Source organism: Streptomyces triculaminicus, from assembly GCF_017349075.1.
GTDB lineage: Bacteria > Actinomycetota > Actinomycetes > Streptomycetales > Streptomycetaceae > Streptomyces > Streptomyces triculaminicus.
Genome location: NZ_JAFMOF010000001.1, coordinates 1604422 through 1658696, shown reverse-complemented (window position 1 = coordinate 1658696; position 54275 = coordinate 1604422). Strand labels below are relative to the sequence as shown.

Here is a 54275-nt window from a genome sequence, read left to right as displayed (position 1 = left end):
TCAGCCCCTGCAGCAGCACGGCGAGTTCGTCGGCGGTGCGGCGGGGGTCGGTGGAGATGCGCCAGTGCTCGACGATGTCCTCGCCGTCGAACAGGCCGAGGACGGTCTGGGTGTTGCCTACATCGATGGTGAGCAGCATCAGTTGTCCTCTTCCCGCAGGTCCAGCCCGATGTCGAGGATCGGGGAGGAGTGGGTGAGGGCGCCGACGGCCAGGTAGTCGACGCCGGTGTCCGCGTAGGCGCGGGCGTTGGCCAGCGTCAGGCGGCCCGAGGACTCCAGCTTGGCGCGGCCGGCGACGAGTTCGACGGCCTCGCGGGTCTGCTCGGGCGTGAAGTTGTCGAGCATGACGAGGTCGGCGCCCTCGGCCAGGACCGGCGCGATCTGGTCGATGCGGTCGACCTCGACCTCGATCGCCACGTCGGGGAACTCGCGGCGGACGGCCCGGAAGGCCTCGGCCACGCCGCCGGCGGCGATCACGTGGTTGTCCTTGACCAGGGCGGCGTCGGACAGCGACATGCGGTGGTTGACGCCGCCGCCGCAGCGGACCGCGTACTTCTCCAGGGCGCGCAGCCCGACCGTCGTCTTGCGGGTGTCGCGGACGGCGGCGCCGGTGCCCTCCAGGGCGTCCGCCCAGGCGCGGGTGGCGGTGGCGATGCCGGAGAGGTGGCACAGGATGTTGAGCATGCTGCGCTCGGCGGTGAGCAGGTCGGTGGCGCGGGTGCGGACCGTCAGCAGCTTCTGGCCGGCCTCCACCCGGTCGCCGTCCTCCACATGCCGCTCGACCTCGAACTCGTCGGTGCAGGCCACCGAGAGGATCGCCTCGGCGACGCGCAGGCCCGCGATCGTGCCGGCCTCGCGGGCGGTGAAGTCGCCGGTGGCCACCGCGTCCTCGGGGACGGTCGCGAAGGAGGTGATGTCCTTGCCGCCGTCGAGGTCCTCCTCGATGGCCAGGTGCGCGATGTCCTCGATCTGCAGCGGGTCCAGCCCGGCCGCGGCCAGCAGGCGGACGAGCTCGGGGTCGAGCCCGCACTCGTAGGCCTCGCCGTCGTACGCGCCGCAGCCGCAGCCGTCGCCGCAGCCACCGGACGCGTCCTCGGCGGACTCCTGGCCGGGCAGGCCGATCTGGTGCAGCGGACGGTCGTCGTTGGTGCTCACGCGGATCTCCTTGGGGGCGGGAGTCAGGGGCGGGAAGGCGGCCGATTCCGTGGCGGAAACCGTAAGCGTACGGTCCGGGCGCAGCGCCACGATCAGGTGACGGCGCCAGGCGGCGTCGTCACGGTCGGGGTGGTCCTCGCGCCAGTGGCAGCCGCGGGTCTCCTCCCGGCGCAGCGCGGCGGCGACGAGGACCTGGGCGACGTGCAGCAGGTTGGTGGTCTCCCAGGCCTCCGTTCCGGGCTCGGCGGCCTTGTCGGCCTCCTCCTGGATGCGGGCCAGCTCGGCGGCGGCGTGCTCCAGGCTCCGCCGGGAACGCAGCACGCCGGCGCCCTGCGTCATGACGCGCTGGACGGCCTGGCGGGCCTCGGGGGCGAGCAGCGGCAGCGTCGCCGTGCCGGCCACCGGTTCACCCGCGGGGCGGACGCCGTCGGCGGCGTCCGCGGTGATGTCCGCGGCGATGCGCTCGGCGAAGACCAGCCCCTCCAGCAGCGAGTTGGACGCCAGCCGGTTCGCTCCGTGCACACCCGTGCAGGCGACCTCGCCACAGGCGTAGAGACCCTCGATCGTGGTGCGTCCGCGCAGATCCGTGCGGACGCCGCCCGAGGCGTAGTGCGCGGCGGGCGCGACCGGGATGGGCTCGGTGACCGGGTCGATGCCGTGCGCCCGGCAGGCGGCGAGGATGGTGGGGAAGCGGTGCTCCCACATCGTCGCGCCGAAGTGGCGGGCGTCGAGGTACATGTGCTCGGCGCCCTGCTCCTGCATGCGCCGCATGATGCCCTTGGCGACGATGTCGCGCGGGGCGAGCTCGGCCAGTTCGTGCGCGCCGACCATGAAGCGGTGGCCGTCGGCGTCCACCAGGTGGGCGCCCTCGCCGCGCACCGCCTCGGAGACCAGCGGCTGCTGGCCCTCGGCGTCCGGGCCCAGCCACAGCACGGTGGGGTGGAACTGCACGAACTCCAGGTCGGAGACCTCCGCGCCGGCCCGCAGGGCCAGCGCCACGCCGTCGCCGGTGGAGACGGCGGGGTTGGTGGTCGCGGAGAACACCTGGCCCATGCCGCCGGTGGCCAGCACCACGGCCGAGGCCCGCACCGAGCCGACGCCGTCGTGCTGTCCCTCGCCCATGACGTGCAGCGAGACGCCGGCCGTCCGGCCCTCGGCGTCCTTGAGCAGGTCCAGCACGAGCGCGTGCTCGATCGTCTCGATGCCCGCCGCGCGCACGGCCTCGACCAGGGCGCGGGAGATCTCGGCGCCGGTGGCGTCGCCGCCGGCGTGGGCGATGCGGTTGCGGTGGTGGCCGCCCTCGCGGGTCAGCAGGATCTCGCCGGTGCCGGCGTCGGTGTCGAAGCGGGCGCCGGCGGCGATCAGGCGGCGCACGGCGTCGGGACCCTCGGTGACCAGGGTCCGTACGGCCTCGTCGTCGCACAGCCCGGCCCCGGCGACGAGGGTGTCGTCCAGGTGCTGGGCGGGGGTGTCGCCGTCGCCGAGGGCGGCGGCGATGCCGCCCTGGGCCCAGCGGGTCGAGCCGTCGTCCAGGCGGGCCTTGGTGACGAGGGTGACCTTGCGGCCGGCGGCGGCGCAGCGCAGCGCCACGGTGAGGCCGGCGACTCCGGAGCCGATGACGACGACGTCGGCACTGGCCGCCCAGCCGGGGCGGGGCGCGTGCAGTCGTATACCGGTCATCGGTCTGCTCCAGGTGCCTCGAATTCCAGCGGGACGTTGTCGATCAGGCGCGTCGTGCCGACCTTGGCGGCGACGGCGAGGACGGCCGGGCCGGTGTGGTCGTCGGCGACCTCGGTGAAGTCGGAAGGGTCGACGAGGGCCAGGTAGTCCAGGTCGGCCGGCGGGGTCATCCCGGCGGCCTCGTGCAGGACGACGTGGGCGGCGTGGCGGACGGCCGCGGGGCCGAGCTCGACGACGTTGTGGGCGGCGAGCAGGGCGCGGGAGAGCTCGAGCGCGGTGGTGCGGTCGGCGGCGGAAAGGTAGCGGTTGCGGCTGGAGAGGGCCAGGCCGTCGGCCTCCCGGACCGTGGGCACGCCGACGATCTCCACGGGGAAGTTCAGGTCGCGCGCCATGCGGCCGATCAGGGCCAGCTGCTGGGCGTCCTTCTGTCCGAACAGCGCCACGTCGGGCGCGGTGAGGTGGAGCAGCTTGGCGACGACGGTGAGCACGCCGTCGAAGTGGCCGGGGCGGAAGGCGCCCTCGAGGCGTTCGCCCATGGGGCCGGCGCTGACCCGGACCTGCGGCTCGCCGCCGGGGTAGACCTCGTCGACGGACGGGGCGAACACGGCGTCGGCGCCGGCCTCCCGCGCGATCTCGACGTCGGCGTCCAGGGTGCGCGGATAGCGGTCGAGGTCCTCGCCGGCGCCGAACTGCAGCGGGTTGACGAAGACCGTGACGACGACCTGGCCGTCGCCGCCCACCAGCTCGCGGGCGGCGCGCACGAGGGTGGCGTGGCCCTCGTGCAGGGCGCCCATGGTCATCACCACGGCGCGGCGGCCGGTGCGCGGGAGGGCGTGCAGCTCCTCGGCGGTGCGGGTGAGCTGGATGGTCACTGGTTGCCTCCGTCCGCGAGGACGCCGAGCAGGTCCTCCGCCAGTTCGGGCTTGAGCAGGCCGTGCGCGAGGGCGCGGTCCGCGGTCGTACGGGCCATGGCCAGGTATCCGGCGACGGCCTGGGGGGCGTGCGCGCGCAGCTCGGCGATGTGCGCGGCGACCGTGCCGGCGTCGCCGCGCGCGACGGGGCCGGTCAGGGCGGCGTCACCGCTGCGCAGGGCGTTGTCGAGGGCGGCGCCCAGGAGCGGGCCGAGCATGCGGGCGGGGTGCCCGACGCCGGCGGTGCGCAGCAGCTCCATGCTCTGGGCGACGAGGGTGACGAGGTGGTTCGCGCCGATGGCCAGGGCCGCGTGGTAGAGCGGGCGGGCGCTCTCCTCGATCCACTCGGGCTCGCCGCCCATCTCGATGACCAGCGCCTCGGCGGCCAGCCGCAGCGCCTCGGGCGCGGTGACGCCGAAGGAGCAGCCGGCCAGGCGCTGGACGTCGACCGGGGTGCCGGTGAAGGTCATCGCGGGGTGCAGGGCCAGCGGCAGGGCGCCCGCGCGGGTGGCCGGGTCGAGCACGGCGGTGCCGTGCCGGCCGGAGGTGTGCACCAGCAGCTGCCCGGGGCGCACGGCGCCGGTCTCCGCGAGCCCGGCGACGAGGCCCGGCAGGGCGTCGTCCGGCACGGTCAGCAGGACCAGTTCGGCGTGCGCGAGCACATCGGCGGGGGCCATGACCGGCACGTCCGGCAGCATGGCGGCGGCGCGCCGCAGGGAGGCGTCGGAGACGCCGGAGACGGCGACCGGACGGTGCCCGGCGAGCTGCAGGGACGCCGCGAGGGCGGGGCCCACGCGGCCCGCGCCGACGACGCCGACGGTGAGCCGGGCGGGACGGTCCTTGGGGCTCGCATGCTCGGGCGAGAGGTGTGCGTTCACGCGGCGGGATGCCTTCCGTTCCAGTCCGCGGGGGTACCGGACGATTCCCTTGTCATGCTACGCGAGGACCCGCACGCCTCCTCCGTCGTCCCCAGCCCTGTGGACGACGGTTCAGCGCCGGGCGCCGGGCACCGTCCGGGCGGTGCGCCCCTGCCCGGACGCGGCGGTGCGGGCGGGGGCGGTACGGGCGGGGGCGGCCGGGCGCCGCAGGCGGCCGAGGACGGCGGCCCACCGGGCCCGCCGGGCGGCGACGCGCTCGTCGACGACGGCGCGGAAGGCCCGCCGGGTGCGCATCCCGCGGATCAGCTGCCACTCGCCGGTCCCGGGGGCGGGAGGTGCGGGCACGTCGTGCCGGGCGGAACGGTAGAGGTCGAACATGTGCTGCTGAGTGGCGTCCATGTCTCTACGGTGCGAACCGGCGGCCACTTTCGCATCGCGGATTGACGAGGAACGTCAATCGGCGGCCCGACCTGCGCAAAGAGAGGCACGATGGCCCCATGAGCGTGATGATCGACATCGCGGGCCTGCCCACCGAACGCCTGGTGTTCCGCCCCTCGCCCCTCGCCGAGCTGTGCACCGCGCTGCACGCCCTGGCCGAGCCCGGGCACCACCCCGGCCTGCACGGCTGGACGACGGCGACGAACTCCTCCCTCAAGCCCGACCTCGCGGACCGGCTGTGCGAGGCGGACTTCCTGTGGACCTCGACGTTCTCGGACATCAGCCTGCCGTTCGCCGCGCTGCCGGACGCCCACGGCCAGCCGGGAGCCACGCTCACCGAGGACCTCGACCAGCTGGACCGGCTCGACGACGAGCTCTTCGCCGACGCCGCCCTGGAGATCTCCTGCTCCCAGCTCTACACCCAGAAGGGCCCGTCGCCGCTGGTGAACGCCAGGGCCAGGGAACTGGCCCTGGAGCGGGCCACCGCGCGCGGCCCGCGCCAGCTGGACTTCGCCAAGCGGCTGCTGGAGGACCCGCCGGCCGTACGGGCCTGGCTGCGCCGTCTCTTCGAGGACTGCGCGGAGGCGTTCTTCAACGACCTCTGGCAGCGGGTGCGCCTCCAGCTGGCCGCCGATGCCCGGCACAAGACGGAGCTGCTGCGGCACAAGGGCCTCGCCGAGGCGCTGGCCGAGGTGTCGCCCGCCATGACGTTGACGGAGAACGGCACCCGGATCGTCGTCGACAAGCTCGGCAGCGGCCGGACGAGCGCGCTCGACCCGGCGGTCGGCGCGGGCGTCACCTTCGTCCCGTCCGCCATCGGCTGGCCCCACCTGTGGGTGCTGCACGCCCCCGGCTGGCGCCCGGTGATCCACTACCCCGTGGCCGCGCCCGAGCTGCCCGGCCCCGCCTCCCTGGACCTGCTCAAGCTGCGCCTGGAGGCCCTGTCCCACCACATGCGGATGCGGATGTGCCGCTACCTGGCACGGGCCGCGTACAGCACGGGCGAGCTGGCGGCCGGGCTCGACATCAGCGCGCCGGAGGTCTCCCGGCACATCGCGGTGCTCAAGAAGGCCGGCCTGGTCACCACCCGCCGCCGGGGCCGGTACGTCCTGCACCAGCTCGACCTGACGGTGGTGGCCCGGCTCGGCAGCGACTTCGTGGAGGGCGTGCTGCGCTGAACGCGGGAGGGGGAGCGGGCGCTAGTGCGCCGCGCCGCCACCGCCGGCCCGGACCAGCCCGCTCTCGTACGCCATCACCACGACCTGTACCCGGTCGCGCAGGCCCAGCTTGGTCAGGATCCGGCCGACGTGGGTCTTCACCGTCGCCTCCGACAGCACCAGGCGGGCCGCGATCTCGCCGTTGGACAGGCCCTGGGCCACCAGCAGCATCACCTCGCGCTCCCGCTCGGTCAGCCGGCCGATCTCCGCGGTGGTGGGTTCGTTGCCGGCGCTGGGCAGCATCGGGGTGAAGCGGTCCAGCAGGCGGCGGGTGGTGCTGGGGGCGACCACCGCGTCGCCGCTGTGCACGGCGCGGATCGCGCCCAGCAGCTCGGCGGGCGGCACGTCCTTGAGCATGAAGCCGCTCGCGCCGACCTTGAGCGCCGAGAACGCGTACTCGTCGAGGTCGAAGGTGGTCAGGATGAGCACCTTCGGCGGGTCGTCCTGGATGCAGATGCGCCGGGCCGCCTCCACCCCGTCCATCCGCGGCATGCGGACGTCCATCAGGACGACGTCCACCCCCGTGCGGGCCAGCACCTCCAGCGCCTCCTGGCCGTCCCCGGCCTCGGCGACGACCTCCATGTCGGGCTGGGCGGCCAGCACCATGCGGAAGCCGGTGCGCAGCAGCACCTGGTCGTCGACGAGCATCACGCGGATCGACATGCGAGGTCCCTCTCGAAGTAGTGGTACACGCAGGGTACGCAGCCGCTCAGCGGCCGGACCTGATGGGCAGCAGCACGCTGATGCGGAATCCGCCGCCCGGCCGCGGGCCCGCGTCCAGCGTGCCCCCGACCATGCCCACGCGCTCGCGCATCCCGATCAGGCCGTGCCCCATGCCGTCCGCGCCGCCCGCCTCGTACAGCTCGTGCTGGGCGCCGCGGCCGTCGTCCTCGACCAGCAGGCCCAGCCCGTCGTCGAAGTAGGTCAGCCGCACGGTGGCGCCGACGTCGGGGCCGCCGTGCTTGCGGGTGTTGGTCAGCGCCTCCTGGACGATGCGGTACGCGGTCAGCTCCACGCCGCTCGGCAGCGGCCGCGGCGCGCCCTCGATGCGGAACTCCACCGGCAGCCCCGCCCGGCGCACCTGCTCGACCAGGTCGCCGATCTGCTCCACGTCGGGCTGCGGGACGTACTCGCCGCCCTCGGCGGCGTCGTCCGTGCGCAGCACGCCCAGCAGCCGCCGCATCTCGGCCAGGGCCTGGCGGCCGGTGCCGGAGATCGTCTCCAGGGCCTGTTTGGCCTGCTCGGGCGAGGAGTCCAGGACGTAGGCGGCACCGTCGGCCTGCACCACCATCACCGAGACGTTGTGCGCGACGACGTCGTGGAGCTCGCGGGCGATACGGGCGCGTTCGGCGGTGACCGCGATCTGCGCCTGCTGCTCGCGCTCCTTCTCCAGGCGGGTGGCCCGCTCCTCCAGCTGCGCCCAGTAGGCGCGGCGGGTGCGGACGGAGTCGCCGAGGACCCAGGCGAGGATGAAGGGGACGGTCAGGAAGACCGCGCCGATGACGTTCTTGCCCGCCGACGTCACGGGGTCCGGCCAGCGGACCGTGGCCAGCAGCGGCGCCAGCAGGCCGCCGACGAGGGCGTAGCGGGAGGCCCAGCGGGTGTTGCCGGACGCCACCGTGTAGATGATCACCAGGAAGGCGAAGTCCCAGATGTTGGGGCCCACGTCGAACGCCAGCTGGAGCAGCCCGGCCGCCGTCGCCAGCAGCAGCATCTTCTCGGGCCAGCGCCGGCGCAGGGCGATCACGGCGCTCAGCGCCACCGCCGTGAGCACGTGCAGGGCCAGCCGCGCGTGCCCGCCCGTCTCCGAGACGACGGCCAGGCCGCTGAGCGCGAGGAGCAGGAGGGCCCAGAAGCTGTCCACACCCGTCGGGTGCCTGCGGAGGAAGTCGTAGAGGCGGTGCACGTCACCCAGCGTAGGCACGCCGGATCGCCGCCGGGGTCAGCCCGGCGATCGATCCGGTCGCCTCCCTTCTACTCCCCAAGGTGGAGGCCCTCCCGCCGCCGCCCCGGCTTACCGTGTGCGTATGGCAAGCGGAACGGACGGAACGAGAACCTGGCGGGAGGCCGCCGAGGCCGCCCTCTACGGCCCCGGCGGCTTCTACCGCCGCCCCGAGGGCCCTGCCGGCCATTTCCGTACGTCCGTGCACGCCTCCCCGCTCTACACCGGGGCCGTCGTGGAGCTGCTGCGCCGCGTCGACTCCGCGCTCGGGCACCCGGCGGAGCTGGCGTTCGTCGACGTCGGGGCGGGCCGCGGCGAGCTCGTCACCGGCGTGCTCGACCGGTGCCCGCCCGAGTTCGCCGGGCGGCTGCGCCCGTACGCCGTGGAGCTCGCCGCCCGCCCGCCCGGCCTCGACGCGCGCGTGAGCTGGCTGGACACTCCCCCGGACGGCGTCGAGGGCCTGCTCTTCGCCAACGAGTGGCTGGACAACGTGCCGCTGGACGTCGCCGAGACCGACGGCGGGGGCACCCCCCGCCAGGTGCTCGTCCGGCCGGACGGCGAGGAGCTGCTCGGCGACCCGGTCACCGGCGAGGACGCCGACTGGCTGGCCCGCTGGTGGCCGCTGGAGGGCGCGCCGCCCGGCTCCCGCGCCGAGATCGGCCTCCCGCGCGACGCCGCGTGGGCCCGCGCGGCCGGCGGTCTGCGGGCCGGGCTCGCGGTGGCCGTGGACTACGCGCACGATCGCGCCACCCGCCCGCCCTTCGGCACCCTCACCGGCTTCCGCGAGGGCCGCGAGGTGCGGCCGGTGCCGGACGGCTCCTGCGACATCACCGCCCATGTGGCCCTCGACGCGGCCGCCCTGCCGGGCGGCTCGGTCACCACCCAGCGCGAGGCGCTGCGCGCCCTGGGCGTGGACGGCTCCCGCCCGCCGCTGTCCCTCGCCTCGGCCGACCCGGCCGCGTACGTACGGGCGCTGGGAGCGGCCGGCGAGGCGGCCGAGCTGACGTCCCCGGCGGGGCTGGGCGGCTTCGGCTGGCTGCTGCAGCCGGTGGGCGAGGCCTGCGCGGGGCTGCCGGGCGGCGCCCCGGGCGAGCCCGCGGCCGGGGGCTGAGAAACTAGCCCCATGACGGAGACGACAGTCGGCATCGGCGGCGCGGCGGAGAGCACCGACATGGTGCTCAACATCGGGCCTCAGCACCCGTCCACCCACGGCGTGCTGCGGCTGCGCCTCGTCCTGGACGGCGAGCGGGTCCAGCATGCCGAGCCGGTCATCGGCTATATGCACCGGGGCGCGGAGAAGCTCTTCGAGGCGCGCGACTACCGGCAGATCATCATGCTCGCCAACCGCCACGACTGGCTGTCGGCCTTCTCCAACGAGCTGGGCGTCGTCATCGCCGTCGAGCGGATGCTCGGCATGGAGGTCCCCGAGCGGGCCGTGTGGACGCGCACCCTCCTGGCCGAGCTGAACCGGGTGCTCAACCACCTGATGTTCCTCGGCTCCTACCCGCTGGAGCTCGGCGGCATCACCCCCGTCTTCCACGCGTTCCACGAGCGCGAGGAGCTGCAGACGGTGATGGAGGAGGTCTCCGGCGGCCGGATGCACTACATGTTCAACCGTGTGGGCGGCCTGAAGGAGGACCTGCCCGCCGGCTGGCTCGGCCGGGCCCGGCACGCGGTGGCCCAGGTCCGCTCCCGGATGGACGTCTACGACCGGCTGGTGCTCGGCAACGAGATCTTCCGGGGCCGTACGCGCGGCGTCGGCGTCCTCTCGCGCGAGGCCGTGCACGCCTACGGGGTCAGCGGGCCGATCGCCCGCGCCTCCGGCGTCGACTTCGACCTGCGCCGCGACGAGCCGTACCTCGCCTACGGGGAGCTGGGCGACGTCCTGAAGGTCGTCACCCGCGAGGAGGGCGACTGCCTGGCCCGCTTCGAGTGCCTGCTGGACCAGACGCACAACGCGCTGGACCTGGCCGACGCCTGCCTGGACCGGATCGCCGAGCTCGCGCCCGGCCCGATCAACCAGCGGCTGCCCAAGGTGCTCAAGGCGCCCGAGGGCTCGACCTACGTGTGGACCGAGAACCCGCTGGGCCTCAACGGCTACTACCTGGTCTCCAAGGGCGACAAGACGCCCTACCGGCTCAAGCTGCGCTCGGCGTCCTTCAACAACATCCAGGCGCTGACCGAGCTGCTGCCGGGGACGCTCGTCGCCGACATGGTCGCGATCCTGGGCTCGCTGTTCTTCGTCGTCGGCGACATCGACAAGTAACGCCGCCGGTTCGTGGGCAGGCGTTCCGCATACGCCCGAGGGCCGGCCCGTTACGGGCCGGCCCTCGGGCGTATGCGGAAGCGGCCCGCTACGAGATCGCCGTGCGCAACTCGGCGAGGTCTATCTGCTCGGTCTCGTCGTGCGCGGTGAGGTCGATGACCTCGTCCGACTCGACGGCCTCGACGGTCCCGACGGCCCGGACGGCCTGCGCGTCGGCCAGGACCTCCTCGCCGACGACGTCCGCGAGGTCCTGCTCATCGACGGGCTTGGGGGCCGGGGCCCCCTTCTTGTTGCCGAAGAAGTCGAAGCCGCCCTGGGCCCGGGACGCCGGGCGGCGCGCGGCGGGCAGCGCCACGGCGGTGCCGGCCGGGGGCACGGCGACCTTCGCGGGGGCGAGGGCCTTGGCCGGTGCCGGGGACTTCGCGGGCGCGACGGCCTTGGGCGTGGTCATGGACGCGGGAGCGGGCGCCGGCGCGGCCGGGGGCGTCGGCCCGGGCCCGGTCCGGGGCTTGGCCGCCTTCGCCTCGACGGGCGCGGGCTCGGCCTCGGGCTTCGCGGCCGCCGCGGCGCGCTGGGCGGCGGCGTTGCGCTCGAGGTCCCGCAGGGCGTCGGCGGCCCGGCGGAACGCGGCGGCGTCGGGGGCGGTGCCGCCGGAGCGCGTGGCGGACGTGCCCGCGGCCTCCAGCTCGAGCTTCTTCGCCTTGGCGGGCGCCTTGCCCTTGGCGAGCAGGCGGCGGCCCTCCAGCGCGCTGGCACGCCCGGTCTCGGCGGCGGCGTAGCGGCGCAGCAGGTCGGCGTGTTCGGTGCGGAGGCGGGCGAGCTCGGCGCGCTTGTTGCGGAGCTTGGACTCCATGCGCGTCCGTGCCAGACGGGTCTCCTCGACCTCCGTCTCGAGCTCGGCTATGCGCTCCTCGGTCTTCCACTCCTCGCGCGTGCGGGCGGCGGTGAGCTGGGCGACGCGCCGGCCGGCCGCGCGGTCCCAGCGGCGCGTCAGGACCGAGCCGACGACGGTGGCGGCCGCGGCGGCCACGGCGAGGCCCCGTATGACGGTCGTTTCACCCACCACCAGGGCGCCGGCGGCGCAGGCGACCGATGTCGCGGCGACCGTCAACGGTGGAAGAAGCCGGTGCAGGGGTGCGGAATGGCGGTGGCGTCCTCGTGGCATGGCCTGAAACTTACCGTGCGTTGCCATGACCGTGGGACTCCCCCACCAAACTGTTCCCTTGATCTTACTTCTCCCCTACGCGGTCACTTCGTCAGAAGCCGCTTCTCCTTGAGGTACTGCGCGGCCACGTCGGCGGGCTTGAGGCGCTGCGCGTCGACCTTCTTGTTGAGTTCGGTGAGATCGGCCGTGGTCAGCACCCGGGTGAGCTTCCCCAGGGCGTCGGTGATCTTCTGCGAGCCGGCCTTCTTGGCATTCACGACCGGCAGGACGTTGTCGGAGTTCTGCAGCTTCTTGTCGTCCTCGAGGAGAACGAGCCCGAACTGTTCGAGCGTGGCGTCCGTGGTGGTGGTCAGCAGCAGCTGGTCCTTGCCGTCCTTGACCGCCTGCTTGGCCTGGGTGCTGCCGACCTCGAGCGGGTCGATGCCGCTGATCTCGATGCCGTAGGTCTTCTCCAGGCCGGGCTTGCAGAAGGGGCGCTGGGAGCATTCGTCGCCCGCCGCGAGCTTGACCGGCTGCTTCGCCTTTCCCAGGTCGGAAAGGGTCTTGAGCTGGTGTTCCTTGGCGAACTCGGCGGTCACCGCGAAGGCGTTCTGGTCGACGGCGCCGCCCGCGTCGAGCACCTTCAGACCACGCGGCTCCGCGAGTTTACGGAGGGCCTTCACCGTGGCCTCGGCATCGGCCGAGGCGACCTGGGGGGCGTCCTTGCCGTTCTGCTTCTTGTTGAGGAATTCGGCCAGGGTGGCGGCGTACTCGGGAACGACGTCGATCTCGCCCTTCTCCAGCTCCGGTTCATAGAGCTCGCGCGCGTCCGCGGTCTTGATCGACGTGGAATATCCGGCGTCCCTGAGCAGCCGCGCGTATATCTCCGCAAGAATCTTCGATTCCGTGAAAGAAGCGGAGCCGATGACCAGGGACTCCTGCCCCGGCTTCGCGGGGCCGCCCGCCCCGCCGGCGGACTTCTCCAGGCTGTCGCCGCCGCACGCGGCGAGACCCACCGTCAGTGCGGTGACGCCGGCCGCCGCCAGCAGGGCGCGAACGGTCCGCGCCCGGCGCGGGGTCCTGGGCATACGCTTCTCCATCCAGTCAGGCGAGTCGATCTTGAACAGACGTCACATGCCCGCGCATCGGGTCCAGAAACCGCTGCGCCAGCACGAAGGCGCCCTCGACCAGCAGCGCCAGCACGGCCACCAGCAGGGCGCCCGCCACCACCTGCGCGGTGTCGGTGAGCCGGAAGCCGGCCGTGATGATCCGGCCGAGGCCGCCGCCGCCGGGCAGCGCGGCGAGCGTGGTCGTGGCCACCACCTGCACGGCGGCCGACCGCACCCCGGTCACGATCAGCGGGAAGGCCAGCGGGAGCTCGACCCGGGCGACGACCTGAACGCCCGTCATGCCCATCCCCCGCGCGGCCTCCACCATGTCGCGGTCGACCTCGCGCATCCCCACATAGGCGTTGGTCAGCAGCGGGGGTATCGCGAAGAGCACCAGCGCGATGACGGTGGGCCAGGAGCCGTGCGTGCCCAGCGGGCTGAGCAGCAACAGCACCAGCACCGCGAACGTGGGCACCGCCCGCCCCACGTTGGCGATGTTCACCGCGAGGGCGCCGCCCTTGCCCAGGTGCCCCAGCACCACGGCGACGGGCAGGGCGATGGCGCACGAGACCAGCAGGCACACCACGGTCAGGAAGAGATGCTCGCCCAGGCGGTGCCAGACGCCGTCCGTGCCGCTCCAGTGGGCGGCGGTGGTCAGCCAGTCCCACGTCCGCTCGACGACTCCCATCAGGCCACCGCCTTCTCGGGCCGGCCGGCCCCGCGGGCGGCGGGTCCGCGGGACGTCGTACGGCGCTTGGGCCGCGCCCAGGGCGTCAGCAGCCGCTGCACCAGCAGCAGGGCGAGGTCGGCGACGACCGCCAGCACCACGCACAGCACCGACGCGGTCAGCACCTGGGCCTTGAAGTAGCTGCGCATGCCCTCGTAGACGAGGTTGCCCAGGCCGCCGTACCCGATGATGGCCCCCACCGTGGTCAGCGAGACGGTCGAGACCGTGGCGATCCGCAGACCCGCCATCATGGCGGGCAGGGCGAGGGGCAGTTCGACCCCGAACAGCAGGCGCACCGGGCCGTATCCCATGCCGCGCGCGGCCTCCCGGGCCTCACGGGGCACCGACGCGAGGCCGGCGAGGATGTTCCGCACGAGGATCGTCAGCGAATACAGCACCAGGCCGGTCACCACGACCGCCGCCGACAGCCCGAACACGGGCACCAGCAGCGAGAACATGGCCAGCGACGGGATCGTGTACAGGATCGTGGTGGAGGCGAGGACCGGCCCCGCGACGGCCCGCCACCTGCGGGCGAGCAGGGCCAGGGGGAAGGCGACCAGCAGGCCTATGGCGACCGACGCCAGGGTGATGCCGATGTGCTGGAGGGTCGCGTCCGTCAGCTCCTGACCGCGCGTGCGCACGTACTCGCCGCAGATCCAGTCATTGGCGATCAAGCAGTTCCCGTCCGCCATCCGTGCCTCACCTCCCCCTCGGCCTTCACGGTCTGTCACGGCGACCCTAACCCGGGGCACTGACATTCGCCTCCGGCCGTGCGGATCCCTGCCACCATTGTTCGAGCGGCAGTACGGCGACAATGGGGAACCATGATCCGTTTCGAGCACGTCACCAAGCGCTACGCCGACGGCACCACCGCGGTGGACGACCTGTCCTTCGAGGTGGCGGAGGGCGAGCTGGTCACGCTCGTCGGACCGTCGGGGTGCGGCAAGACCACCACCATGAAGATGGTCAACCGGCTGATCGAGCCCAGCAGCGGCCGGATCCTCGTGGACGGCGAGGACATCTCCGCCGTCGACCCGGTACGGCTGCGCCGCCGCATCGGCTACGTCATCCAGCAGGTCGGGCTCTTCCCGCACAAGACGGTGCTCGACAACACCGCGACCGTGCCGCACCTGCTGGGCTGGCAGCGCAAGCGCGCCCGCGCCCGGGCGGCCGAGCTGCTGGACCTCGTGGGCCTCGACCCGACCGTCTACGGCGACCGCTACCCCGACCAGCTCTCGGGCGGTCAGCGCCAGCGCGTCGGCGTGGCCCGCGCGCTGGCGGCGGACCCGCCGGTACTCCTGATGGACGAGCCCTTCGGCGCGGTCGACCCCGTGGTGCGCGAGCGGCTGCAGAGCGAGTTCCTGCGCCTGCAGTCACAGGTGCGCAAGACCGTGCTGTTCGTGACGCACGACATCGAGGAGGCCGTCCGCCTCGGCGACCGCATCGCGGTCTACGGGAACGGGCGCATCGAACAGTTCGACGCTCCGGCGGCGGTGCTCGGGGCTCCCGCCACGCCCTACGTCGCCGACTTCGTCGGGGCCGACCGGGGCCTGAAGCGGCTGTCGGTGACGCCGATCGAGGCCGGAGACCTCGAGCAGCCGCCGGTGGTCCGGCTGGACGACCCGCTGTCCACGGCGGCCGAGCGGCTCGCCGAGGAGGGCGCGCGCTGGGCCGTCGTCGTGGACGACTCGGGACGGCTGCACGGCTGGGTGTCCGCGGACGCGGTGGCCTCCGGCGATCCCGACGCCCGGGTGCGGTCGCGGGCGCGGCGCATGGACGCGTGGCTTCCGCTGGGGGCGTCGTTGAAGAAGGCGTTCAGCACGATGCTGCAGCACGACGCCGGGTGGATCGCCGTGCTGGACGGCGACCAGGCCGATCACTACCTGGGCGTGCTCACCCCGGCCCGGCTGCACGAGTCGCTGCGGCGCTCCATCGAGGCCGACGCGCGGGGCGGGGCGCGCAGCGAGGTGGACCTGGATACGGTGCCGGGGCTGTAGGCCTAGGGCGTGACGGCGCCTCACGCGCGGGTGGCGTCCGCTCCGCCGTTCTCGTCGTCGTCCTCCGGGAGCTTGCACACCCGCTCCATGAAGAAGGCCGCGGCCACGACGCACGCGCCCGCGAGGACGGAGGCACCGGCGTAGATGGCCTGATCCCGCCGGGCGGGGACGTCGAGCCCGTCGATGAGGAGGAAGACGCCGACGCCGCCGTACACGCCCGCGACCAGGGCGGCGACCAGGGCGCTGGCCTGCCCGAAGACGACGGCACGGGCGGCCAGCAGCGGGTCGACGCCCTTCGCGCCGGGCCGGCGCTCGCGCTGGGCGCGCAGCCTGGCCCGCAGGGACAGGGCCGTCGCGGCGAGCACGACGGCGATCACCGCCAGCACGATCGGCGCGGCCACCGGCACGCTCGGAAGCGTGCCGAAGGAGTCCCACAGGCGGGCACCGGCCCACGACAGCACCCCGGCCGCGGCGAACAGCCCGACCAGCACCCCGATCCGAAGTTGCTTCACCGAGCCGTCGCCCCTCATCGTCGTTCTCCCTCGACCACTACACACGCCGAACGGCTACTCCGGCAGTCGGAGTTCCAGGTCGGTACGGGGTTCGACCCCGGCACTGCCGATCTCGGCCAGCAGCTCCACCACCGGGCCCCGGCCCGGAACCTCGGCCTCAGGGTCCACGTCGTACCACGGCACGAGCACGAAGGCGCGCTCGTGGGCCCTCGGGTGCGGCAGCGTCAGCCCCGGGTCGTCGGAGACGACGTCCTGGTACGTGACGATGTCCACATCCAGCGTGCGCGCGCCCCAGCGGCGCTCCCGCACCCGCTCGAAGGCCTCCTCGATCGCGTGACCGCGCTCGAGCAGGGAGTCCGGCGGCAGGGTGGTCTTCACCAGCACCACCGCGTTGAAGTACGACGGCTGGGTGCCCGGATCGACGCCCCACGGCTCGGTCTCGTAGACCGGGGAGACGGCCTTGACCCGCAGGCCCGGCGTGTCCTCCAGCGCGTCGATCGCGCCCTGGAGGATCTCCAGGCGGTTGCCCAGGTTGCTGCCGATGGAGATCACGGCTCGCTTGGGGTTGCTCAGCGTCACATCGGCGGCGTCCACCCGCTCCACCACGGAGGCGGGCACCGGCTGCACGGTCGGGTCGCTGCTGCTCATACTCGGCTCCGGGTGATCGTGATGGTCACATCGTCGAACGGCACGGTGATCGGCGCGTCGGGCTTGTGCACGACGACCTCCACCTCCCGCACCGGATCGTGCTTGAGGCATTGCTCGGCGATCCGCTCGGCAAGCGTCTCGATGAGGTCGACGGGCTCGCCCTCGACGATGCCGACGACCTCCTCCGCCACGATGCCGTAGTGCACTGTCTTCGCGAGGTCGTCGTCGGCCGCGGCAGCCCGCGTGTCCAGGCTCAGCACCAGGTCCACGATGAAGGTCTGACCCTCCTCGCGTTCCCGGGGGAACACCCCGTGGTGCCCGCGAGCCTTCAAGCCGCGCAGCGCGACACGATCCACACGAATCACTCCTGCTGGTTGTCGGTATGGGCCGGTACGGGAGCGCCCCGGCCCATGGCCGGCGCTGCGCCCGGACCCGGTCCCGGACCGGGTCGCCCACGTTCGAATCTACCTGCGGGCACCGACAGTGCCCGTCCACGGGTGCTATGGACAAAGGACGCCGAGGGTGCTAGCCGGCTCCCGCCGCGCTTACCCGGAGCTCCGTGATCCACCCCTACCCGGGCAGCAAGCAGCTCGAACGAGTGGTCACATACCCTTCACGCTGACGTGTCGTACCCGCCCGTCACCCCGTCGGCCCAGCCTGTCCGCTCAGCCCGCCGGCTCCGTCGGCCCGGACTCCTCGTCCTCCTCGTCCTCGTCCTCGCGCCCCGCCAGCACCGGCGACCCGTGGTGCGACCAGACCTTCCACTCGTCGCCGGCCCGCCGGAAGACGTTGGTGGCCACGACCAGCTGGCCCACCAGCGGGCCCAGCTCGCCCTCGTTCTCCGCCGGGGCGCCGCTGAGGATGTTCTCCGTGCAGGTCACCAGGGCGGTGTCGCCGGAGACGGACACCTCGACGTCCGTGAGGAAGAACTGGATGTAGTCCGTGCTGGCCATGATCAGGGCGTACGAGCGCAGCACCTCGTTGCGCCCGCGCAGCACCGGCCAGCCGGGGTGCACGCAGGAGACGTCGGTGCGGGGATCGTTCAGCCAGAGGCGGTCCATCGCCGCGGTGTCCCCGCGCTCCACCGCCTCGTACAGGGCGGTGTTCGCCAGCTCGACCCGCTCGCTGTCCGTACGGGCGGCGCTCACGCGGCCCCCTCTGCGGCCGCGGCGGCCCGGACGGCCCGGACGACCCGTACGGCGTCCGCGCTGGCCCGCACCTCGTGCACCCGCACCGCCCAGGCCCCCTCGTACGCCGCGAGCGTGGAGACGGCGGCCGTGGCGGCGTCCCGCTCGCGGGCGGGCGGCGGATCCCCCTCGGGGCCGGCCAGCACCCGGCCCAGGAAGCGCTTGCGGGAGGCGGCCACCAGCAGCGGCAGGTCCAGCTCCCGGCGCAGCCGGGCCAGCCCGGCCACCAGTGCCAGGTCGTGCTCGGCGTTCTTGGCGAAGCCCAGCCCCGGGTCGACGACCAGGCGGTCCGGCTCCAGGCCCGCCGCGATCACCTCGTCGACCCGCCGCCGCATCTCGGCGAGGACCTCGCCGGTCACATCGGGCCCGTAGACCGCCCGGCTGTTCATGTCGGCGCTGAAGCCGCGCCAGTGCATGACCACGAACGGCACCCCGGCGGCGGCCACCACGGGCACCATCGCCGGGTCCGCCAGGCCGCCGCTGACGTCGTTGACCAGCACCGCGCCAGCCGCGACGGCGGCCTCGGCGACCGAGGCGCGCATGGTGTCCACCGACACCACCACCCCCTCGCCGGCCAGCTCGCGGACGACCGGGACCACCCGGCGCAGCTCCTCGTCCTCGTCCACGCGCACCGCGCCGGGGCGGGTGGACTCCCCGCCCACGTCGACCAGGTCGGCGCCGGCCGCGACGAGCTCCAGGCCCCGCTTGACGGCGAGGGCGGTGTCGAACCAGTGCCCCCCGTCGGAGAACGAGTCGGGGGTGACGTTCACCACGCCCATCACCGCACACCGGTCCCACGCGGGCAGTCCGACCGGCCCGACCGGGCCGCGCAACGTACTCATACCGACCAGCCTAGGGCGTAGGCACGGCCCGGCACCGCCCGCGGGGAGGCCACAAACGGGCCCGGACGGCGCGAAGGCCCTCCCGGAACGTGTCCGGGAGGGCCTTAGGGGATGCCGTCGGCGACGGGCGCGCCGTCACGCCGCGCGCGTGACCTCGCCCTGCTCGGCGAGGGTGCCCTCGTCGTCCAGCTCCGGCTTGGGCTCCGTCGGGCGGCGGCGCAGCAGGCGCGGCAGCTCCAGGAAGCCCTCCGCCTGCATCATCGCGAAGCCGATGCGGGGCAGGTCGCGGCTGGTCGGGAAGACGATGAAGCGCGGCTCCCAGCGCGGCCGGAACTTCTCGTTGAACTTGTACAGCGACTCGATCTGGAACCAGCGCGAGAGGAAGATCAGCACCGTGCGCTGGATGCGCACGACCGGGCCCGCGCCCAGCTTGCCGCCGCGCTCGAGGGCGGAGCGGAAGAACGCGAAGTTCAGCGACAGGCGCTTGATCTTGAGCTCGGGCGCGGCCTGGAGGAAGGCGACGATCAGCAGCTCGTTCATGCCCGGGTCGGCGCTGCGGTCGCGGCGCATCAGCTCGAGCGAGCTGCCGTCCTTGCCCCACGGCACGTAGTGCTGCATGGCGCGCAGGTCGCCGAAGGCGAGGTCCTCGCCCTCCTCCGGGTCCTTGTGGGCCGTCGCGATGATCGCGTCCAGGTCCTTGGGGTCGCCGATGCGGCCCAGGGCCATGGAGAAGCCGCGCTCGTCCTCGGTGTCACGCCAGGCGTTGGCGGCCTTCTGGACGGCCTCCAGCTCCTCGGGGGTCAGGTCGCCGACGCGGCGCACCTTGGTGGAGTAGCCGTTGCGCTCGATGCGCTTGACCATCTGGCGGACGTTGCGCATGGAACGGCCGGTCAGGCTGAAGTCGGCGACGTCGACGATGGCCTCGTCACCCATCTCGAGGGCGTCCAGGCCCGTCTCGCGGGTCCAGACCTCGCCACCGGTCTCGCTGCAGCCGGCGACCGCGGGGGTCCAGGAGTGGCGCTTGGCCAGCTCCATGAACTGCTCGATCGCGCCCGGCCAGGCCTCGACGTCGCCGATCGGGTCACCGCTGGCCAGCATCACGCCGGAGACCACGCGATAGGAGACGGCGGCCTTGCCGGAGGGCGAGAAGACGACGCTCTTGTCGCGGCGCAGCGCGAAGTGGCCGAGCGAGTCGCGCTCACCGTGCTTGGCGAGCAGCTCGCGCAGCTTGTCCTCGTCCTGCTCGGTGAGCACGGGCGCGGGGTACGCCGGGAGGAAGGCCAGGTACGCGGTGGTGGCCACGGTCAGCAGGCCGAGGGCACCCAGGGAGTAGCCGACGGTGTAGTCGACGCCGCCCGTGTAGCGGATCGATCCCTCGAAGCCGAACAGGCCCCAGATGACGTGCTCGATCTGCTCCAGCACCGGCGGGTCGCCGACCATCTGCTTGGGGTGCGAGCCGACGATGACCCAGCCCAGGCCGAAGCTGAAGGCGCCCATCAGGATGAAGTTGGCCAGCGCCTTCCAGCGGCTGCGCGGGTCGGGCAGCGCGTAGAAGGCCTTGCTGTGGCCGACGAGGTAGATGAACAGCAGCAGCGACAGGATCGCGCCGGCGTAGGAGTGGCGGTAGATCAGCTGGGCGGCGGCGCCGATCGGCAGCACCACGACGGCGGCGAGCCAGGCCCGCTTCTTGGCCCGCTTGAGGCCGTGGGCGAGCATGAGCAGCAGGATGCCGACGATGATCGAGCCGGCCGCGGCCAGCTGGGTCACACTGCCGGGCAGGACCTCGGCGAGGGAGTGGACCTTGCTCCAGCGGAACCGGGGGATGACCCCCGCCGCGATGTCGGCCAGACCGATGAGGGCGGCGACCGTGCCCACGACCGCCGGAACGCGCTCCGGCCTGGGTCCCCTGGCGATACGCGCAAGCCCCGACAGCCACTTGGGCCCCGAGGGAACCCCATCGGACTTTTTGCCATCTACCCTGACAGACATCTCTTCCCGTCGTCCATGTCGAGAGGACCTGCGCCGTTCGGCGGCAGCGCCCGGACAATGTGCGCCCTGTAGGACGACGGTTTCGGGGTTGAGGTTCCGTGGGGGGCCGAGCCCGGAAAGAAGTAACCATTCCGCGACTCGGCGCCGGGTCGCTCGGCAGAAAGCACCTCATGGGTCTCACCAGCATGCCAGTACTCCTGCTGGCCATCGTGGCTGCGGTAGTGCTCTTCGCATTGACCATTTGGCTCTGGCCCCGGCTCGGCAAGAAGGGCATCGGTCCCGTCAGCGCCCGCATCGGCATGATGCTGGCCACGCAGTTGTCGCTGTTCGCCGCGATCGGCCTGTGGGCGAACCAGTCCTTCGGCTTCTACGGATCCTGGGCCGACCTCTTCGGACAGGTCAAGAACGAGGGCGTCGTCGTCGACCACAGCGCGGGCGCCAAGCGGGTGCAGGTCGTCAGCGCCCAGGCCGTGAAGGTCCCGCGCGGTGACGTACCGCGCGTCGGCGGCAAGATCGAGAAGATCAACATCGTCGGCCCCGAGTCGAAGATCAGCAGCCCGGCCTACGTCTACCTGCCGCCGGAGTACTTCCAGCCGGAGTACGCGAACAAGACCTTTCCGGCCTCCGTCGCCCTGACCGGCTACCCGGGCACCGCCGAGGCCCTGGTCAAGGGCCTGGACTACCCGGTGCGCGCGCACAAGCTGGCCAAGGACAAGAAGATGCAGCCCACCATCCTCGTGATGATGCGGCCCACCGTCGCCCCGCCCCGCGACACCGAGTGCATCGACATACCCAACGGCCCCCAGACCGAGACCTTCTTCACGAAGGACCTGCGCAAGGCCGTCTCCGAGCACTACCGCGTCGGCACCCAGGCGAAGAACTGGGGCATCATCGGCGACTCCACCGGCGGCTACTGCGCCCTGAAGTTCGCCATGCGCCACCCCGACGCGTACTCCGCCGCCGCCTCCCTGTCCGGCTACTACAAGGCCCCGCAGGACGCCACCACCGGAAACCTCTTCGGCAACAGCAAGTCGCTGGAGCGGGAGAACGACCTGCTGTGGCGGCTGAAGAACAAGGAGCTGCCGCCCGTCTCGCTGCTGGTGACCTCCAGCAAGAAGGGCGAGCACAACTACAAGGACACCCTGAAGTTCATCGACATGGCGTCGAAGTCCCCCACCCGGGTCTCCTCGATCATCCTCGAGAGCGGCGGCCACAACTTCAACACCTGGCGCCGCGAGCTGAACCCCACCCTCAAGTGGATGAGCAGCCGCCTGAGCGCCTAGTCGCCACCAGCCCGGGGCCCGCCGTCGTGCGGGCCCTTTCCATGTCCGGGGGCGGTACGCCGTGGCCCGGGGCCGGCGCCCGGCCCCGTCCCAGCGGGCCGTGATCGGGCTCGGCGTCAGCGGGCCATGATCAGGCTCATGGCCTCGGCACGCGTGGCCGCGTCGCGCAGCTGGCCCCGCACGGCGGAGGTCAGCGTCTTGGCGCCCGGCTTGCGGATGCCGCGCATGGACATGCACATGTGCTCGCACTCGATGACCACGACGACGCCGCGCGGCTCCAGGATCTCCATCAGCGAGTCCGCGATCTGCGTCGTCAGCCGCTCCTGCACCTGCGGGCGGCGGGCGTAGACGTCCACCAGCCGGGCCAGCTTCGAGAGGCCGGTGATCTTGCCGCTGGTGGAGGGGATGTAGCCCACGTGCGCCACGCCGTGGAACGGCACCAGGTGGTGCTCGCAGGTGCTGTACACCTCGATGTCGCGGACCAGCACCATCTCGTCGTGGCCGAGGTCGAAGGTCGTGGTGAGCACGTCCTGCGGCTCCTGCCACAGGCCGGCGAATATCTCCTTGTACGCCCGGGCCACCCGCGCCGGGGTCTCCCGCAGGCCCTCCCGGTCCGGGTCCTCCCCGACCGCTATCAGCAGCTCACGGACGGCGTTCTCGGCCCGCTTCTCATCGAACTCACCGATGGAGCCCTCGGCGTCCAGCGTCACCGGGTCGGTCATGGGCTTGCCTCGTTCTCTCGTGCCTATGCGCTGCGTGCGGCCCCACCGGAGGGGGGAAATGCGCGATGCCGCGCCCCCAAGGCTAAAACCTGGGTGGCGCGGCATCCATTCCGGGCCCTGTACGGCCCCGGGCGACGGCTCGCGGGGAGCCGCCGATCAGCTCTCCGGAGTGCTCGGCGCGTCCTTGGACAGCTCGACCGAGTCGACCGACGGCGAGGCGCCGTTGTTGGCCGGGGCGAGCTCCTTGGGCGAGAGCACCGGCGGGCGGCTGGAGGGCGTACGGCGCGAGGAGCCGGTCCACGCGGGGCGGGCCGGGCGCTTCACGACGTGCTTGAAGATCTCGGCGATCTCCTCCTTGTTCAGCGTCTCCTTCTCGAGGAGGGCCAGAACGAGGTTGTCGAGAATGTCACGGTTCTCGACCAGGATCTCCCACGCCTCGTTGTGCGCGGTCTCGATGAGCTTCTTGACCTCTTCGTCGACCAGCGCGGCGACCTCTTCGGAGTAGTCGCGCTGGTGCGCCATCTCGCGGCCCAGGAACGGCTCGGAATTGTCGGAGCCGAACTTGATCGCGCCGAGGCGCTCGGTCATGCCGTACTGGGTGACCATCGCGCGGGCCGTGGCGGTGGCCTTCTCGATGTCGTTCGCGGCGCCCGTGGTCGGGTCGTGGAAGACCAGCTCCTCGGCCGCGCGGCCGCCCAGCATGTAGGCCAGCTGGTCGAGCATCTCGTTGCGCGTGGTGGAGTACTTGTCCTCGTCGGGGAGGACCATGGTGTAGCCGAGCGCGCGGCCCCGGGACAGGATCGTGATCTTGTGCACCGGGTCGGAGTTCGGGGAGGCCGCCGCGACCAGGGCGTGTCCGCCCTCGTGGTACGCGGTGATCTTCTTCTCCTTGTCGCTCATGATCCGGGTCCGCTTCTGCGGTCCGGCCACGACACGGTCGATCGCCTCGTCCAGCGAGTGGTTGTCGATCAGCTTCTTGTCGCTGCGGGCCGTGAGCAGCGCCGCCTCGTTCAGCACGTTCGACAGGTCCGCGCCGGTGAAGCCGGGCGTACGACGGGCGACGGCGCCCAGGTCGACGTCCGGGGCGACCGGCTTGCCCTTCTGGTGAACCTTGAGGATCTCCAGACGGCCCTGCATGTCCGGACGGTCGACGGCGATCTGCCGGTCGAAACGGCCCGGGCGCAGCAGCGCCGGGTCGAGGATGTCCGGGCGGTTGGTGGCGGCGATCAGGATGACGCCGCCCTTGACGTCGAAGCCGTCCATCTCGACGAGCAGCTGGTTCAGGGTCTGCTCGCGCTCGTCGTGACCGCCGCCGAGGCCCGCGCCACGGTGCCGGCCCACGGCGTCGATCTCGTCGACGAAGACGATGGCGGGGGCGTTGGCCTTGGCCTGCTCGAACAGGTCACGGACCCGGGAGGCACCCACACCCACGAACATCTCGACGAAGTCGGAGCCGGAGATGGAGTAGAACGGCACGCCCGCCTCGCCGGCGACGGCGCGCGCGAGCAGGGTCTTGCCCGTACCGGGCGGGCCGTAGAGCAGCACACCCTTGGGGATCTTGGCGCCCACGGCCTGGAACTTCGCGGGCTCCTGCAGGAACTCCTTGATCTCGTGGAGCTCCTCGACGGCCTCGTCGGAGCCGGCCACGTCGGAGAAGGTCGTCTTCGGGGTGTCCTTGGTGATCAGCTTGGCCTTGGACTTCCCGAAGTTCATGACCCGGGAGCCGCCGCCCTGCATCTGGTTCATCAGGAACAGGAAGACGACGACGATGAGGACGAACGGCAGCAGCGAGAGCAGCACGCCCAGGAAGGGGTTCTGCTTCGACGTCGAGACGTTGTACCCGTCGGGCAGCGTGCTGGTGTCGTCGTCATCGGCCTTGGCCTGGAGATCCTTGGAGATCTCGACGCCCTGGTCGCCGATGTAGTTCGCCTGGACCTTGCTCGAGCCCTTGATCTTGACGCCGCTCTTGAGCTCGATCTTGATCTTGTTCTCGTCGCCGGTCGTCAGTTCGGCCGACTTCACCTGGTTCTTGTCGATCGCATGGACTACCTGACTGGTGTCCACCGACTTGTAGCCGCCGGACGAGCCGACGACCTGCATCAACACGACCACGGCGAGGACGGCCAGCACGATCCACATGACCGGCCCACGGAAGTAGCGCTTCACGTCCATCCATACGGGGCGCGAGCGCCCCGTCCCTCCTGCCACAGTGAGGCACGGCGACCCCGGATCGGGGTGCCTGTGCGTGCGGTGTCGTGCTCGACCTTGAAAAGATTGAAAAGACTGACCTTCGGACGGTACCCCAGCATTGTCACCCGACGCCGCCAAGGACGGTCAACACCCGCCCTCCCCTGCTCCAACGGCGGGAAGCCGAATTCGGTTCCCGCCCGCCGGAAGACCCCGTCCGTCAGGGGTGCGGGGACGCTCAGCCGCCGTAGACGTGCGGCGCGAGCGTGCCCACGAAGGGCAGATTGCGGTACTTCTCCGCGAAGTCGAGACCATAACCGACGACGAACTCGTTGGGGATGTCGAAGCCGACCCACTTCACGTCGATGGCGACCTTGGCCGCCTCCGGCTTGCGCAGCAGCGTCACGACATTGAGCGACGCCGGCTCGCGGGAGCCGAGGTTCGACAGCAGCCACGACAGGGTCAGGCCGGAGTCGATGATGTCCTCGACGATCAGGACGTGCTTGCCCTTGATGTCGGTGTCGAGGTCCTTGAGGATGCGGACCACTCCGGAGGACTGGGTGCCCGCGCCGTAGGAGGACACGGCCATCCAGTCCATGGTGACGGGGTTGGACAGGGCACGCGCCAGGTCCGCCATCACCATCACGGCGCCCTTGAGAACGCCCACGATGAGCAGGTCCTTGCCCGCGTAGTCCGCGTCGATCTTCGCGGCCAGCTCAGCCAGCTTCGCGTCGATCTCTTCCTTGGTGATGAGCACCGACTTCAGATCGGTGCCCATGTCCTTGTCGTCCACCCGCGCCACTCTCGCTCGTTCACGATTGCCGGAGGACCAGTCTGCCACCCTGCCTGCGCACCGCGACGCGCCCGGGCAGGTTGATGGCCCCCTGGCCGCGCCAACCGGTGATCAGCCGGTCGACCTCTTCCAGGTGCCGGGCGAAGAGGGAACCGGCCGGGGAGCCCGCCTCGATGGCCGCGCGGCGCAGCACCCGGCGGCGGACGGCGGGCGGCAGGGCGAAGAGCTTGGCGACCTCGAGGTCGCCGGCGTCGTCCCGGACGGAGGGCTCCACGGCGGCGGCCCAGGAGTCGAGGGCGTCGGCGTCGTCGCGGGAGAGCTGGGCGGTCCGGGCGAGCGCCTCGACGACGCCCTTGCCCAGGGCCTTCTCCAGGACGGGCAGGGCTTCGTGGCGGACCCGGGAGCGGGTGTAGGCCGGGTCGGCGTTGTGCGGGTCGTCCCAGACGGGCAGGGACTGCACCATGCAGGCCTTGCGGGCGGTCTGGCGGTCCAGGCCGAGGAAGGGCCGGCGGTAGCGGCCGCCGACGCCGGAGGCGGTGGCCATGCCGGACAGCGAGCGGATGCCGGAGCCGCGGGCGAGGCCCAGCAGCACGGTCTCCGCCTGGTCGTCACGGGTGTGGCCGAGCAGGATCGCGGCCGCGCCGTGCCGGTCGGCGACGGCGTCCAGGGCGGCGTAGCGGGCGTCGCGGGCGGCGGCCTCGGGGCCGCCCTCACGGCCGACGTCGACGCGCACGGCCTCCACGGGGTCGAGGCCGAGAACGGCGAGGCGGCTGACGACCTCGGCGGCACGCAGGTCGGAACCGGCCTGGAGGCCGTGGTCCACGGTCACGCCGCCGGCCCGGACTCCGAGACGGGGGGCCTCGAAGGCGAGGGCGGAGGCGAGGGCCATGGAGTCGGCGCCGCCGGAGCAGGCGGCGAGGACGAGCGGCGGCCGGTCGCCGGCCGCGCTGGGTACGGAGGCGGGCGGAGCGAGGGTGAGTACGTCGTGGAGAACGCGGCGGACCGCCAGGCGTATCGCCGCGACCGCGGGGTGTGGACCCATGTCCGTGTGTCCAATCGTTCCATGCGAAAGGGGGGTGGCGGAGCCGACCTCGGCGCCTTGCCGGCTCCGAGTATCCGCCGTCTCCGTCACGCTGTGTGCGTCGATGGTGACAGAGACGAGCCTTTACCCGAGCATCGCACGCCCACCCTTGGCAAACGGTCCCTCGGACGGGTGATAACGGGAGCGTTCTTCCGGCACGGCGCGTGCCGACGTCACCCGTCGGTACGACCGTGCACCCGTGCGACCCAGTCCGCCGGTTTGGCGATCTCGGCCTTGGTGGGCAGCGTGTTCGGCGACGTCCAGACGCGGTTGAAGCCGTCCATGCCGACCTCGTCGACCACGGCCCGCACGAACCGTTCGCCATCACGGTACTGCCGCAGCTTGGCGTCCAGACCCAGCAGCTTGCGCAGCGCCGCGTCCAGCCGGCCCGCGCCGCTGGCGCGCCGCTTCTGGAACTTCTCCCGGATCTCCGCGACGCTCGGCACGACCTGAGGGCCCACGCCGTCCATCACGTAGTCGGCGTGACCCTCCAGCAGGGACATCACGGCCGTCAGCCGGGTGAGGATCTCCCGCTGCGCGGGCGTCTGCACCAGCTCGACGATGCTGCGCCCCTCCTGCGGAGGCCGCGCGCCCGTCAACGACTGCGCCGCCTCCCGCACCCGCTCGAGGAGCGTGGCGGGGTCCACGTCCGTCTCCGCCAGGAAGGTCTGGATCTCCCCCTCGATGTGGTCCCGCAGCCAGGGCACGGCCGTGAACTGCGTCCGGTGGGTCTCCTCGTGCAGGCACACCCACAGCCGGAAGTCATGCGGGTCGACGTCCAGCTCGCGCTCCACCTGCACGATGTTGGGCGCCACGAGCAGCAGCCGCCCGCCGCTCTCGGGAGACCCCGGCAGGTCGCGCGTCACCGGCGCGAACGTCTCGTACTGCCCCAGCACCCGCGACGCCAGGAACGACAGCAGCATCCCCAGCTCGACGCCGGTCACCTTGCCGCCGACCGTCCCCAGCACGGCACCGCCCGGCAGGCCCGCGCGGCGGCCCTGCATCTTCTCCAGCAACGGCCCGAGCACCGCCCGGAACCCGGCGACGTTCGCCTTCACCCACCCCGCCCGGTCGACGACCAGCACGGGCGTCCGCACCCCGGCCTCGCCCTCCCGCAGGCCCATGCGCGTGAACCCCCGCACATGCCCCTCCGACGCCTCGGCGTGCCGCCGCAGTTCGGCGACCACCTCACGCGCCTCGTCCCGGCTCACCTCCGGCCCCGGACGTACGAGCCGGGTCGCGGTCGCGACCGCGAGCTTCCAGTCGACCATCTCCGTGCCACCGACGCTCGTCATGCCTTCACCGTACGTGCTGCGCACGGCTCCGAGTGAGGTCTTACCCGGTCCCCCACGGGGTTTGTGGGCAGTCGTTCCGCAGGGCTGGGGGCACCTCCCAGCGGTAGCTGGGGGAGGGTGGGCACAAACCGGCCCACCGGGCCGCACCTGGACGGCCGGTTCGGCACCGCCGGGCCCCTTGCGGTGAGCTGAACACCGTTGCGGCGGAAAGAATCCCGGGGCTGCGCCCCGCCCTCACCCGGCCGTGGCCACCACCGCCGCCAGGCGGTCGAGGGCCCTCTGCGCCGCGTCGCCGTCGGTCGTGCCCGAGGCCATGAAGCCGAAGGTCAGGAGGCGGCCCGAGGGGGTCACCGCCGTGCCGGCGAGGGTGTTGACACCGGTGAGGGTGCCGGTCTTGGCGCGTACGGTGGCGCGGCCGGCGTTCTCGCGGGGGTAGCGGTCGCGGAGGGTGCCGCTGAAACCCGCCACCGGCAGGCCGGTGAGGACGGGTCGCAGGCGTGGGGTGCGCGGGTCCGCGGAGCGGGCCAGGAGGCGGGCCAGGAAGCCGGCGGAGACCTGGTCGGCGCGGTCGAGGCCGCTGCCGTCGGCGATCCGTACGCCCTCCATGGGCAGCCCCAGACCTGCCAGCCGGTCCGTGACGGCCTTGGCCGCGCCCTCGAAGTCGGCCGGACGGCCGGAGGCGAGGGCGGTCTGGCGGGCGAGCGCTTCGGCGATGTCGTTGTCGCTGTAGGTCAGCGCCCGCTCGACCAGATCGGCCAGCGGTGCCGACGCGACGGCGGCGACGCGGGCCGCCTTGGCGTCGGCCCGGGTCTCCGACACGTCGCCCTCGACCTCCACGCCCCGCTCGCGCAGCAGGTCCGCGAACTTCCGCGCCGCGTCCGCGGCCGGCTCGGCCGTGCGGTCGGCGGGTCCGCGGAAGGAGTCGTCGAGGCGGCCCTCGTCGACCATCAGCGCACTGACGGGGGCGATGTTCACGTTGAGGCCGATGGGGTGCAGGGCGGGGCCGGAGTAGCGCGAGGCGTCGTAGGCGAGCCGGGTGCGGGCGGTCCCGCGGGCCTTGAGGGAGCGGGCCGTGGCGTCCGCGAGGTCGGAGAGCGAGGCGAAGCGCGGCCCGCCGCCCTTGCCGGAGGGCGCGGCGGTGAGCGTGGGGTCGCCCCCGCCCACCAGCACGATGCCGTCCGAACCGGCGACCACGGTGGTCTCGATGCGGTGCTCGGGCCCCAGCGCGGCGAGCGCGGCGGCGGCCGTGGCGATCTTGATCGTCGAGGCCGGGGTGTACGCGGTGCCCTCGCCGGACCCGTAGAGCTGCTCCCCGGTGGCGGCGTCGACGACGGACGCGGCGTGGTCGGTGCCCAGCGCGGAGTCGCCCAGCAGCGGTTCCAGCGCTCCGGCCAGGCTCTCCCGGGAGGCTGCCGCGCCCCGGGTGCGGAGCGCGCCGAGCACGGGAGGCGCCGTGACCGGCCCGGCGGCGCGCGCGGCGCCACGCGGGGCGTCACCCCCCGGACGTACCGCGGCGGCGGCCCGGACCCGTTCGGCCTTACGCTGGCCTCCGTCCCAGGGGCCGGAGGCCGCCACCGCACCGGTCGCGATCACGATTCCGGCCACGGCTGACGCGGCGGCGAACCCCATGGTCCGGCGCTGCGCCAGGGGGGCGTCCCGCCACTGTCTGACCTGCCACCATCCGGCTCCAGGCTCCACGGACCAGCCCCTTTCGCCACCACACACCTACGTGGGGGACACTTAATCACCAGACGTATGTGTTGATCATGAAGGAGCCACCCGTGGAGTTCGACGTCACCATCGAGATCCCGAAGGGTTCGCGGAACAAGTACGAGGTGGACCACGAGACCGGTCGCATCCGTCTGGACCGCCGACTCTTCACCTCGACCTCCTACCCGGCCGACTACGGCTTCGTCGAGAACACCCTCGGCGAGGACGGCGACCCGCTGGACGCGATGGTCATTCTGGACGAGCCGACCTTCCCCGGCTGCCTCATCAAGTGCCGCGCCATCGGCATGTTCCGCATGACGGACGAGGCCGGCGGCGACGACAAGCTGCTGTGCGTCCCGGCGAACGACCCCCGCGTGGAGCACCTGCGCGACATCCACCACGTGTCGGAGTTCGACCGCCTGGAGATCCAGCACTTCTTCGAGGTCTACAAGGACCTGGAGCCGGGCAAGTCCGTCGAGGGCGCCGACTGGGTCGGCCGCGCCGAGGCCGAGGCCGAGATCGAGGCCTCCTACAAGCGCCTCGAGGCCGCCGGCGGCTCGCACCACTGAGCAGCCTGAAGGGCTCGCGCCACCGAGCCTGAAGCACCCGCGACGCGCGGCTTCCCCGTCCTACGTGACTAGAAGCCGCGCGTCCGCTTCGCCGCCCGGCGCCCGGCGCCCTCGCCGGGCACCTTGAGGAACAGCCGGGCCATCTCGGAGCCGAGATTCACTCCGATGGCGATCGCCAGCGCCAGGGCCGCCGCCTTGGTGAGGCTGGAGATGCCGGTGTTGAGCTCGTTCTTCGCGAAGTTCAGCAGCGCGAAGTACACCGCGCTACCGGGCAGCAGCGGCCCGATCGCCGCCGTGATGTACGGCAGCGCCGAGGCGTGCCGGTAGCGCGCCAGCAGCTGCCCGAAGAGGCCCACGAGGCCTGCGGCCACGGCCGTGGCGGGCACCGGGTCGGCCCGCATGGTGTCGGCGAGCGCCGCGTAGATCACCCAGGCGACCCCGCCGTTGAGCGTGGTGACCCACACGGTGTGACGTTCCTGCTGAAGCAGCACCGCGAAGGCGAAGGCCAGCAGCATCGCCGCGACGATCTGGATGACGGGCCGCTCCTTGTGCTGCAGCGCCGCCTCGGGGTTGAGCGTGCCGCCGCCGATGTGCACGCCCCCGTAGAGCACGACGAGCACACCGCAGACAATGCCCACGATGAGGTAGCCGACCTCCAGCAGCCGGGCGGCCGCGGTGATGTAGAAGCCGGTCAGGCCGTCCTGTACGCCCGCGACCAGGGCCCGCCCGGGAATCAGGGCGAAGAGACCACCGGTGATCACGGCGGAGGCCTGGATGTCCGGGCGGCTGGCGCTCAGCGCCACGCCCATCGCCGCCGGCGGCAGCGCGGCGGCGACGAACTGGTAGAACTCCGGCAGCCCGCGCCCCGCCGCCAGCCACGCCAGCCGGTCGCCGAGCATCGCGCCGACCGCCGCCGCGAGGAACACCACCGGCCCGCCACCCACCAGCATGCTCGCCGCGCCCGCCAGCAGCCCGGAGGCCAGCGTCAGCGCCCAGCCGGGGTAGGGGTGGCGGTTGCGGCGCATCTCGGCCAGCCGGCCGTACGCCTCCTCCAAGGTCAGGCCGTTGGAGGTGATGTCGTGGATGAGGCGGTAGACGGCGTTGAGCCGGGTGTAGTCGGTGCCGCGCCGGCGGACCGTGCGGTGGGCGGTGACCGGGTCGTCGACGAGCGAGGCCTGGTAGCTGACGGTCAGCAGGGTGAAGGTGACGGTGGGCTCGCAGCGCCCGAGCCCGTAGGCGTGCGCGACGCCGAGCATCGCCGTCTCCACGTCCTCGGCCCCCTCGCCGCCGGCGAGCAGCAGCTCGCCGATGCGCAGCGTCAGGTCGAGCACGCGCGGCACGGCCGGGCCTGCTTCCTCCTCCTGGCGCGGCGGGCGGTCGGGCATCGGGCGCTCGGCGAGCGGCATGCGCAGCATGGTGCGCATGCGGTCCTGCCAGGGCGCCTCCTCCTTGATGAGGCTGACCTTGGGTATGCCGTGGGGCGGGGTGAAGGCGGGGAAGGAGGCGGCCGGGCCGGCGCCGGGCCAGGTGAAGGCCGACCCCTCGGGCTCGGTCTCCGGCTCGGGCGCGACGCCCTCGGGCAGCGCGAACTCCGACGTGGGGTGCTCGTCCTCCGGTACGGGCGGCAGCGGCACCCCCAGCGGCGGGGTGAAGGCGCTGCGCGCCTCGTCGGACTGCGGCTTGCGGTCCTCGGCCGGATCACCCGCCCGGCCGTCCGCCGGGCCCCCCGGGCCCGAACCGCCGCCTCCCCGCTGCCGATCCGCCACCACACGCTCCTCGTCAGGCCCTCGTGCACCGTCCTGCTCAGTGCCACCATGCCTGATGGGCCGTACGGGCGCGCATCGGGGGCCCGGATATACGGAACGGCAGCCTCAGCGGGGTGCCGCGGAGACTGCCGTGGTGGGTTCCGGGGGCCGTGGTGGGCCGTAGTGGGCCCTGGGGGCGGGCCGTGGGAGCCGGAGCCGGAAGCCGGGAGCCGGCCCGGGGCTCAGCGCCGGGCGTGCCGGCCGCGCGGGCCGGGCGGCTGCTGGTCGTCGGGGTTGTAGCCGCCGTCGTCGTCGGGGCTGTAACCGCCGTTGTCGGGGTTGTAGCCGCCACCGTTGGGGTTGTAGCCCCCGTTGCCGGGGTTGTGGCCGCCGTTGCCGGGGTTGTAGCCACCATTGCCGTAGCCGCCCTGGTTGCCGTAGCCACCGCCGTGGCCGCCGCCGTAGCCACCCTGGCCGTGGCCGCCGCCGTTGCCACCGTTGCCGTAGCCGCCCTGACCGCCACCGTTGCCGTAGCCGCCCTGGTTGCCGTAGCCAGCGCCGTGGCCACCCTGGCCGCCGTAACCGGCACCGGCGCCGCCGTAGTAGCCGCCGCCGTTGCCCTGGCCGCCGTAGACGCTGTCCTGACCGCCGCCGTAGCCCCCGTCGCCACCGCCGTAGCCGCCCTGGTTGCCGCCGAAGCCACCCTGGTCGGCGCCGTAGCCGCGCTGGGGGCCGCCGAAGCCGCCCTGGTCGGCGCCGTAACCGCCGGCCATCGGGGCCGGCGCCGCCGGGGTCGCCGGCGCCTGGGCCGCGGCCTTCTTCGCCTTGGACCGGGCGCGCAGGAACTCGATGGCGATCGGCACCACCGAGATCAGCACGATCGCGACCAGCATCATCTCGATGTGCTGGTGAACGAAGTCGATCTTGCCCAGCGACGCACCGAGCAGCGTCACGCCGACGCCCCACAGGAGGCCGCCGATGATGTTGAAGATGAGGAACGAGCGGTAGTTCATCCGGCTCACGCCGGCGATGATCGGCGTGAAGGTCCGGATCACCGGCACGAAGCGGGCCAGGACCAGTGACTTCGGGCCGTACTTCTCGAAGAACTCGTGGGCCTTCTCGACGTTCTCCTGCTTGAAGAGGCGGGAGTCCGGCCGCTTGAAGAGCGAGGGGCCGACCTTGCGGCCGAAGAGATAGCCGGCCTGGTCGCCGAGGATCGCCGCGGCACCCACCAGCGTGCACACCATCCACAGCGGCTTGTCGATCTGGTTGGTGGTGACCAGCAGGCCCGTGGTGAACAGCAGCGAGTCACCCGGGAGGAAGAACCCGATCAGAAGGCCGGACTCCGCGAAGACGATGGCCAGGACGCCGATCAGACCGAATTGCTCGATCAGATAGTTCGCGTCGAGCCACTGGGGGCCGAGCGCGAGGGTGGTCATGGGAGTCACGGGTGACAGGCTCCTGAATGGAGGGCACAGGCTCGTGCGAGGTCCGGGCACAGGCGGGGAGTGTGGTGTGCGGCCCAAAGTTATCAACGCCACCGGGCCCGTCTCGGTTCCACCCGATCGGCGCAACCCCACGCCTCCAGGGTGCGTCACGGACAACGAACGGCAAAACTGCACAGACAGACGGAGGTGGGCCCGATGGGCATCGACGAGTACGGCGGCGGCCAGCACGAGAAGTCCGATGTGTTGGTCGTCACGACCAATGACGTGCCCGGCTACCGGGTCGACCGGGTCATCGGAGAGGTGTTCGGCCTGACCGTCCGCTCCCGCCACGTCGGCAGTCAGATCGGCGCCGGCCTGAAGTCCCTCATCGGCGGCGAGCTCAAGGGCCTGACCAAGACCCTCGTCCAGACCCGCAACCAGGCCATGGAGCGCCTGGTCGAGCAGGCCCGCGCGCGCGGCGCCAACGCCGTCCTCATGTTCCGCTTCGACGTCACCGAGGCCGCCGACGTCGGCACGGAGGTCTGCGCGTACGGCACGGCCGTGGTGATCACGCCGCTGGCATGACCCCGCTGACGTGACCCCGCCGGCATGAGCCCGGGCGCCGCCGTCGGGCGGCGTCAGGCGCCCGTCAGGCGGCGTCCCGCATGGCCCGGAACGTCCTCCGGTACGTCAGGGGGGACACCCCGATGGCGGTGTGCAGATGCTGCCGCAGCGACGCGCCCGTACCGAAGCCCGCGCGGTGCGCCACCAGGTCCACCGGCCAGTCGGTGGTCTCCAGCAGACGCCGCGCCCGCTCGACGCGCTGCCGCAGCAGCCACTGCCCCGGGCTGTCGCCCGTCTCGGCGCGGAAGCGCCGGGTGAACGTCCGCACGCTGACCCGCGCGTGCGCGGCCAGATCGGCCAGCGTCAGGGGCTCCTCCAGCCGCTCCAGCGCCCACGCGCGCGTGGGCGCGGTGCCGCTGCCGTCCGGCTCGGGCACCGGCTGCCGGACGAACTGCGCCTGCCCGCCGTCACGCCATGGCGGCACCACGCACATGCGCGCCACCGCGTTGGCGACCTCGCTGCCGTGGTCGCGCCGCACGATGTGCAGGCACAGGTCCACCCCGGCGGCCACACCGGCGGACGTCAGCACGTCCCCGTCGTCGACGAACAGCACCCCGGCATCCACCCGGACGGCGGTGAACATCCGCCGCAGCTGCTCCGCCTCCTTCCAGTGCGTGGTCGCGGGCCGCCGGTCGAGCAGCCCCGCCGCCGCCAGTACGTACGACCCGGTGCAGATCCCCACCATGCGCGTCCCCGGCCGCACGGCGGCCAGCGCGGCCCGCAGGTCTTCCGGCAGCAGCCCGGTCTCCTGGATCTCCCCCAGGGCGTGCGACGGCGGGATCACCACGGTGTCGACGTCCGCCAGCGCGGACGCGTCGTGGCCGACCACCAGCTCGTAGTCCGCGTCCGTGCGCACGGGCCGGCCGTCGACGCTGCAGGTCGTCACCGAATAGAGCGGCTCCCCGGCCGCCGAGACGGCGGCACCGAAGATCCGGGCGGGAATGCCCAGCTCGAAGGGGACGACACCGTCCAGCGCGAGGACTCCGACGCGGTGCATGGCCTGATTCCGCACGGCCTGATTCATGGCCCGATTCTTTCAGACGTTGGCCATCGGGCCACTACTCGGCGGCGGCGGGCCCGGGGAATCTTGAGCCACACCCCCTCCGAAGGAAGCGAAACATGCGCGCCATCAGCCAGAACGCCCCCGGCGGCCCCGACGTCCTCGAGCTCGTCGAGACCGACCGCCCCGAGCCCGGCCCGACCGAGATCCTCGTCCGCGTCCACGCCGCCGGCGTCAACCCCGTCGACTGGAAGAGCCGCGACCGTGGCGTCCTCGTCTCCGGAGCGGCCACGCCGTTCACCCTGGGGTGGGACGTGGCGGGCGTCGTGGAGGCCGTCGGCGCCGGCGTCACCCTCTTCGCCCCCGGCGACGAGGTCTACGGCATGCCCCGCTTCCCCCACGCCGCCGGCGCCTACGCCGACTACGTCACCGCCCCCGCCCGCCACTTCGCCCACCAGCCCGCCGGCCTCGGCCACGTCGGCAGCGCGGCCCTCCCCCTCGCCGCCCTCACCGCCTGGCAGGCCCTCGTCGACACCGCCGACATCCGCCCCGGCCGGCGCGTCCTCGTCCACGCCGCCGCCGGCGGCGTCGGCCACCTGGCCGTACAGATCGCCAAGGCCCGCGGCGCGTACGTCATCGGCACGGCCCGCGAGCCCAAGCACGCCTTCCTCCGCGACCTGGGCGCCGACGAGCTCGTCGACTACAGCCAGCAGGACTTCGCCGAGGTCGTCCACGACGTCGACGTCGTCCTCGACACCATCGGCGGCGACTACGTCCACCGCTCCCTGCGCACCCTGCGCCCCGGCGGCACCCTCGTCACGATCGTCCCCCCGGACGACACCTTCCCGGCCGAGGCCGCCCGCGCTGCGGGCGTACGGGCCACGTTCGTCCTCGTCGAACCCGACCGCACGGGCCTGCGCGAGATCGCCGCGCTCGTGGAGAGCGGTCAGCTGCGCGTCGAGGTGGACGCAGTGTTCCCCCTGGAGGAGGCCGCCAAGGCCCACGAGCTGGGGGAGCGGGGGCGGACGACGGGGAAGATCGTTCTGACGGTGGCCTCCTGATCGAGGAGTAACGATCCATCCTCACCCGGGCGGGTGGCGCTAACGTCGTAACCGGGACATGTGCCCACGAGCCTTCACACCATCTGGTCCATGGGAGCAGCAATGGCCGCAGAAGCCTGGCACGAACAGCCGGAGCGTGCCGCGCGGGACGAACCCGCCACGCGCGACAACTGGATGTATCCACCGGCGGACGGCGGCTGGACATGGGATCAGGTGAGGGAGCTGATCCTGCCATTCGACTGGGAGCTACTGGGCGGGAAGATCGTGGTACGTGGGGCGGCCAAGTGGTGGCACAACCTGGTGCGGGACGAGCTGTATTACCGGCTGCGGAGCGTCAAGCCCGAGGCATTCGTGATCACCACCGAGCAATCGGTCATCTTCAACGACAACAACGTCCCCAGGCCTGACATCGTGGTCTTCGACAAGCGCGGCCTCGACGTCGGAAAGGTGGAGTGCATTCCCGTCGAGAAGGTCGTCCTCGCCATCGAGGTCGTCTCTCCCGGCTCGCGCACCGAAGACCGTTTCCTCAAGCCGGGCATGTATGCCCAGGCAGGGATCGACTATTACTGGCGTGTCGAGCGGGGCGAGGGGAACGTCCCCGAAGTGCACGAGTGCTGGCGCCACCAGGAGGCGGGCTTCTACGTCCCCAGCCCCGACCGCCCCACGCATGTGGGCACGTTCAAGACGGACGCCCCCTTCCCCATCGAGATCGACCTGCGCAGCCTGATCGAGGTCTGAGACCTCACTCCTGGCGGAGCCTCAGCTCGCACCACACCGTCTTGCCGGTGCCGTGTGGGCGCAGGCTGACGTTCCACACGTCGGCGAGGGCGGCGACGAGCGCGAGCCCCCGGCCCGCCTCCTCGTCGTCCCTCGCCTGCCGCACGCGGGGGACGCCGCGCCCGGCGTCCGACACCTCGATCCGCAGCTTCTCGCCGTCGACGGTGCACAGCGCCCGGATCTCCCGCTCGGGCGTCGTCCGGCCGTGTCTGCACGCGTTGGCCATGAGCTCGCTCAGCAGCAACGCGGCCACGTCGGCCGTCTCCTTCCCGACCGGCCAGTCCCGCGCCTCCTCCCGCAACAGCCTGCGCGCTCGCCCGACGCTGCGGGGATGACAGGGGAAGCACCAGCCGACGAACTTCAGCGGGGTGCGAGGTCGTGCTGCTCTCATCGATGTCCTCGGAGCGGTGAGTTTCGGCGTTCAGGCTGAAACCGTGGCTGGCGGAGGAGCACCATCGGGAGTAGCGAGGTGGGTACGACCCTTGTCGTACCCGGCAGGGCACCGGAGGGGACCGCACGGTGACAAACGAGAGCTCTCAGCCGCCGATGGCATGGCGGTACTGCGGCAACCAGCTCAAGCTCTGGCGCACGCAGGCCGGCGTCAGCCGCGAGGAGCTGGCCAAGGAGGCCGGGTACGAGTACGAGACGGTCAAGTCGATGGAGCAGGGGCGGCGGAGGCCGACCGTTCGGCTGCTCGAGGTCGCGGACGAGATGTGCGGGGCGCGGGGCAAGTTGGTCGCGGCGACCGACTATCTGCAGCCGGAACGACAGCCCGGTCACGTCCGGGAGTACATGGAAGTCGAGGCCGAGGCAATCGCGATCTACTCCTACGAAACCCTCTTTGTCCCGGGCCTGTTGCAGACCGAAGAGTACGCAAAAGCCCTGATGGCCAGCCATTGGCCGCCCATCGATGACGACACACTCGAAGACCGCGTGACAGCCCGCCTACGGCGCCAGGAAAAACTGACGCGCAAGCCAGCCGCACTGTTCAGCTTCGTGGTCTACGAGGCCGCGTTGCGCACCAGCACTGGCGGCGCAGCGGTCATGAAAGACCAGCTGAGCCACATGCTCGACGTGGGCACTCTGCGCAACGTGTCGATCCAGGTGCTTCCCGCCGATCGGTACGCACCCTCCCACTTGAACGGCCCCTTGCTGCTACTGGAGACCGAGCAACACAGCCACTATGGCTACGTGGAAGGCCAGAACACCCACGTGCTGTATTCCGACGCACCTACCGTCAGCACCCTGACCAAGCGCTACGGGATGATCCGCATGCAGGCGCTCAGCGCGGAGGAGTCGGAACAGTTCATCAGAAGGGCATTGGAAACGCTATGAGCAACAAGCTGGCATGGCTCAAGTCCAGCTACAGCGACAACGTGGGCGGCAACTGCATAGAGGTCGCCACCCTCCCCGATGTCATTCACGTCCGAGACTCGAAGCTCGAGCTTCGGGAACGCGGCCCCCGGCTGACGATCCCCCCGCAAACATGGGGCCGCTTCATAGCCGAGCTTCGGGCGTCGAGCCTCGAGCATCCTCTTTAGGGAATGGGAGGTGGGGTTGAACCCACCCACCCTCCCAACCCCGCGTAAGCACACGCAGATGACTTTGCGCAACCGAGTCGCGACAGTGCGCACTCGCCCTGTAGCGTGCGCGGCAAGAAACAACCCCCGCCGGTGCGCCAACACCGATACGGGGGTCTGACCACCAAGATCGAACGGACCGATCCTGTGGCTATCGCCAACACTATCGTCGCCGCACGCCCCCACACTCCCCCAATGGCCGCACCCGGCTACGGAAAACGTTCCGCACCGGACCAGGCAGCCCGCGATCGGCAGACCTTCGCTCATCTGCCCGAGCGCGAAGCGCACATCGCGGCGCACATCGATCGACTGCCCGACGGCGCCGCGATCGACGTGAAGACCCTGGCCAAGGAGCTGGCGGCGTACGGCCAGCAAGCAATCCGTACAGCCCTCACCGCGCTCACCGCCGCCGGGCATGTCTTCCGCAAGCGCGAGACCGTCGGCGAAGGCCGCACCCAGTGGGTGTGGCGCTCGTACTTCTCGCGCACGCCGCGCAGCGAAGCGTGGTGGAAGCGCTTCCTGAAGGGCGACACGGCCGGAGGAGAGCCGCAAGCGGCGGAGGAGGAACCGCGCCGCTCAGAGGCCTACGAGGCCCTGGCCGTCGTCGGCCGGACGGACCCCCGTCTCCCCCTGTCCGCTGCGGAGTGCGCGGACCTGGAACCGCTGGCCGCGGAATGGCTGGCGCGCGGCATCACTCGCTCCCAACTCGTCCGAGCACTCACGGCGAATCTTCCGGGCGACATCCACGCCCCGGCCGCCTTCACGCGCAGTCGCCTGCTCACGAAGTGCCCACCGGAGCTGCCCCCCGCTCAGGAACCCACCCCACCCACCCTCTCGGAATGCGCCGGCTGCGGCACCCCAGGCCGCCCGGAAGCTCTCCCCGACGGCCTCTGCCACCCCTGCCACGGCGCCCCGACCGAGCCGCCCGAGCTGCCCGAGCCCTCACCCGTCCCCACCCGAGCCGCAGCGGCGGCGGCGAGAGCCGCCCATCAAGCCGGGCGAGCCCGCTTCCTCGCCCGCCCCAAACGGGCTGCTCAGGCGAACAGTTCGCCGAGCAGCTCGGGGCCGAGGGCGATAGGGGCGGGCCGGTAGGCGGGCGGCCGGGTGCCCATCAGCTCGCGGACCAGGAAGTCCCAGCAGCGCTTGCGGACGTAGGACAGGCAGTCGATGAAGGTGTGCTCGGCGCCCGGGACGATGAGGAGCTCGAAGTCCTTGTCGGCGGCGAAGAGCCGGTCGGCCAGCCGCAGCGTGTGGTGCGGGTGGACCTGGTCGTCCATTTCGCCGTGGACGAGCAGCAGCTTGCCCGCCAGGCGGTCGGCGAGGTCGACGTTGGAGGTGCGGGCCCAGGCCTCGGGGTTGTCCGCGCCGTCGTAGGTCTCCACGAAGCCCAGGTTGAAGTGGCGGGCGTCGTGGGAGCCGGAGAGGGCGACTCCGGCCTTGTAGACCTCGGGGAAGTCGAGCATCGCCCGCGCCGCGGCGAAACCGCCTCCGGAGTGGCCGAACGAGCCCACCCGGTCCAGGTCCATCCACGGCCGGGTCCGGGCCAGCTGTCGCAGCGCCGCGACGTGGTCGGCCAGGCAGCCCGCGTCGGCCAGGTGGCCGTAGGAGGCGTCGTGGAAGGACTTGCTCCGCCCCGGGGTGCCACGCCCGTCCAGCGCGATCACCACGAAGCCCAGCGCGGCGAGGGGCTCCGCGTCGAGGCCCATCCCGCCGGGGTCGAAGCACGGGGCGACCCGGGCGACCTGCGGGCCGGGGTAGACGTTGTCCACCACCGGGTAGCGCTCGGCGGGGTCGAACCCGTGCGGCCGGTACAGCACGCCGTAGATGTCCGTCACGCCGTCGGCCGCCTTGACGCGGAAGCGTTCCGGCGCCGTCCAGCCGGTGGCGGTGAGCTTGCCGATGTCGGCGCGCTCCAGCTCGGCCAGCACCCGCCCGTCCCAGTCACGGACGCGGGTCACCGGCGGGGTGTCGGCGGTGGACGCGGAGTCGATGAAGTACTCCTGGCCGTCCGGCATGGTGACGACGTGGTCCAGCTCGTCGTCGGTGACCTTGGCGAAGCCGGTGCCGTCCAGGCCGACCCGGCACACCGTGCGCCGGTACGGGTCCTCTTCGACCAGCCCGGAGGCGGTGAAGTACACGACCCGCTCGGCCTCGTCGACGCGCAGGATCTGCCGGACCGCCCACTGCCCGGAGGTGACCTGCCCGAGCAGTTCGCCGGTGCGCAGGTCGTACCGGTACAGGTGACCCCAGCCGTCCCGCTGCGAGTACCAGAGCACCTCGTCGGCCAGCACCCGCACGATCGGCGGCTCGTACATCCCCTGGTTGGGCTCGACGCGGGTGGCGCCGGTCTCGGTGAGCACGGTGGTGACCTCGCCGGTGGCCGGGTCCAGTCGGTGCAGGGTGAGCGTGCGCAGGTCGCGGGGCCGGGCGAGGTAGTACACGGCCGAGCCGTCCGGGGCCCACCACGCCCACTTGCTCGTGATCGGCGACATCATCGGCATGAGCAGCGGCTCGGCCTGTGCGCGGACCACGGTGCCCTCGGCGACGTCCAGTACGACCAGCTCGGCCAGCGGCATGTTCTCGTCCCCGGCGTAGGCGTACCGCTGGGTGTGCAGGAGGGGCGCGCCGCCGTCGGCGGGCCGGGCCTCCACGAGGTGGGTCTGCCGGACGTCGCGCTCGTCGGTCCGGTGCGCCAGAACCTTCGTCGAGTCGGGCGACCAGGCCACCGCGGGCGGCAGGTACGGCAGGCCGATCTTGCGCAGCAGGGTGCCGTTGCTCGTGCAGTCCGGGCCGGGGCCGTACTGGTAGTCCGGCTCGCCGTCGGTGGTCAGCGCCCACTCGCGGCCGTCGGACAGCGACCGCGCCCACAGGTCGTGCCCCCGTCGGGACACCGCGACCTTCTTGTCGGGGGAGGACACCTCCAGCGGGCTGCCCGGAGGCGTGAACTCGGCCCGCTCGCAGGTGTAGTCGTCGAGGCGGCAGCGCCAGTACTCGCCGAACGCGGCGAACTCCACGGCGTTACCCGCTGGTTCGATGGCTATGAACGGCAGGGCCTCGGGGTCGGTCTGCTGCCCGGAGGCGGCGGTCAGCGCGGCGGCGAGCCGGGCGTGGTCGAAGGCCGGTTCGCGGGTGCCCGCCGCCGGGTCGACCAGGACGAACCGCCTGCCGGTGCCATTGCTCACCGCGTACCAGAAGCGGGCGCCTCCGTCGATCCACTGCGGCCTGACCTTGTCGCCGACGACGAGCTCGCCGGGGCGGGCGGGGCGGCGGAAAAGTTGCTCGGCGGCCTGGTAGTCCTCAGTGGTGCTCATTCTTTCTTCCCCCATGATCGTTTTCGGTTTTGGCGCGAAGAGTACTTGTCAGAGGCTGCGGGCGGTGATGTTGCCGTAGGACGTGGTCGCGTGGATGGTCACGTCGGCGGTGCCGCCGGTGTTCTTGAGCGTGTTGTGGATGCGGCCGTAGGCGGTGCCGGCGTCCAGGGAGGCGGAGACTCCGCGGGCGGCGCCGACCGAGATCTCGCCGTGCTCGGTGCGCAGCGTGACCGTGCCGTACGTCGCTTCGGCGATGTGGAGGTCGCCCTTCTGGGTGCTGATCTGCGCGTCGCCGCGCAGGCGGCCGACGGCGATGTCGCCGGCCTGGAGGGCGAGGTGGGTGCCCTCGGCCTCGTCGAGCTTGACCGTGCCGTGCGCGGCCTCGAAGGCGACGTCGCCGAGCCGCCCCACGCCCCGGAGTTCGGCGCTGGCCGCCTTCGCCTCGACGCGGGAGCCGGCGGGCAGCTGGACGGTGACCTCGACGGAACCGGGGTTGCCCAGGAGCCGGTTCTTCGCCTCCAGGGCCTCGATCCGCAGGACGCCGTCGGCGTACGCGACCTCGATCCGCTCCGCCGCCTTCACGTCGCGGCCCTTCGAGGCGTCCGCGGGCCGGACCTCGACCGTGGCGTCGACCCGGTCGGCGGCGATGAACTGGATGCGGCCCGCGGGGATGTCGAGGACGGCGGCGATCGGGGCGGCGGTGGCGAACTTCTGCATGATGTCTTCCTTCGGCTCGTCGTTTCTGACGAGGGAAAAGCTACGTTGCGTTTCGAGACCTGGCAACACACTCGTTGCAAATAATCAGCATCACCGCAGGTCACGGCCGCAATATCGTTGCAACGGTCCTGAATTTAACGCAATGACAGCCCTCCGTTCGTTGCAATGAATTGGAAGTGAAGGCTATGCTCGGAGGCACCTAGGACCCACGAAGGAGATCGCGATGCCGGGAGGCAGGCTCACCCAGCAGGAACGCCAGCAGATCGCGCTGGGCATGGCCGACGGCCTCGCCTACGCGGAGATCGCCAGGCGTCTCGACCGCCCCACCTCCACGGTCACGCGTGAGGTGATGCGCAACGGCGGCCCCACCGCCTACCGCGCCGACCTGGCCCACCGCGCCACCGAACGCCGCGCCACCCGGCGCAGGCAGGCCACGCCCCGTGAGTCGCAGGCGCCCGCGCAGGCCCACGGACGCGACCCCGAGGCCGTACGCGAGTACGAGGAGGTGCTCACCACCGTCCTCATCGGAACGGGCACGCCCAAGATGATGGCCCGGGTGCTGACCTGCCTCTACACCACCGACGCGGGCAGCCTCACCGCGTCCGAACTCGTCCAGCGCCTCCAGGTCAGCCCGGCGTCCATCTCCAAGGCGATCGCGTTCCTCGAAAGCCAGGGCCTCGTGCGCCGGGAACGCGACGAACGCCGCCGCGAGCGCTACGTCGTCGACGACGACGTCTGGTACCAGTCCATGATCGCCAGCGCCCGCGGCACCACGTACTTCGCCGAAGCGGCACGGCAGGGCGTCAGCGTCCTCGGCCCCGACACCCCGGCCGCCCAACGCCTCGAGAACATCGCCCGCTTCGTCGACTTCGTCTCCGAGAGCATCACCCGTGCCGCGGAGCAGGCCCGCGACCTCCTCTACACGAAACCCGAAACGACCCCGGACAGCCCTGCCACGCCGCCTTCGGATCACGGATAGACGGCCCCCGGGCCCGAGCGAGCTCGGGCCACCGCTCGCCCCTGTGGGTGATTGCACTCGTTTGCACCCGACAAGAGGATTGGCTTCGTAACGCACGCTCCCCCGGCAGGAAGGCCGAGTGATGAGCAGGCACACCCCGCGGCACACCCCGCGGCGACCCGCGTTCCGGAAGCCGGCCCTCGCCGTGGCGGCGGCAGCGCTCCCCCTCCTCCTCGCCGCCCCCGCCCCGGCGCCCGTGGCCGCCGCTCCCAAGGCGGTGTCGACCCTTCAGTCCGCCTCGATCCGCTTCCACACCGAGGACGAGGACAAGGACGGCGACACCCGGGTGACCATCACGGTCCGGGACCGCAACCACGCGGTCGTCGCCGAGCAGAGCGGCGACCTGGGGCAGTGGGACGAGGGCGAGGACTCGCCGGAGATCGGCCTGGTCGTCCGCGCGGCCAGCCCCCTGCCCGATCTGAGCGGCGGCACCGTCCACATCCGCATCGACCCCGTCGGCCACGACACGTGGTCGTTCACGTTCCGCGCGACCATGAACTACTCGGGCGGCGAGGGCGTGATCGTCAACCGGACCCAGCGCATCACGCTCAGCCAGGACAACCGCGACGCGGACACGGTGATCTAGCGGCCCTCCGCCGGACTAGCGGCCCTCCGCCGGGCGGCCGTCCGGCTCCGGGACGAGGCCGTCGGCGACCAGGCCGGCGAACACCGCCTCGCCCAGGGCCCGTACCGCGGACTGGGGCCGGACCATCACGGTGAACTCCTTGACCCGGCCCGCTTCGTCGAACTGCAGCAGGTCGATGCCGTGGATCTCCTTGCCGCCCACGCCGGCGCGGAAGAGGAGGATCTCCGAGGGGGTCTCGGCGCCGTCGGTGCTGGTCTCGGCGGTGCCGTCGAAGCGTCCGACGTAGCGGAAGTCCTCGAAGGTGCGCAGGAGGACGTTGAGGAGGCCCAGCACCATGGGACGGCCCTCGAAGGGCGTGAACTTCACGGGGCTGTAGAAGCGGATGTCCTCGGTGAACAGGTCGTTCATCGCGGCGAGATCGCGCGCCTCGACGGCGGCGCGGAAGCGCGTGGCGGTGGCGGCGGCAGCAGCGGCAGTGGCGGTGGCGGTGGTCTCCGTGGACATGAACCCTCCGATACTCAAGAAGAGGACTACTCAGATTCTTGAGTAGGTATGCTGCCCCGGCGGACGAGGAAAAGGGAAGGGGTGGTCTCGCATGGCCTTGCGGCACGCGGTGCTGGCGGCGCTGCTGGACGGCGAGTACAGCGGCTACCAGCTGGCCAAGGCGTTCGACGTCGGCGTCGCCAACTTCTGGCACGCGCTCCCTCAGCAGCTCTACGCCGAACTGACCAAGCTGGAGCGGGAAGGCCTGGTCACAGGACGGCAGGTGGTGCAGGAGACCCGGCCCAACAAGCGCCTCTTCCGGACCACCGACGCCGGCCTCGCCGAGCTGGAACGTTTCGCGGCGGCCGCGTCGAAGCCCTCGTTCATCCGTGACGACCTGCTCGTCAAGGTCCAGGCCGCCGACCGCACCGGCACCGGGCCGGTGATCGAACAGCTGGAGGAGCGCGCGGCCGCGGCCGACGCCAAGATCAGGCTTTTCGGTGAGATCCTGCGGCGGATGCGCGGCGACGCGGACGAGGAGGAGTTCCTGCGCCACGGCGAGCGGATCGGCCCGTACCTCACCTGCCTGCGCGGCCTGGACTTCGAGCAGGGCAACCGGGACTGGTGCCTGCGCACAGCGGCCGTCCTGCGCGAACGGCAGACGGCCGGAACGGGCGTACGCGACGACGCCTCGGTCCGCCCGGCGACGCGCTGAGCCCCTAGACCAGCGGGCCGCCGGCCTCCCACTGGTCGCCCTCGCCCGCCATCACGTACGCCCCGCCCTCGAGGCGCCCGATCAGCCCCCGCGTCCACTCCGCGCCGCTGTCGGCCATCTGGACCCACATCCCCATGACCTCGCCGATGTGGCCCCAGTCCTCGCCCTCGGCCGGGGTCCAGCGGGCGCGGATGTCCTCGCGCCACTCCTCGAGCGCGGCGAGCCGCCGCTTGAGGAGTGCGACGGCCTCGGCGCGCGGCAGGTCGACGATGAAGCCCACGCCCGCCGTCAGGACGTCGGTCCTCTGGTCCGCCGAGGTGAGCGCCTCGCGCAGCAGGCGGAGGTACTCGCGGTCGCCCGCCTCCGTCAGCTCGTACTCCGTACGCGGCGGGCCGCCGGCCTCGCTGGGCGCGACGTCGTGGGCGAAGAGGAGGTCCTGGCCCGCCATGGCCTTCAGCGCGTGGTAGATCGACCCGGGCTTGGCGTTGGACCACTCGTGGGCGCCCCAGAACTCCAGGTCGCTGCGGACCTGGTAGCCGTGGGCGCGCCCGCGCCGGCGGACGGCGCCCAGCACGAGCAGCCGAATGGCTGACATCTCTCGCCTCAGTCTCTCTGTGCCGCCTGGGCCGTGGGACGGCGTCGGGGCCGGTCGGCGTGAGTGCCGGTGCGACCACGTGCCGTTACGGCCCAGCGTAGACGGGGCGCGTACGGGCCCGGCGCCCCGCCCGGCCCGAGCCCGAGCGGCCGCTCAGCCCGCCTGCTGCTCCGCGAGCAGCTCGAACGCCGTCTTCCCGTCCAGCGACTCGCGGACGATGTCCGCGTGGCCGGCGTGACGGGCGATCTCCTCGATGAGGTGGAGCAGCAGCCAGCGCACGGAGACGCCGGCGCCCTGCGGGAACCACGGCGCGTCGGGCAGCGCGAACGTGTCCTCGAGGTTCACCGACAGGACGAAGCGCTCGGTGTCCGCGGCGACCGCGTCCCAGCGGGCGAGGAGCTCGGCGACGGTCTCCTCCTCCGTGGGGCGCCAGCTGGCCTGCCACTGCGCCATGGACTCCTCGAAGTCCTCGGGCGCCAGGCCGCGTGCCCGCTCGACCCAGCCGCGCTCGCCCTCGACGGCGTGCTTCAGGAGCGCCCGGAGCGAGAGCTCGCTGGCGCTCGGCGCGGCGTCGGCCTGCTCGTCGGTCAGTCCGAGGACGGACCTGCGAATGCCGCCGCGCTGGGCGTCGAGGAAGTCCAGCAGCGTGCCGCGCTCGTCGGCGACGTTCTTCTCGACCACATGAGTAGGCATGGGGCTTCCACCGTCTTTCTCGTCTGTTCCTGCGTTCCTGTGTTCCTGTTCGACGAGTTCACAGTAGGAGCCATGTAGGCCAGATCCCGACCTATATTGATCGTCAGAAGGGGAATCTGCTCCTTCCATGCTGTATCGAGATCCACTTCGTGGTCGTGAACGCCTCCACCATCGAGTCGCCGTTCAGCCGCCCCACGCCCGAGTGCTTCTCGCCCCCGAACGGCACGATCGCCTCGTCGTGCACCGTGGCGTCGTTGACGTGCACCATTCCCGACTCGACGCGCTTGGCCAGCCGTACGCCCCGCTCCACGTCACCCGTGTGGACGGCGCCGCTCAGGCCGTACGGCGTCGCGTTCGCGAGGCGGATCGCCTCCTCCTCGCCGTCGAAGGGGATGATCAGCGCGACCGGGCCGAAGATCTCCTGGCCCAGGATCGGCGCGTCCTGCGCCAGTCCCGTCAGCACCGACGGACCGACCAGCGTGCCCTCCGTACGGCCGCGCAGGAGGGCGGTGGCGCCGTCCGCGACCGTCTGCTCCACCAGTGTGGTGATCGCCTCCGCCTGGCCCGCGTTGATGAGCGGGCCGATGTGCGTAGCCGGGTCGCCCGGGTCGCCGACCTTCAGGGTGCGCACCTTGGCGACGAACTTCTCCGTGAACTCCCGCTCCACCGAGCGGTCGACCAGCACCCGGTTGGCGGCCATGCAGACCTGCCCCTGGTGGATGAACCGGCTGAAGACCGCGGCGTCCACGGCGTAGTCGACGTCGGCGTCGTCGAGGACGATCAGCGCGCTGTTGCCGCCGAGTTCGAGGATCGTGCGCTTGAAGTGCGAGGCGGCGACGGTGGCCACATGGCGGCCGACCTTGTCGGAGCCGGTGAAGGAGATGACCTTGGGGACGGGGTGCTCTATGAGCGCGTCGCCTATCTCCGCTATGTCGGTGACGACGACGTTCAGCACGCCCGCCGGAAGACCGGCGTCCGCGAAGAGCCGGGCCACCAGGCCGCCGCCGCACACCGGGGTGTTCTGGTGCGGCTTGAGGACGACGGCGTTGCCCAGCGCGAGCGCGGGCGCCACGGACTTGATCGACAACAGGAACGGGAAGTTGAACGGGCTGATGACCCCGACGACCCCGACCGGCACCCGGTAGAGACGGTTCTCCTTGGTGTCGTCCGGGGACGGCAGAATCCGCCCCTCCGCGCGCAGGGCCAGGTGAATGGCCTCCCGTAAGAACTCCCGGGCCAGGTGCAGCTCGAACGCCGCCTTGACCGCCGTGCCGCCGCACTCCGCCGTGATGGCGGCGGTCAGCTCCGCCTCATGGTCGTCGATGACGCGCAGCGCCCGTTCGAAGACGAGCCGGCGGGTGTACGGATTGGTGGCCGCCCAGCCCGGCTGGGCACGCTCGGCGGCGCGGTAGGCCTGGTCGATCTCGGTGACCGTGGCCACGGTGATCGACGCGAGCTTCTCCCCGTCGTAGGGATTGAAGTCCACGATGTCCCAGGAGCCACTGCCGGCTCGCCATTCCCCGTCGATGTACTGGTAGGCGAGGTCGGTGAAAATCGAATCGTAAGTGCCGTCGGACATGCGCCATCCTGTCTGCGAATAGCGGGGCGCTCGTGACGCCCGTAACGATTGCGTACTCCCGATGTGACGTCATCGTACTGATGAGTCAGCGGAGTTGAAGTAGGCGTCCGATCAGCTCGCGGCTGTCCGCCGGGGAAAGACTGTCGGCGTGCAGCCGGTCCATGACCCGCTCGTACTGGGCCACGTCCTCGCGCTTGTCCAGGTAGAGCGCGCTGGTCAGCTGCTCGAGGTACACGACGTCGGAGAGGTCCGACTCGGGGAAGCGCAGCATCGTGAAGGCGCCGCTCTCACCCGCGTGTCCGCCATGGGCGAAGGGCATCACCTGCAGCGTCACGTTCGGCTGCTCGGAGATGTCGATGAGGTGCTGAAGCTGGTTGCGCATGACCGTTTCGCCACCGTACGGACGGTGCAGTGCGGCCTCGTCCAGAACGGCGTGAAAGCGCGGCGCCCGCTCGGAGAAGAGCAGCTTCTGGCGCTCCATGCGCAGCGAGACGCGCCGCTCGACCTCGGCGGCGTCGGCCCCGGGCTGGCCGCGCACCACGACGGCGTGGGCATAGCCCTCGGTCTGCAGCAGGCCGTGCACGAACTGGACCTCGTAGATCGAGATGTGCGACGCGGCGCCCTCCAGACCCACATAGGTCTGGAACCAGCTGGGCAGGACGTCGCCGTAGCTGTGCCACCAGCCGGCGACGTTGGCCTCCCGGGCCAGCCCCAGCAGCGGATCGCGCTCGGCGCCGTCGGTGACTCCGTAGAGCGTGAGCAGATCCTCGACGTCCCGTGCCTTGAAGCTCACCCGGCCCAACTCCATACGGCTGATCTTCGACTCCGACGCACGGATCGAGTACCCGGCTGCCTCGCGCGTGATGCCCCGTGACTCCCGCAGCCGCCTGAGCTGGGAGCCCAGGAGTATGCGCCGCACCACGGAACCGCTCGACTCGCTCGTGGCCATCATGGCGACCTTCCTCTTCCGGTCCTGTGCCAGGTTTTTTGTGGTCTCGTCGCTTCCGCACCCCTCTGAGGGCGACCCCCGCTACCCCCGGCGCCGAAGTCTGCCACTTCCGGGCTCCGTTGAGTGCATGTCCGGTTACGCAGACAAGCCAACGACGGGAGCGCTACCGAAGGAGGCGTAGGGAGAATTGCGCCGCAAACCCCCTGTGCGCCCCCAAATCCCTCTCGTGCACGTGCATCTGCCCTTGCATCCGCCCCGCGCATTGGCAACCATGGAGCTCGCACACGTGCACGTCACGTCCTCGATTGCCAGGAGTGCCTCGGATGGGTACCGAAGGATCGACTGTGCTCTCCCCTTTATGGAGAGGGCTGCCCCCGATCGACTCATCCGCCGTCTCCACCTCGGCCTCATGTGGACTGCCACCCCGCTTCGAAGCCGTGGGCACAGCCCGCAAGTTCACCCGATCCACGCTGGGCCAATGGAATCTGAACGGGCTCTTCGACGAGGTCGCCCTCGTCGTCTCCGAGCTCGTGACCAACTCCATGCGCTATGCCATACCGGCCGACCACAGGAGTGTCGGTACGGAGTACGAGCCGCCCGTACGTCTCCACCTGCTGCGCTGGACGTCGCGGCTGGTATGCGCCGTACGCGATCCGAGCGAGGCGAGCCCGGTCGCGGGCGAAGCCGGCGCCGGGGACGAATGCGGGCGAGGGCTGTTCCTCGTGGAGCAGTTCACAGACGCGTGGGGATGGCATCCCCTCGCGGGGGCGTTGCACGGCAAGGTCGTCTGGGCGCTGTTCCGCCTGCCGCGCGACTGACGGCGCCGTTCGCGGCCTCGGCCGCCGCCCCGGCCCCCAAGCGCTCGTCACGACTACCACCCTTCGCGATTCGGGGGGCTAATCGCGAATGAGGTAGTCGAATTCCCCGTCCTTGATCCCGAGGAGCATGGCCTCGATCTCGGCCGGGGTGTACACGAGCGCCGGGCCATCCGGGTGGCGGGAGTTGCGCACAGCGACCCCGCCACCCGGCAGCTTGGCGAACTCGACGCAGGAACCCTGGGAGTTGGAGTGGCGGCTCTTTCGCCAGACGACATCTTCGATGTCCGAGGCGGCCATGCCGTTGTGCGCCTGGGGCACTGGACTCTCCCGGATCATTTGCAGGGGGACACCCTCACCCGGAACAGGGATTCGAGGATGGCAACTGCTCCGGATCATACCGGCGTTCATGTGCCGATGCATGAGCCGATGCACGTGCACTCAGGGTGTTCCCGCCACTACTTCACGGCTTCTTCCCGGAAGCTGAACCTCCAGCAGAAAAGCCTCCGGAATAGGGCAGCAGCCCCATCTCCCGGGCGTTCTTGATCGCCCGTGTCAGCTGCCGCTGCTGCTGTCCGGTGACCCGCGTCACCCGGCGACTGCGGATCTTCCCCCGGTCCGAGATGAACTTCCGCAGCAGATCGGTGTCCTTGTAGTCGATGTAGGTGATTCCGGCGGCGTCCAGGGGATTGGGGCGCGGCTTGAGGTCCCTGCGGTTGCGGAGTTCGGGGCGACGGGGCATGGCGGAAGTCCTTAGGAGGTAAGCGGGATCTCCGGGAAGCGGGATCTGCCCGGAGACGGGATCTGTCAGGAAACGGGGTCGAGGAGTTCGTCGAACGCGTGCGAGAGACCGCGCCACTTCGTCGGGCCTGCCCCGTACTCGGCGTCGGTGAGCAGGCAGGACTCCAGCAGCGAGCGCACGCCCTCGGCGTCCAGGCCGGGCGAGGTGAAGGTCAGGTACTGGCCGCGGTCCCCGTGCTCGGGGTGCCAGTCCAGCGCCGCGGCCACCCGCCGCGTCGCGGGCACGAGGTCCCAGGCGGCGTCCGGCAGGGCGGCCAGCCAGGGGCCCGCGTTCTCCACGCACAGCGCGCCACCCGCCGCGTCCCACGACAGCAGCGTGTCGGGCCGGTCCGCCAGCCAGAACCGCCCCCGGCTGCGGGCCGCGGCGCAGGCGAGGTCCTCCAGCGCCGCGTGGAGACGGCCGGGGTGGAAGGGACGGTGGGCGCGCCAGGAAAGCGTGGCGACGCCGCCCTCGTCGGCCTGCTGCGGCAGCAGGGCGCAGGCCGGGTGCTGGCGGGCGGCCGCCGCCTCCACGTCGAAGCCGGCGACCGCCGCCCGGGCGAGGTCGGCGGAATCGACCGGAATGTGTCGTGCCGCGGGGGCGAGCTGGGCCAGCAGCGCATGGTCGGCCGCGTCGGCCGCCTCGGGCCCCTCGCCCAGGGCCAGTACGGACACGTACTCCAACTGGCGGGCGAAGGCGTCGCCCACCGTGCGCTGATCGGTGGGCGCGGCCGCCAGGCCGCTCTCGGCGAGGTCGTCCCCGACGGCGAGCGTGTCCAGTACGAGTGCCGGGTCGACGGCCGTGAACACCCCGGTCAGCCGGGCCTCCTCGGCGCCGTGGGCGGCCACCACCTCGGCCATTGCCCGGGGCTCCACGGAGTCCCACAACTCGACGACGGCCAGCCGGTGCAGGCCGCTCGCGGCCAGGCGCTCCAGCTCGGGCAGCAGGTCCTCGCGCAGCGCGCAGCACGCGCAGTCGTTGACCAGCGGCGTCTCGCCCTCGTCGAGCGTGCCCGAGCGGTCCCGTACGGTGCGGCGGACCGTCCCGAAGGCGGCGGCGGTCGACAGGTCGTGGTGGAGCGCGACGCTGCCCGGCACGGACTCCAACAGGCGCTGGACTGTGGCCTGCCGGGCGTCGCGGTGCAGGCCCGCGACCAGCACGACGGGCAGCGGATCGACCGGCATCACCGGCCACCGCCACGCTTGCCGTAGCGGCGCTCGAAGCGCTCCACCCGGCCCGCGGTGTCCAGGACGCGGGCGGTGCCTGTGTAGAAGGGGTGGCTCGCCGAGGAGATCTCGACGTCGATGACGGGGTAGGTGTTGCCGTCCTCCCATACGACGATCTTGTCGCCGGTGGCCGTGGACCGGGTGAGGAAGGCGTAGCCGGCGGCCCGGTCGCGGAAGACGACGGGGCCGTAGGGCGGGTGGATTCCGGGCTTCATGACGGTCAGCGCTCCTCTCGGAAGACCACGTGACGACCGGCGACGGGGTCGTACTTGCGCAGTTCCATTCGGTCGGGGTCGTTACGGCGGTTCTTGCGGGTCACGTAGGTGTGGCCGGTTCCGGCGGTGGACCGGAGCTTGATGACGGGACGTAGCTCGTTGCGGGCCATACGGCTACTATACAGAAACGGTTTCCATTTTCATTAAGAAGGAGCAGCGCATGTCCGCCCACTGCCAGCTGACGGGCCGCGTCCCCGGCTTCGGCAACTCCGTCTCCCACTCCCACCGGCGCACGTCCCGCCGCTTCGACCCCAACATCCAGCGCAAGCGCTACTGGCTCGCCGGCGAAGGACGCCATGTGCGGCTCACCCTGAGCACGAAGGGGATCAAGACCGTGGACGCGATCGGCGTCGAGGCCGCCGTGGCGCGCATCCGGGCACGAGGAGGCAAGGTCTGATGGCGAAGACGAGCAAGATCGCGAAGAACGAGGCCCGGCGGCTCGTCGTCGCGCGGTACGCCGTGCGGCGCGCCGCGCTGAAGGCGATCATCCGCGATCCCGCGACCGGCGACGCCGACCGGCTGTCCGCCCAGCGCGAGTTGGGGCGGCAGCCGCGCGACGCGAGCGCCACCCGGGTCCGTAACCGCGACGCCGTGGACGGGCGGCCGCGCGGATACGTGGGGGCCTTCGGCCTCTCGCGCGTCCGCCTGCGGGAGCAGGCGCACGCCGGATTCCTGCCGGGGGTGCGCAAGGCGAGCTGGTAGCCGTGACCGGCCCGCCATGGGAGCGGGGCACCGTCGCGGCGGGGCACCCTCGAGGCGGGACGGACGTGCGGCGGCACTGCCGACGGCTCCCGCCGCGAGGGGCCGGCCGCGGTAACGGACAGCTGACGGCGTCGACATGGCGACGCGGGGCGGCCCGGTGGCGGCGGCCTGGTCGCGGCCCCGCCCGGCTCGTCGGACGTGGCGTCGCGGGGACCGAAAGCCGAGGCCGCGGTGATTGTCAGACCCCCCTGGCAGACTCACATCCGTGAGCCGGGGGCGGAGACGGGCCACGGGGGTGCTCGCCTCCGTCCCCGCTCACGAGCCTGCCCGGCACCGCCCCATGCGGCCCATTTCAGCGGGCAATGCGGCGCGTCGCCTTGCACGATGGCAATGGACCCCGATTTCTCCCGCACCCCAGGGCAGGTTCCGCCATGACCCTCTGTCTCGACCAGCTGAACCGCTGCACCGTCGCCGTCGACCTCGGGGCGGCCAGGACCCGCGTCTACCTCAAGGACACCGGCCTGGTCGTGGACGAACCCAGCCTGGCGGCGGTCAACACCAGGACGGGTTCGCTGATCGCGGTCGGGGAGATGGCCGGCGGGATGGCCGGGCGGACGCCGGGCCACATCAGGGTCGTACGGCCGATCTCCGGCGGCACGGTCGTCGACATCGACATGGCCCAGCGGATGCTGCGCTTTCTGGTGGACGACAAGATCCGCCGGGCCTGGCGGCGCAAGCCGATGCTGCGCGCGGCCGTGTGCCTGCCGCACGACGCCGAGCCGATCGCGCAGCGGGCGGCCGTCGAGGTGCTCGGCGCGCTCGGCGCCCGCAAGGTCGAGATGGTCGACACGCTCATCGCCGCGGCGGTGGGCTGCGGGCTGCCGGTCGAGCAGCCGGAGGCGACGATGATCGTGGTGTGCGGCGCGGCGTCGACGCAGGTCGCGGTGTTGTCGCTGGGCTCGATCGTGGCGGCCGAGAAGGTCCAGGTGGGGGGCGACGCGATCGACTACGCCGTCGTCCAGCACCTGCGCAGCGAGCACGAACTGATGCTGGCCTCCAAGGGGTTGCACCCCCTGCACCTGGCGCTGTTCGACCCGATGCGGATCGGCACGGAGACCGAGGTGCGCGGCCGGGACGTGGCGACGGGGCTGTCGCGTACGGTCCTGGTCAACACCGCCCACGTCCGTGAGGCCATCCACACCCCGCTGACCGGCGTGCTGGACGCCATCGGGCGCGTTCTGCGCGAGTGCCCGCCGGATCTGGTGGCCGACCTCGCCGATCGCGGGGTGATGCTCGCGGGCGGCAGTGCGATGCTCCCGGGCCTGGACACGATG

The 54275-nt window shown here is 71.9% G+C and carries 58 protein-coding genes and 1 pseudogene (2 of these 59 only partly in view); 19 read left to right on the top strand and 40 right to left on the bottom strand.

Translation table 11 applies throughout. The annotated features are described in order from the left end of the window. From J1792_RS07715 to J1792_RS07695, 6 genes and pseudogenes are all read right to left on the bottom strand, one after another. Positions 1 to 139, bottom strand: partial view of a type III pantothenate kinase gene (locus J1792_RS07715; protein ID WP_086572801.1) — the 5' portion only. The gene continues 659 nt to the left of window position 1, outside the view; the window shows 139 of its 798 coding nt (coding positions 1–139); it begins with the start codon at positions 137 to 139; its stop codon lies beyond the left edge, outside the window. Continuing rightward, complete coding sequence (nadC, locus tag J1792_RS33915; RefSeq protein WP_242705457.1) at positions 139 to 1155, bottom strand: carboxylating nicotinate-nucleotide diphosphorylase; 1017 nt, start codon at positions 1153 to 1155, stop codon at positions 139 to 141. The genes J1792_RS07715 and nadC overlap by 1 nt, the downstream gene beginning before the upstream one ends. 30 nt (positions 1156 to 1185) lie before the next feature. Next, a pseudogene (locus J1792_RS33910) lies at positions 1186 to 2835 on the bottom strand (L-aspartate oxidase); the annotation flags it as partial. Then, the gene (gene panC / locus J1792_RS07705) at positions 2832 to 3707 is read right to left on the bottom strand and encodes a pantoate--beta-alanine ligase (RefSeq protein ID WP_086572797.1); all 876 of its coding nucleotides are present in this window, start codon (positions 3705 to 3707) and stop codon (positions 2832 to 2834) included. The pseudogene J1792_RS33910 and the gene panC, both read right to left, overlap by 4 nt. Continuing rightward, on the bottom strand, positions 3704 to 4624 hold the full coding sequence (locus J1792_RS07700; protein WP_307842921.1) for a Rossmann-like and DUF2520 domain-containing protein: 921 nt from the start codon (positions 4622 to 4624) through the stop codon (positions 3704 to 3706). The genes panC and J1792_RS07700 overlap by 4 nt, the downstream gene beginning before the upstream one ends. 111 nt (positions 4625 to 4735) lie before the next feature. Then, positions 4736 to 5023: a hypothetical protein gene (locus tag J1792_RS07695; protein ID WP_207246881.1), complete on the bottom strand. Its 288-nt coding sequence runs from the start codon at positions 5021 to 5023 to the stop codon at positions 4736 to 4738. A 98-nt stretch (positions 5024 to 5121) separates the two neighbouring features. Between J1792_RS07695 and J1792_RS07690 the strand changes: the two genes are divergently transcribed. After that, a complete protein-coding gene (locus J1792_RS07690) occupies positions 5122 to 6240 on the top strand; it encodes a DUF5937 family protein (RefSeq protein WP_207246880.1) in 1119 nt (372 codons plus the stop codon). A 21-nt stretch (positions 6241 to 6261) separates the two neighbouring features. Here J1792_RS07690 and J1792_RS07685 read toward each other — a convergent pair whose 3' ends face one another. Continuing rightward, positions 6262 to 6942 carry a response regulator gene (locus J1792_RS07685; protein WP_086566624.1) on the bottom strand — a complete coding sequence of 227 codons (681 nt, stop codon included), beginning with the start codon at positions 6940 to 6942 and terminating at the stop codon, positions 6262 to 6264. A gap of 46 nt (positions 6943 to 6988) precedes the next feature. Next, complete coding sequence (locus tag J1792_RS07680; RefSeq protein WP_086566630.1) at positions 6989 to 8185, bottom strand: sensor histidine kinase; 1197 nt, start codon at positions 8183 to 8185, stop codon at positions 6989 to 6991. Between the two features lie 121 nt (positions 8186 to 8306). On the opposite strand from J1792_RS07680, the gene J1792_RS07675 reads away from it, so the two are divergent. After that, positions 8307 to 9332 (top strand): SAM-dependent methyltransferase, encoded by a 1026-nt coding sequence (locus J1792_RS07675; protein ID WP_086566623.1) that lies wholly within the window; start codon positions 8307 to 8309, stop codon positions 9330 to 9332. Positions 9333 to 9344: 12 nt separating this feature from the next. Further along, the gene (locus J1792_RS07670) at positions 9345 to 10487 is read left to right on the top strand and encodes an NADH-quinone oxidoreductase subunit D (RefSeq protein ID WP_086566622.1); all 1143 of its coding nucleotides are present in this window, start codon (positions 9345 to 9347) and stop codon (positions 10485 to 10487) included. Between the two features lie 88 nt (positions 10488 to 10575). Here the strand turns inward: J1792_RS07670 and J1792_RS07665 are convergent, their stop codons facing one another. From J1792_RS07665 to J1792_RS07650, 4 genes are all read right to left on the bottom strand, one after another. Beyond that, a complete protein-coding gene (locus J1792_RS07665; RefSeq protein ID WP_307842919.1) occupies positions 10576 to 11598 on the bottom strand; it encodes a hypothetical protein in 1023 nt (340 codons plus the stop codon). Positions 11599 to 11735: 137 nt separating this feature from the next. Beyond that, positions 11736 to 12719, bottom strand: a complete 984-nt coding sequence (locus J1792_RS07660; RefSeq protein WP_207246878.1) for an ABC transporter substrate-binding protein — start codon at positions 12717 to 12719, stop codon at positions 11736 to 11738. Between the two features lie 16 nt (positions 12720 to 12735). Further along, positions 12736 to 13428, bottom strand: coding sequence for an ABC transporter permease (locus J1792_RS07655; protein ID WP_086566617.1), 693 nt, complete (start codon positions 13426 to 13428; stop codon positions 12736 to 12738). After that, a complete protein-coding gene (locus tag J1792_RS07650) occupies positions 13428 to 14159 on the bottom strand; it encodes an ABC transporter permease (RefSeq protein WP_086566615.1) in 732 nt (243 codons plus the stop codon). Before J1792_RS07650 ends, J1792_RS07655 begins: the two co-directional genes overlap by 1 nt. 132 nt (positions 14160 to 14291) lie before the next feature. On the opposite strand from J1792_RS07650, the gene J1792_RS07645 reads away from it, so the two are divergent. Beyond that, positions 14292 to 15464 carry an ABC transporter ATP-binding protein gene (locus J1792_RS07645; RefSeq protein ID WP_086566613.1) on the top strand — a complete coding sequence of 391 codons (1173 nt, stop codon included), beginning with the start codon at positions 14292 to 14294 and terminating at the stop codon, positions 15462 to 15464. Positions 15465 to 15484: 20 nt separating this feature from the next. Here J1792_RS07645 and J1792_RS07640 read toward each other — a convergent pair whose 3' ends face one another. The 6 genes from J1792_RS07640 to J1792_RS07615 all read right to left on the bottom strand — a co-directional run bounded on the left by J1792_RS07640 (position 15485) and on the right by J1792_RS07615 (position 20642). Continuing rightward, positions 15485 to 15976: a DUF3180 domain-containing protein gene (locus tag J1792_RS07640; protein WP_179198753.1), complete on the bottom strand. Its 492-nt coding sequence runs from the start codon at positions 15974 to 15976 to the stop codon at positions 15485 to 15487. 54 nt (positions 15977 to 16030) lie between these two features. Continuing rightward, positions 16031 to 16624 (bottom strand): 2-amino-4-hydroxy-6-hydroxymethyldihydropteridine diphosphokinase, encoded by a 594-nt coding sequence (gene folK / locus J1792_RS07635; RefSeq protein WP_207246877.1) that lies wholly within the window; start codon positions 16622 to 16624, stop codon positions 16031 to 16033. After that, positions 16621 to 16980 carry a dihydroneopterin aldolase gene (folB, locus tag J1792_RS07630; protein ID WP_362255359.1) on the bottom strand — a complete coding sequence of 120 codons (360 nt, stop codon included), beginning with the start codon at positions 16978 to 16980 and terminating at the stop codon, positions 16621 to 16623. Before folB ends, folK begins: the two co-directional genes overlap by 4 nt. 309 nt (positions 16981 to 17289) lie before the next feature. Further along, a complete protein-coding gene (locus J1792_RS07625; protein WP_086566607.1) occupies positions 17290 to 17772 on the bottom strand; it encodes a nuclear transport factor 2 family protein in 483 nt (160 codons plus the stop codon). Further along, complete coding sequence (folP, locus tag J1792_RS07620) at positions 17769 to 18653, bottom strand: dihydropteroate synthase (RefSeq protein WP_086566606.1); 885 nt, start codon at positions 18651 to 18653, stop codon at positions 17769 to 17771. The genes J1792_RS07625 and folP overlap by 4 nt, the downstream gene beginning before the upstream one ends. A gap of 135 nt (positions 18654 to 18788) precedes the next feature. Next, positions 18789 to 20642, bottom strand: a complete 1854-nt coding sequence (locus J1792_RS07615; RefSeq protein ID WP_086566604.1) for a phosphatidylglycerol lysyltransferase domain-containing protein — start codon at positions 20640 to 20642, stop codon at positions 18789 to 18791. A gap of 170 nt (positions 20643 to 20812) precedes the next feature. Here J1792_RS07615 and J1792_RS07610 point away from each other — a divergent pair, with 170 nt between their 5' ends. After that, complete coding sequence (locus J1792_RS07610; RefSeq protein WP_086566602.1) at positions 20813 to 21925, top strand: alpha/beta hydrolase; 1113 nt, start codon at positions 20813 to 20815, stop codon at positions 21923 to 21925. Between the two features lie 116 nt (positions 21926 to 22041). Here the strand turns inward: J1792_RS07610 and folE are convergent, their stop codons facing one another. The 6 genes from folE to dacB all read right to left on the bottom strand — a co-directional run bounded on the left by folE (position 22042) and on the right by dacB (position 29701). Beyond that, on the bottom strand, positions 22042 to 22647 hold the full coding sequence (gene folE / locus J1792_RS07605) for a GTP cyclohydrolase I FolE (RefSeq protein ID WP_086566600.1): 606 nt from the start codon (positions 22645 to 22647) through the stop codon (positions 22042 to 22044). Positions 22648 to 22803: 156 nt separating this feature from the next. Beyond that, entirely contained in the window at positions 22804 to 24819 is a 2016-nt protein-coding gene (gene ftsH, locus J1792_RS07600) for an ATP-dependent zinc metalloprotease FtsH (RefSeq protein ID WP_086566598.1), read from the bottom strand. A 253-nt stretch (positions 24820 to 25072) separates the two neighbouring features. Continuing rightward, positions 25073 to 25612: a hypoxanthine phosphoribosyltransferase gene (hpt, locus tag J1792_RS07595; protein WP_086566629.1), complete on the bottom strand. Its 540-nt coding sequence runs from the start codon at positions 25610 to 25612 to the stop codon at positions 25073 to 25075. A gap of 34 nt (positions 25613 to 25646) precedes the next feature. Next, the gene (tilS, locus tag J1792_RS07590; RefSeq protein ID WP_086566596.1) at positions 25647 to 26669 is read right to left on the bottom strand and encodes a tRNA lysidine(34) synthetase TilS; all 1023 of its coding nucleotides are present in this window, start codon (positions 26667 to 26669) and stop codon (positions 25647 to 25649) included. A gap of 212 nt (positions 26670 to 26881) precedes the next feature. Beyond that, a complete protein-coding gene (locus tag J1792_RS07585) occupies positions 26882 to 28003 on the bottom strand; it encodes an Rv3626c family coenzyme F420 biosynthesis-associated protein (RefSeq protein ID WP_086566595.1) in 1122 nt (373 codons plus the stop codon). 234 nt (positions 28004 to 28237) lie between these two features. Next, positions 28238 to 29701 (bottom strand): D-alanyl-D-alanine carboxypeptidase/D-alanyl-D-alanine endopeptidase, encoded by a 1464-nt coding sequence (gene dacB, locus J1792_RS07580; RefSeq protein ID WP_307842918.1) that lies wholly within the window; start codon positions 29699 to 29701, stop codon positions 28238 to 28240. Positions 29702 to 29784: 83 nt separating this feature from the next. On the opposite strand from dacB, the gene J1792_RS07575 reads away from it, so the two are divergent. After that, complete coding sequence (locus J1792_RS07575; protein WP_071962293.1) at positions 29785 to 30282, top strand: inorganic diphosphatase; 498 nt, start codon at positions 29785 to 29787, stop codon at positions 30280 to 30282. Between the two features lie 68 nt (positions 30283 to 30350). Here J1792_RS07575 and J1792_RS07570 read toward each other — a convergent pair whose 3' ends face one another. Together J1792_RS07570 and J1792_RS07565 are read right to left on the bottom strand one after the other, a co-directional pair. Continuing rightward, positions 30351 to 32051 carry a threonine/serine exporter family protein gene (locus tag J1792_RS07570; RefSeq protein WP_207246876.1) on the bottom strand — a complete coding sequence of 567 codons (1701 nt, stop codon included), beginning with the start codon at positions 32049 to 32051 and terminating at the stop codon, positions 30351 to 30353. A 218-nt stretch (positions 32052 to 32269) separates the two neighbouring features. Further along, a complete protein-coding gene (locus J1792_RS07565) occupies positions 32270 to 33466 on the bottom strand; it encodes a DedA family protein (protein WP_207247108.1) in 1197 nt (398 codons plus the stop codon). Between the two features lie 204 nt (positions 33467 to 33670). On the opposite strand from J1792_RS07565, the gene J1792_RS07560 reads away from it, so the two are divergent. Further along, positions 33671 to 34039 carry a YbjQ family protein gene (locus J1792_RS07560; RefSeq protein ID WP_086567616.1) on the top strand — a complete coding sequence of 123 codons (369 nt, stop codon included), beginning with the start codon at positions 33671 to 33673 and terminating at the stop codon, positions 34037 to 34039. Positions 34040 to 34103: 64 nt separating this feature from the next. On the opposite strand, the gene J1792_RS07555 is transcribed toward J1792_RS07560, so the two are convergent. After that, a complete protein-coding gene (locus J1792_RS07555; protein WP_207247107.1) occupies positions 34104 to 35075 on the bottom strand; it encodes a GlxA family transcriptional regulator in 972 nt (323 codons plus the stop codon). Positions 35076 to 35197: 122 nt separating this feature from the next. Between J1792_RS07555 and J1792_RS07550 the strand changes: the two genes are divergently transcribed. Beyond that, positions 35198 to 36139 carry an NADP-dependent oxidoreductase gene (locus J1792_RS07550; protein WP_207246875.1) on the top strand — a complete coding sequence of 314 codons (942 nt, stop codon included), beginning with the start codon at positions 35198 to 35200 and terminating at the stop codon, positions 36137 to 36139. Between the two features lie 90 nt (positions 36140 to 36229). Then, positions 36230 to 36877: a Uma2 family endonuclease gene (locus J1792_RS07545; RefSeq protein WP_242645470.1), complete on the top strand. Its 648-nt coding sequence runs from the start codon at positions 36230 to 36232 to the stop codon at positions 36875 to 36877. A gap of 4 nt (positions 36878 to 36881) precedes the next feature. On the opposite strand, the gene J1792_RS07540 is transcribed toward J1792_RS07545, so the two are convergent. Next, positions 36882 to 37307 carry an ATP-binding protein gene (locus J1792_RS07540; RefSeq protein ID WP_086575396.1) on the bottom strand — a complete coding sequence of 142 codons (426 nt, stop codon included), beginning with the start codon at positions 37305 to 37307 and terminating at the stop codon, positions 36882 to 36884. Positions 37308 to 37435: 128 nt separating this feature from the next. On the opposite strand from J1792_RS07540, the gene J1792_RS07535 reads away from it, so the two are divergent. From J1792_RS07535 to J1792_RS07525, 3 genes are all read left to right on the top strand, one after another. Then, complete coding sequence (locus tag J1792_RS07535; protein ID WP_307842916.1) at positions 37436 to 38251, top strand: helix-turn-helix domain-containing protein; 816 nt, start codon at positions 37436 to 37438, stop codon at positions 38249 to 38251. Then, on the top strand, positions 38248 to 38457 hold the full coding sequence (locus tag J1792_RS07530) for a DUF397 domain-containing protein (protein WP_207246874.1): 210 nt from the start codon (positions 38248 to 38250) through the stop codon (positions 38455 to 38457). The genes J1792_RS07535 and J1792_RS07530 overlap by 4 nt, the downstream gene beginning before the upstream one ends. A 234-nt stretch (positions 38458 to 38691) precedes the next feature. Next, positions 38692 to 39588, top strand: coding sequence for a hypothetical protein (locus J1792_RS07525; protein ID WP_207246873.1), 897 nt, complete (start codon positions 38692 to 38694; stop codon positions 39586 to 39588). Here the strand turns inward: J1792_RS07525 and J1792_RS07520 are convergent. Both J1792_RS07520 and J1792_RS07515 read right to left on the bottom strand, forming a co-directional pair. After that, positions 39531 to 41807, bottom strand: coding sequence for a S9 family peptidase (locus J1792_RS07520; protein WP_207246872.1), 2277 nt, complete (start codon positions 41805 to 41807; stop codon positions 39531 to 39533). The genes J1792_RS07525 and J1792_RS07520 overlap by 58 nt on opposite strands. Before the next feature lie 48 nt (positions 41808 to 41855). Then, a complete protein-coding gene (locus J1792_RS07515) occupies positions 41856 to 42524 on the bottom strand; it encodes a DUF4097 family beta strand repeat-containing protein (RefSeq protein WP_207246871.1) in 669 nt (222 codons plus the stop codon). Between the two features lie 223 nt (positions 42525 to 42747). On the opposite strand from J1792_RS07515, the gene J1792_RS07510 reads away from it, so the two are divergent. Further along, a complete protein-coding gene (locus J1792_RS07510) occupies positions 42748 to 43503 on the top strand; it encodes a GbsR/MarR family transcriptional regulator (protein WP_207246870.1) in 756 nt (251 codons plus the stop codon). A gap of 121 nt (positions 43504 to 43624) precedes the next feature. After that, entirely contained in the window at positions 43625 to 44128 is a 504-nt protein-coding gene (locus J1792_RS07505) for a hypothetical protein (protein WP_207246869.1), read from the top strand. 15 nt (positions 44129 to 44143) lie between these two features. On the opposite strand, the gene J1792_RS07500 is transcribed toward J1792_RS07505, so the two are convergent. After that, a complete protein-coding gene (locus tag J1792_RS07500) occupies positions 44144 to 44632 on the bottom strand; it encodes a nuclear transport factor 2 family protein (RefSeq protein ID WP_207246868.1) in 489 nt (162 codons plus the stop codon). Positions 44633 to 44723: 91 nt separating this feature from the next. Here J1792_RS07500 and J1792_RS07495 point away from each other — a divergent pair, with 91 nt between their 5' ends. Then, on the top strand, positions 44724 to 45326 hold the full coding sequence (locus tag J1792_RS07495) for a PadR family transcriptional regulator (protein WP_086566003.1): 603 nt from the start codon (positions 44724 to 44726) through the stop codon (positions 45324 to 45326). Between the two features lie 4 nt (positions 45327 to 45330). Here the strand turns inward: J1792_RS07495 and J1792_RS07490 are convergent, their stop codons facing one another. From J1792_RS07490 to J1792_RS07475, 4 genes are all read right to left on the bottom strand, one after another. Next, entirely contained in the window at positions 45331 to 45921 is a 591-nt protein-coding gene (locus J1792_RS07490) for a PadR family transcriptional regulator (protein WP_086566002.1), read from the bottom strand. A gap of 153 nt (positions 45922 to 46074) precedes the next feature. Then, positions 46075 to 46614, bottom strand: a complete 540-nt coding sequence (locus J1792_RS07485) for a DinB family protein (protein WP_086566001.1) — start codon at positions 46612 to 46614, stop codon at positions 46075 to 46077. 103 nt (positions 46615 to 46717) lie between these two features. Beyond that, positions 46718 to 48193, bottom strand: coding sequence for an aldehyde dehydrogenase family protein (locus J1792_RS07480; protein ID WP_086566000.1), 1476 nt, complete (start codon positions 48191 to 48193; stop codon positions 46718 to 46720). Positions 48194 to 48278: 85 nt separating this feature from the next. After that, positions 48279 to 49142, bottom strand: a complete 864-nt coding sequence (locus J1792_RS07475) for a Sco1979 family transcriptional regulator (RefSeq protein ID WP_086566008.1) — start codon at positions 49140 to 49142, stop codon at positions 48279 to 48281. Positions 49143 to 49465: 323 nt separating this feature from the next. Between J1792_RS07475 and J1792_RS07470 the strand changes: the two genes are divergently transcribed. Beyond that, positions 49466 to 49960, top strand: a complete 495-nt coding sequence (locus J1792_RS07470; RefSeq protein ID WP_179198712.1) for an ATP-binding protein — start codon at positions 49466 to 49468, stop codon at positions 49958 to 49960. 78 nt (positions 49961 to 50038) lie between these two features. Here the strand turns inward: J1792_RS07470 and J1792_RS07465 are convergent, their stop codons facing one another. From J1792_RS07465 to rpmG, 5 genes are all read right to left on the bottom strand, one after another. Further along, positions 50039 to 50296 (bottom strand): DUF397 domain-containing protein, encoded by a 258-nt coding sequence (locus J1792_RS07465; RefSeq protein ID WP_242645469.1) that lies wholly within the window; start codon positions 50294 to 50296, stop codon positions 50039 to 50041. 124 nt (positions 50297 to 50420) lie between these two features. Then, entirely contained in the window at positions 50421 to 50699 is a 279-nt protein-coding gene (rpsR, locus tag J1792_RS07460) for a 30S ribosomal protein S18 (RefSeq protein WP_086565997.1), read from the bottom strand. Positions 50700 to 50764: 65 nt separating this feature from the next. Continuing rightward, positions 50765 to 51922, bottom strand: a complete 1158-nt coding sequence (locus tag J1792_RS07455; protein ID WP_207246867.1) for a GTP-binding protein — start codon at positions 51920 to 51922, stop codon at positions 50765 to 50767. Then, entirely contained in the window at positions 51922 to 52179 is a 258-nt protein-coding gene (locus J1792_RS07450; RefSeq protein WP_207246866.1) for a type B 50S ribosomal protein L31, read from the bottom strand. The genes J1792_RS07455 and J1792_RS07450 overlap by 1 nt, the downstream gene beginning before the upstream one ends. A 5-nt stretch (positions 52180 to 52184) precedes the next feature. Then, a complete protein-coding gene (gene rpmG / locus J1792_RS07445) occupies positions 52185 to 52349 on the bottom strand; it encodes a 50S ribosomal protein L33 (RefSeq protein ID WP_086565994.1) in 165 nt (54 codons plus the stop codon). A gap of 50 nt (positions 52350 to 52399) precedes the next feature. Between rpmG and rpmB the strand changes: the two genes are divergently transcribed. From rpmB to J1792_RS07430, 3 genes are all read left to right on the top strand, one after another. Next, positions 52400 to 52636: a 50S ribosomal protein L28 gene (gene rpmB / locus J1792_RS07440; protein ID WP_086565993.1), complete on the top strand. Its 237-nt coding sequence runs from the start codon at positions 52400 to 52402 to the stop codon at positions 52634 to 52636. Then, on the top strand, positions 52636 to 52941 hold the full coding sequence (gene rpsN / locus J1792_RS07435; RefSeq protein ID WP_086565992.1) for a 30S ribosomal protein S14: 306 nt from the start codon (positions 52636 to 52638) through the stop codon (positions 52939 to 52941). Before rpmB ends, rpsN begins: the two co-directional genes overlap by 1 nt. A 431-nt stretch (positions 52942 to 53372) precedes the next feature. Beyond that, positions 53373 to 54275 carry the 5' portion of a rod shape-determining protein gene (locus J1792_RS07430; protein WP_086565991.1) on the top strand. Its footprint extends 126 nt past the window's final position, so only the first 903 of its 1029 coding nucleotides appear in the window; its start codon is at positions 53373 to 53375; its stop codon lies beyond the right edge, outside the window.

Coding starts and splice junctions, on each gene's coding strand:
- J1792_RS07515 (WP_207246871.1), bottom strand. CDS start 42,524: ATGCAGAAGTTCGCCACCGCCGCCCCGATCGCCGCCGTCCTCGACATC.
- J1792_RS07675 (WP_086566623.1), top strand. CDS start 8,307: ATGGCAAGCGGAACGGACGGAACGAGAACCTGGCGGGAGGCCGCCGAG.
- J1792_RS07660 (WP_207246878.1), bottom strand. CDS start 12,719: ATGCCCAGGACCCCGCGCCGGGCGCGGACCGTTCGCGCCCTGCTGGCG.
- J1792_RS07670 (WP_086566622.1), top strand. CDS start 9,345: ATGACGGAGACGACAGTCGGCATCGGCGGCGCGGCGGAGAGCACCGAC.
- J1792_RS07565 (WP_207247108.1), bottom strand. CDS start 33,466: ATGACCACCCTCGCGCTCGGCCCCCAGTGGCTCGACGCGAACTATCTG.
- J1792_RS07455 (WP_207246867.1), bottom strand. CDS start 51,922: ATGCCGGTCGATCCGCTGCCCGTCGTGCTGGTCGCGGGCCTGCACCGC.
- J1792_RS07690 (WP_207246880.1), top strand. CDS start 5,122: ATGAGCGTGATGATCGACATCGCGGGCCTGCCCACCGAACGCCTGGTG.
- J1792_RS07470 (WP_179198712.1), top strand. CDS start 49,466: ATGGGTACCGAAGGATCGACTGTGCTCTCCCCTTTATGGAGAGGGCTG.
- J1792_RS07475 (WP_086566008.1), bottom strand. CDS start 49,142: ATGGCCACGAGCGAGTCGAGCGGTTCCGTGGTGCGGCGCATACTCCTG.
- J1792_RS07450 (WP_207246866.1), bottom strand. CDS start 52,179: ATGAAGCCCGGAATCCACCCGCCCTACGGCCCCGTCGTCTTCCGCGAC.
- J1792_RS07585 (WP_086566595.1), bottom strand. CDS start 28,003: ATGACGAGCGTCGGTGGCACGGAGATGGTCGACTGGAAGCTCGCGGTC.
- J1792_RS07525 (WP_207246873.1), top strand. CDS start 38,692: ATGGCCGCACCCGGCTACGGAAAACGTTCCGCACCGGACCAGGCAGCC.
- J1792_RS07485 (WP_086566001.1), bottom strand. CDS start 46,614: ATGCCTACTCATGTGGTCGAGAAGAACGTCGCCGACGAGCGCGGCACG.
- J1792_RS07615 (WP_086566604.1), bottom strand. CDS start 20,642: ATGTCTGTCAGGGTAGATGGCAAAAAGTCCGATGGGGTTCCCTCGGGG.
- J1792_RS07685 (WP_086566624.1), bottom strand. CDS start 6,942: ATGTCGATCCGCGTGATGCTCGTCGACGACCAGGTGCTGCTGCGCACC.
- J1792_RS07560 (WP_086567616.1), top strand. CDS start 33,671: ATGGGCATCGACGAGTACGGCGGCGGCCAGCACGAGAAGTCCGATGTG.
- J1792_RS07555 (WP_207247107.1), bottom strand. CDS start 35,075: ATGCACCGCGTCGGAGTCCTCGCGCTGGACGGTGTCGTCCCCTTCGAG.
- tilS (WP_086566596.1), bottom strand. CDS start 26,669: ATGGGTCCACACCCCGCGGTCGCGGCGATACGCCTGGCGGTCCGCCGC.
- rpsR (WP_086565997.1), bottom strand. CDS start 50,699: ATGCCCCGTCGCCCCGAACTCCGCAACCGCAGGGACCTCAAGCCGCGC.
- J1792_RS07505 (WP_207246869.1), top strand. CDS start 43,625: ATGAGCAGGCACACCCCGCGGCACACCCCGCGGCGACCCGCGTTCCGG.
- J1792_RS07540 (WP_086575396.1), bottom strand. CDS start 37,307: ATGAGAGCAGCACGACCTCGCACCCCGCTGAAGTTCGTCGGCTGGTGC.
- J1792_RS07510 (WP_207246870.1), top strand. CDS start 42,748: ATGCCGGGAGGCAGGCTCACCCAGCAGGAACGCCAGCAGATCGCGCTG.
- folK (WP_207246877.1), bottom strand. CDS start 16,624: ATGAGCAGCAGCGACCCGACCGTGCAGCCGGTGCCCGCCTCCGTGGTG.
- rpmG (WP_086565994.1), bottom strand. CDS start 52,349: ATGGCCCGCAACGAGCTACGTCCCGTCATCAAGCTCCGGTCCACCGCC.
- J1792_RS07530 (WP_207246874.1), top strand. CDS start 38,248: ATGAGCAACAAGCTGGCATGGCTCAAGTCCAGCTACAGCGACAACGTG.
- J1792_RS07550 (WP_207246875.1), top strand. CDS start 35,198: ATGCGCGCCATCAGCCAGAACGCCCCCGGCGGCCCCGACGTCCTCGAG.
- J1792_RS07610 (WP_086566602.1), top strand. CDS start 20,813: ATGGGTCTCACCAGCATGCCAGTACTCCTGCTGGCCATCGTGGCTGCG.
- J1792_RS07645 (WP_086566613.1), top strand. CDS start 14,292: ATGATCCGTTTCGAGCACGTCACCAAGCGCTACGCCGACGGCACCACC.
- folE (WP_086566600.1), bottom strand. CDS start 22,647: ATGACCGACCCGGTGACGCTGGACGCCGAGGGCTCCATCGGTGAGTTC.
- rpmB (WP_086565993.1), top strand. CDS start 52,400: ATGTCCGCCCACTGCCAGCTGACGGGCCGCGTCCCCGGCTTCGGCAAC.
- folP (WP_086566606.1), bottom strand. CDS start 18,653: ATGAGTACGTTGCGCGGCCCGGTCGGGCCGGTCGGACTGCCCGCGTGG.
- J1792_RS07480 (WP_086566000.1), bottom strand. CDS start 48,193: ATGTCCGACGGCACTTACGATTCGATTTTCACCGACCTCGCCTACCAG.
- J1792_RS07695 (WP_207246881.1), bottom strand. CDS start 5,023: ATGGACGCCACTCAGCAGCACATGTTCGACCTCTACCGTTCCGCCCGG.
- J1792_RS07655 (WP_086566617.1), bottom strand. CDS start 13,428: ATGGGAGTCGTCGAGCGGACGTGGGACTGGCTGACCACCGCCGCCCAC.
- ftsH (WP_086566598.1), bottom strand. CDS start 24,819: ATGGACGTGAAGCGCTACTTCCGTGGGCCGGTCATGTGGATCGTGCTG.
- J1792_RS07465 (WP_242645469.1), bottom strand. CDS start 50,296: ATGATCCGGGAGAGTCCAGTGCCCCAGGCGCACAACGGCATGGCCGCC.
- hpt (WP_086566629.1), bottom strand. CDS start 25,612: ATGGGCACCGATCTGAAGTCGGTGCTCATCACCAAGGAAGAGATCGAC.
- J1792_RS07520 (WP_207246872.1), bottom strand. CDS start 41,807: ATGAGCACCACTGAGGACTACCAGGCCGCCGAGCAACTTTTCCGCCGC.
- J1792_RS07545 (WP_242645470.1), top strand. CDS start 36,230: ATGGGAGCAGCAATGGCCGCAGAAGCCTGGCACGAACAGCCGGAGCGT.
- J1792_RS07650 (WP_086566615.1), bottom strand. CDS start 14,159: ATGGCGGACGGGAACTGCTTGATCGCCAATGACTGGATCTGCGGCGAG.
- J1792_RS07490 (WP_086566002.1), bottom strand. CDS start 45,921: ATGTCAGCCATTCGGCTGCTCGTGCTGGGCGCCGTCCGCCGGCGCGGG.
- J1792_RS07495 (WP_086566003.1), top strand. CDS start 44,724: ATGGCCTTGCGGCACGCGGTGCTGGCGGCGCTGCTGGACGGCGAGTAC.
- rpsN (WP_086565992.1), top strand. CDS start 52,636: ATGGCGAAGACGAGCAAGATCGCGAAGAACGAGGCCCGGCGGCTCGTC.
- J1792_RS07500 (WP_207246868.1), bottom strand. CDS start 44,632: ATGTCCACGGAGACCACCGCCACCGCCACTGCCGCTGCTGCCGCCGCC.